The sequence below is a fragment of the Arthrobacter sp. B3I4 genome (genome assembly GCF_030816855.1).
GTDB lineage: Bacteria > Actinomycetota > Actinomycetes > Actinomycetales > Micrococcaceae > Arthrobacter.
On sequence record NZ_JAUSYK010000001.1, the window covers coordinates 1,243,767 to 1,299,371 of the forward strand.

Sequence of the window (55,605 nt, forward strand, 5' to 3'; positions counted from 1 at the left end):
GGGTGACCATCAACGAACCGGCCACCGTGAGCGCCAACGGGTATATGCTCGGCGTCCACGCCCCGGGAGAAGCGCACATGCTGAAGGCACTCCCGAGTGTCCACCACCAACTGCTTGGCCACGGGCTGGCGATGCAGGCGCTGCGGGCGGCGAACGTCCCCGGCGAGGTCGGCCTGACCAACGTCTATTCGCCCATGGTCGCTGCCTCCATTAATCCGCTGGACAAGGTCAGCGCCGGTCTCATGGACATGGCCCAGAACCGTCTGTACGCGGACCCGGTGCTGCTTGGCAAGTATCCGGACGCGATCCGGGCCGCCACGTTCTTCTCCTCCTTCAGCCCGTCGAAGGAGGACATGGAACTGATCTCGCAGCCCCTGGACTTCTACGGCCTGAACTACTACATGCCCACCCGCGTAGCCGCAGGTCCCGGCGACGGGGCCGTGCCACAGGGAATGGCCGAGGCCATGGGCAACGACTTGAACGGCGGCGGGTCCGGCACCCCGTTCCACGTCCAGAGCTTTCCCGACACCGAGATCACCGCCTACGGCTGGCCCATCAAGCCTGACTACATGGCCGTGGCGCTCGCGGAAATGGCCGAACGCTACCCGCAGTTGCCGCCCGTCTACATCACCGAGGGCGGCGCCAGCTTCGAGGACCTGGAAATCCACGACGGCGAGGGCCGGCTCATCGTGCCGGATGAGCGCCGGGTGCGCTACCTCGCCGAGCACATCGAGGCAGCCATCGAGGCGACCGCACCAGGTGGGGCGGCGGAATCGATCGAGCTGCGCGGCTACTACGTCTGGTCCCTGCTGGACAACTTTGAATGGTCCGCAGGCTACAAGCAGCAGTTCGGCCTGCTGCATGTGGACCGGGACACCATGGAACGCACGCCGAAGGCCTCGTTCCACTGGCTCCGGGAGCTCATGGCGGCGCGGAACCGTAAGGCCGACGCGCTGGAGGCGGAGCCAAGGGCAGACAAAGCGGCAGAGGCCGAAGCCGCCGGAAACTCCGCCGCCGGAGCCGAGCCGGCCGGAAGCCCCGCCGCCGGCTAGAGGATCTCCAGCTCCTGCAGGCGCTTGGCCATGCCGGCGCCGTCGGGGGAGTAGACCCAGGGGACGGTTGAGCTGCTGTGGTCGCCGCTCTCGGAATGACCGCCGGCCAGCACAGCCTCGCCGGTGGACAGCTGGCGGATGCCGATCGCCGCAACCCGGTCGGCGTGCTGTCGGGCGAAGTGCGAGTAGATGGCCTCGTCGTGCTGGCCGTTGTCACCGAACAGCAGCCAGCGCATGTTGGGAAACTCCTTCGCCAGCAGCTCAAGGTTCCGGCGCTTGTGGTCCTGGCCGCTGCGGAACCAACGGTCGTGAGTGAGGCCCCAGTCGGTCAGCAGCAGGGTGCCGGACGGATACATGTTGCGGGTGATGAAGCGGGCCAGCGTCGGGGCAGCGTTCCAGGGCCCGGTGGACAGGTAGATCACAGGTGCTTCCGGGTGTTCCACCAAGAGCCGGTCCATCAGGACGGCCATGCCCGGGGTTGCCATCCGGGCGCGCTCGTTGAGCACGAAGGTGTTCCAGAGCGCCAGGAAGGGCCGGGGGAGGGCCGTGACCATGATGGTGTCGTCAATGTCGGAGACGATGCCCAGCGCGGTGTCCGGGGAAATGACGTAGATCCGGGCGTGCGCCGCCTCGGTGCCTTCAGCCCGCAGCACGGCAGTGTGCCAGCCGGGCGTCAGGTTGACCGGGACCACGGTGTCCACAATGCCGCCGCGGTCTGCGTGCACTCGGGCGGTCACACCGCCGATCTCGATCTCCACCTCGACGAACTGGATGGGCACGGACGTGAAGGCACGCCAGCCACGGACGTTCTGGTTGCCGTTCTGCGCCGCCTCTTCGGCGCGGCTGCCGGCAGCCGGCTTGCTGGTGAGCACCACGCGGCCCAGCACGCGGACCCAGTCGGTGGAACCGTAGCCCTGATAGGCGATGGTCTGCGGGGTAAAGTTCCAACGGCGGGCTGCCTTAAGACGCAGGTGGTTGACCGAGTCCGAGACCAGGTGGGCAAGCCGGAAAGCCTGACTGCCCGACACCTTCTGCCCGTGCGTTGGCTCCTGTACTGGTTCCTGTGACGCCATTTCCATACCCCCTACTCTCCCACAGCGGCTGCCCGGTCCATCCAGGTTGCCGTCCTCCGTCGCCTAGGTCCCGCCCAGCAGCTCCAGCAGCGTGGCCGCGTTGCGCACCGCGTTGCCGTCGCCGTCGTTGTTGAAATACGCGTAGACATCCTTGCCCGCCGCCTGCCATTCGCTGATCCGCTCGGCCCACCAGCCCAGGTCCTGGTCGGAGTAAGAACCGGCATAAAGGTGGTCCCGGTCCGGTCCGTGCAGCCGGACATAGACAAACGGAGCGGTGGCCCGCAGGATGCACGGCAGCTGCGCTCCGCTCATGACGCAGTAAGCGGCGCCGTGCCGCTCCAGCAGCTCATAGACCGCCGGGTCATCCCAGCTGGAATGGCGGAACTCCACGCTCACCCGGATCCAGTCCGGGAGCGCGGCGAGGAAGTAGTCCAGCCGGGCATCGTCGCGGGCCAGGTCCGGCGGCAGCTGCGCCAGCAGCACCGCACGCTTGTCGCCCAGTTCGTGCCAGCACCGGGTGATGCGTTCGATCCAGACCTCCGGGTTGTACAGCTTGCGGGCGTGGGTCAGACCCCGTGGGGCTTTGACGGACATGGTGAAGCCGTGCGGCAGGCGGCGTTGCCAGCCGGCGAAAGTGGTGTCCCGGGGCCAGCGGTAGAAGCTCGCGTTCAACTCCACCGTGCTGAAACGCGCCGTGTAGTGTGCCAGCCGGTCCCGGACGGCCAGCTTCGGAGGGTAGAGCACGTTCTCCCAGTGGTCATAGCTCCAGCCGCTGGTTCCGATCCAGGCAGTTCCACGGCGCGGTGCTGCGGTTTCTGGTGCCCATGTCTGAGATTCCGGCATGCTGGGATCCTAGCCCGGACCGGCTGGCTGCGCCCGCCCCGCGCCATGCTGCGCGCCGTGCTCCTCGCCGGGAAGCTCGCCGGGAAGCCGGTCGTGTGGCACTGTAAGAATCATGGCTCGGATCGAAGATTATGCAATGGTAGGCGATCTGCATACCGCCGCCTTGATCAGCACTGAAGGCTCCATCGACTGGCTATGCCTGCCCCGTTTCGACTCACCAGCCTGTTTCAGCGCCTTACTGGACAGCCCCAAGGCCGGGCGCTGGCTGCTGGCTCCCGCGGCCGGCGGGGAATGCACCCGGCGGCGGTATCGCAAGAACAGCCTCATCCTGGAAACCGAATGGGAAACCCCGGACGGCAAGGTTCGGGTCATTGACTTCATGTCTCCCCGAGACGGGGCTGCGGACATCGTGCGGATTGTGGTGGGTATCCGTGGCACGGTGCGGATGCGGGGCGAATTGGCCTTGCGCTTCGACTACGGGAACATCGTCCCCTGGGTCCGCCACGACGAATACGGTCTCCACGCCGTCGCAGGCCCGGATGCCGCCTACCTCGTCACCGATGCACCGCTTCGGGGCGAGCATATGCAGACGGCCAGCGACTTCACCGTCAAGGCAGGGCAGCGCGTTCCGTTCGTGCTGACCTGGTCGCCCAGCCACCTCGGACGGCCGCGCCGGGTGGATCCGGAGGCAGTCCTCGAGGCGACGGAGTCGTTCTGGCTGAAGTGGTCGGACAAATGCCGGATCACCGGCCCCTACCGCGACGCCGTCATGCGGTCGTTGATCACCCTCAAGGCCCTGACCTACGCCCCGACAGGAGGCCTTGTCGCCGCGGTGACCACCTCGCTCCCGGAGGAAATCGGCGGGGAACGCAACTGGGATTACCGCTTCTGCTGGCTCCGGGACGCGACCCTGACCCTGCAGGCGCTGCTCGCCGCCGGCTACTCCGACGAAGCAGCCGCGTGGCGGGATTGGTTGCTGCGCGCTGTGGCCGGCGATCCGGCGGATCTTCAGATCATGTACGGTCTGCACGGCGAGCGACGGCTCCCCGAACTGGCGCTGGACTGGCTGGCAGGCTACGAGGGGTCCACACCCGTGCGGACCGGCAATGCCGCCGCCGGGCAGCTGCAGCTTGACGTCTGGGGCGAGGTGCTGGACGGCCTGGCCCTGACCCGGAACTCACTGCTGCACCAACCGGACGAGTCCTGGGACGTCCAGGTGGCGCTGATGGAGCATCTTGAGACCGCCTGGGACCAGCCGGACAACGGCCTCTGGGAGATGCGCGGACCGCGCCGCCACTTCACCTATTCCAAGGTGATGTGCTGGGTGGCGGCGGACCGCATGGTCAAGGGGGTCCGGGACTTCGACCTAGCGGGACCAGCGGACCGGTGGGAAGCCCTGCGGGACAAGATCCACGCTGACGTGATGGCTAACGGCTTTGACGCCGAACGCAACACCTTCGTGCAGTCCTATGGCCGGCCTGAACTTGACGCGAGCCTGCTGCTCATTCCGCGGGTGGGTTTCCTGGCCCCCGATGACCCGCGGGTGATCGGCACTATCGATGCGATACAACGGGAGCTCACCCACGACGGCTTCCTGCTGCGCTACCGGGTTGACCAAAGCGACGACGGCCTCCCCGGCGAAGAAGGCGTCTTCCTGGCCTGCTCCTTCTGGCTTGTCGAGGCCCTTTTGGGTGCAGGCCGCCGCCCCGAAGCCACGAAGCTCTTCGAGCGGCTGCTGTCGCTGCGCAACGACGTCGGACTCCTGAGCGAGGAGTGGGGCGTGAACGAGAACCGGCAACTGGGAAACACGCCGCAGGCGTTCAGCCATTTCGCTCTGGTGCGGAGCGCCCTGCAGCTGCAATCACACGATATGCAGCGCAGCGACAGGCCCCTGCACCGGCACTGAGTGGCGCGGACGGCTGCCGTCCGGTTAGCCCCCGCGGCGGCCGGCAGGACTTTCCTATAGCGCCTAGATAAGTATACTTACTAATATCCCCACGAGGGGTGCAGGATTGAAGGAGTATGCGATGGCGGGATATTTCGAGGTCGTGGATGCGCCCGACGGCGGGTACCGCATCCGGATGGTGGATGCCGCAGGGGACTTGATGGCTGTTTCCGTCACCTTCCCAACGAAGCGCGCGGCCGTGGCGGGGATTGCCCAGGCCCGCGAGATCGCCGGCACAGGCCTGATTCGCGACCGCAGTGGCGACGGCCAACAAGCGATTCTGGCCTCGATGGCCAAACGCCGGACCGGCGGCGGCGCCGGCCGCGGTTCCTCCCTTTCCGGCGGCACCCTGGCGGGAGTGAAGCGTACCCGTGCCCATAACTAACTCCTCAACCCCCCAGCACACGGCAGCGGTCCTCTTCGACGTTGACGGAACGCTGATCGACTCCTCCTACATCCACACCCTCGCGTGGTGGCGCGCCTTCCGCCAGGCCGGGTACGACGTGCCGATGGCCAGCATCCACCGCTCGGTGGGCATGGGCGGGGACAAAATCCTCGACAGCCTGCTGCCGAAGGACCGGGATACCGACGAGGACGCGGACATCATGACGTCGCACGCTGCCGTGTTCTCCACCTACTGGCCTTCACTCCGCCGGCTCGATGGTGCCCGTGAATTGCTGGCGCAATGCCATGACAGCGGCCTGGCCGTCGCCCTCGCGTCGTCCGCCCGCGGCGTCGATCTGGAGGTGCTGCGCGCCACGATCGACGCGGACGCCTTCATTCACGCGGCGACGAGCTCGGCAGATGCCGAAGAAAGCAAGCCCGCGCCGGACATTCTCGTGGCCGCGCTCAAGGCTGTTGACGTTTCTGCCGAGAACGCCGTCTATGTGGGCGACGCCGTCTGGGATATCTACGCGGCCGGTGCCCTGAACATCCCTGCGATCGGCCTGACCTGCGGCGGTACCAGCGAAGCCGAACTCAGGGAGGCCGGCGCGGTAGAGGTTTATGAGAACCCGCGCGAGCTGCTTGATAACCTCGCCGGCAGCGCCATCGGCAAGCTGGCCGCCCGCGCCCGCTGAACCCTGGCTGACGCCGGACGCCCGATCGGTACCCGTTTACCCCGGGCCGATGCCCGGCAATCCTGGCCGGCGCCGGTGACCCGCGCCCGTCAACCTGGACCCGATGCGGCGCCGTAGCCGCACTCCGGTGTCCCTCCCAAATTTTCCCTCCAGTCCGCGACCGAAAGGCAAGCACATGAAGGCACTAACTTGGCAGGGCAAACGCTCGCTGAAAGTTAAAGAAGTTCCCGATCCGGTGATCCAGGAACCCACGGATGCGATCGTGCGCATCACATCGACGGCCGTCTGCGGCTCCGACCTGCACCTCTATGAGGTCCTCGGCCCCTATATGCACAAGAACGACATCATCGGCCACGAGCCCATGGGCGTCGTCGTGGAGGTCGGCAGTGGGGTCACTAACCTTGCGGTCGGTGACCGCGTCGTCATTCCGTTCAACATCTCCTGCGGCCACTGCTTCATGTGCAGCATGGGCCTGCAGTCGCAGTGCGAAACCACGCAGGTCAAAGAAAAAGGGTCCGGAGCCTCCCTCTTCGGGTTCTCCGAGCTGTACGGCTCCGTGCCGGGCGGTCAGGCGGAATACCTGCGGGTGCCGCACGCCGACTACGGGCCCATCAAGGTCGGTTCCGAGCTTCCCGATGAGCGCTACCTCTTCCTCTCGGACATCCTGCCCACCGCTTGGCAGGGCGTGAAATACGCGGATACGCCCGAAGGCGGCACCCTCGCGGTGATGGGACTGGGCCCGGTGGGACAGTTCGCCACCCGGATCGGTAAGCACTTCGGCCTGCGGGTCATCGGCGTGGACCCCGTTCCGGAGCGCCGGGCCATGGCGGAACGGCACGGGGTGGAAACCCTGGACTTCTCCAAGGAGGTCGCGGATGAGATGCGGTCGATGACGCAGGGCCGGGGACCCGACTCCGTGGTCGATGCCGTCGGCATGGAGGCGCACGCCTCACCCGTGGCGGCGTTCGCCCAGCAGGCGGCCGGGCTGCTGCCGGACAAGCTGGCGCAGAAGACCTTCGAGACTGCCGGGGTGGACCGGCTGTCGGCGCTGCACACCGCGCTGGACGCGGTCCGGCGCGGTGGCACCGTGTCGCTGAGCGGTGTTTACGGCGGCGAAGCCTCCCCGATGCCGCTGATGTCCATGTTCGACAAGCAGATTCAGCTGCGGATGGGCCAGTGCAACGTGCGCCGCTGGACCGAGGACCTGATGCCGCTGGTCGAGGCCGACGCCGACCCGCTGGGCGTGATGGACCTCGTTACGCACGAGGCCAGCCTGGAGGAGGCCCCGGCAATGTACGAGAAGTTCCAGAAGAAGCAGGATGGCTGCATCAAGGTGGTGCTGAAGCCCTAACGGCCTGCGCAGCTCATTCACCGCCTGGCGGCCGTCTCAGCGGGCCTGGCCTTTCCTGTTCCAGAGTTTCAGGAAGGCCCGCTCGGAGGCGGCCGCCAGGCTTTCCTCTTTCGCGTGCAGCCGCCCGTAGCTGAAGCCATCCTCCCCGCTGCGCAGCGCGCGGCCGGCCAGCTCCGCCAGGTACTCCCGGGCGACCACGCTGTCCTGATGCTGGCCGAGCAGTTCCTGGATCTTGCGTGCCCTCTTCGCCGTCCGCTTCGCCCGCCGGCGCCGCTTCTTGCCGGGCTTAGGACCGGCAGGCGTGCCCTTCTCCCCGGTTCGGACCCGGACCCGGGGCAGCGAAGCGGCCAGTTCAGCGGCGTAACGCAGCCGCTTGGCGGCCTTGCGGACCTCGTGCAGCCCGGCGTCCCGGGCGGGGCCGCCGTCGTGCTTCCGGTCCGGAAGGCCGGCGACCTGCCGCATCAGCCGGCGCTCGTCCCTGGCCATCACCTTGCGGAGTGTTTTGCCGGGATCCCCGGCTGCTTTTGCCGAGAGCGGGGCGGCGGCCAGCAGCTGATCCAGACCCACCAGCAGCCGGGCGTAGCGTTCGCTCGCGAGGGCCTCCCGTGCGGCATTAACGCCGTCGGCAGCACGGGCATCCAGGTCCACGTCGATGCGCCGGGCAGCCGGGCCGATCCCCTGGCCTGGCAGTCCTGAGCCGCAGTCCGGGGGCTTGGGCTCGCCGGCCACCAGGGCGGCCAGGCGTGCCTTGACGACGCCTGGGTCCCGGGCTTCGCCGAGCAGCCCGGAGAGCCAGCGAAGTTCGTCGCGGACCGGCTCCACGGCGCCGTCCGCGAACAGCGGCCGGCCTGACGCCAGCAGCGAGCGGAGCCGCCGGGCGGCGACCCGCATCTGGTGAACGTCCTCCGGCCGCGCTGCTAGGACCCCTGGTGCGTGCCGGCGCAGTTCGGCGAGCTGCTGTTCGAGGTAGGCCAGCAGGACCTGGCCCGCAGTGGTTGCCACGCTTCACTTTACGTCTTCGCCCCGGGCTTCCGGCGGGAACCGGCGCAGACGGCGCTGCCCCGCGAGATGACACTTCACGGCAATGTTGGCGCCCGGCACTGCCGTGACCTGCCAACTCGGCATAGGCTGACCGGGACCGTCATCCATCCGGCCATCCAGGGAGCACCGCATGACACACCACCACCTCGGCCCGGTTGCCGTCATCACCGGAGCCGGTTCCGGGATCGGCAGGGCAGTGGCACGGCTCATGCTGGCCGAAGGCTACCGCGTGGTGCTGGCCGGCCGCCGGGAGGCGCCCCTGCTGGAGACCGGGGCAGGACACGCCCAGGCGCTCGCCGTTCCCTGCGACGTGACCCGGCCCGACGACGTCGAACGGCTTTTCGCCACGGCGCTGGAGCGCTGGGGAAGGGTCGATGTGCTGTTCAACAACGCCGGCGTGTTCGGGCCCGCCGCGTCAGTGGACGAGATCAGCACCGCGGACTGGGACGCCACCGTGGCCGTGAACCTGACCGGCGCCATGCTTTGTGCCGCCGCGGCGGTCCGCGCCATGAAAGCCCAGAGCCCACAGGGCGGTCGGATCATCAACAACGGCTCGATCGCGGCGCATTCTCCCCGGCCCCGGACTGTCGCCTACACCGTTACCAAGCACGCCATCACCGGGCTGACGAAAAGCATTGAACTGGATGGCCGCGGCTTTGGCATCACCTGCGGCCAGATCGACATCGGGAACACCGCTACGGAGCTGATGGCTGAGATTGGGGTCGACGACGGTGCCCTCCAGGCCGACGGCAGCCGCCGTCCGGAGCCAACCTTCCCGGTGGCGGAGGCGGCCCGCGCCGTGCTGCTGATGGGCGGGATGCCGGCCTCTGCGAGCGTCGGTTCGCTGCTGATCACCGCCGCTGGGATGCCGTTCGTGGGCCGCGGCTGACGGCGAACGCGTCCGCCTCCGGGCCGCCCGGAAGGCGCCGGCTAGAGCGGCAGCAGCCTGGACAGGTCAGCCCGCAAGCCGGAAGCGGCGACTTTGCCGGCACCCACGGCGTCCGCCCAGCCGAGCTGCCCGGTGACCATGGCAAGCCAGGTCGCGGCGTCGCACTCAATTACGTTCGGGGGAGTGCCCCGGGTGTGCCGCGGACCTTCGACGCACTGGGTCACCCCGAACGGCGGCACCCGGACCTCGACGGAGTTGCCTGGCGCGCGGGCGGTGACTTCTTCGAGCGAGTAGCGCACCGCCGTCGCGAGCGTAGTGCGCGGGAGGGGTGCGGCGTCAGCACCGGGCTCGCCGGCAGCGCGCCAGGCGGCCAGCGCCTCGCGGCCCTCGTCGACCGGGATCCGGCGCCGTGACACAGCCATGGCTTAATCCAGCAGCGCCGAGACGGCGTGGCCCAGCCGGATTTTGCCCACCGGCCGGCCGCCTCCCAGTACCGGGTCAACGACCTTTTCCAGGACACTCGAGACTTCCGGGATCTCCACCGCCCCCGCCGCGGCCAGAAGCGTCAGCCCGACCAGCGTCGTGGCGCGGACGTTGCCGTCGAGGACCTTGATGGCCACGGAGACACCGTGGGGCGTGGCCATCAGCAGCACGCCCTCGGCGCCGACCTTGGCGAGAATTCCCAGTTCATCCATGACGATGGTGTTTGGCTGTCCCTGGCCCTGCACCGCCCACGGGTAGTCCAGCATGGAGGTGGCGATCGTGGCGGCGCGGGCGTTGGAGTTCTTGTCCCCGGGAGCCTTCGCCAGGCGGGAGAAGGCGCGGGCGAGGCCGGTGAGCGATACGGCGGCCACCGGTGCGCCGCAGCCGTCAATGCCGAGGTGCGCGATCTTTTCGTCGCAGTACTCCTCGATCACGGAGCGGATGCGCTGCTGCAGGGGGTGGTTGGGCTCGAGGTAGCTGTGCGTGTCCCAGCCGTTCTCGGTGCAGGCCCAGAGGAACGCCGCGTGCTTGCCCGAGCAGTTGAACGCCAGCCGTGATTTCCCGCGCTCGGTCTGGACCAGCCAGGTCCGGGCCCTTTCGTCCTCCGGCCAAGCTGCGGGGCACTGGAGCTGGTTTTCCTTGACGCCGGCTGCCTTGAGCATGCCCTCCACCACGTCCATGTGATCGAGGGAACCCACGTGGCTGCCACACGCGATGGCCACCTGCGCCCCGCGCAACGGTACCCCGGATTGCATGGAGGCCAGCGCCTGAAACGGCTTGAGGGTGGACCGCGCGAAAATGGGGCTGTTGATATCTCCGAGTTCCGTGACGACGTTGCCGTCCGCGGACATCACCACGGCTGCACCGATGTGCCGGGACTCGATGAAACCGCTGCGTTCAACGACTGCCAGTTCGACGGCGGAGTCAACAGTAAAGGTGGCATGCGAATTCGTAGGCATGCTGCAAGTCTAGGGTGCGCGGCGGGCTCAGCCCGGTTACTCCACGGTGACCATGACAGACTGCCAGCCGGAGGCGCCGTCGGGCACGGGGTCCGCCCGCTTGTCGGTCTGGAGCTCGCCGGTACCGTCCGTGGCGCGGGCCTTGATGTAGTGCGGCCCGGGGGTGGCTTCCCAGTCGAAGGACCATTGCCGCCAGGTCACCACCGAGGCCTCCGCCGACAGGACGGCCTCGGTCCACGGACCATTGTCGATCTGGACCTCCACCTTTGTGATGCCCCGGGTCTGCGCCCAGGCGGTGCCGCCGATCGCTACTTTTCCGGCCGGGACCTTGGCAAAGGACTTGGGGACCTCCACCCGGGCCATGGTCTTGATCGGGCCGCGCTCGGACCAGCCGCGCTGGGTCCAGTAAGCCTTGTTGTCCGCGAACCGGGTGACCTCGAGGTCCACGACCCATTTGGTGGCCGATACGAAGCCGTACAGGCCGGGGACCACCATCCGGACCGGGTAGCCGTGCTCCAGCGGCAGCGGTTCGCCGTTCATGCCGATCGCCAGCATGGCATCCCGGTCGTCCTGCAGCACCTCCAGGGGCGTGGAGGCGCTGAAGCCGTCGATGGACGTGGAGAGCACCATGTCCGCGCCCTGCTTGGGCCGGGCCAGCTTGAGCACGTCCCGGATGGGCATACCCAGCCATTTGGCATTGCCGGCCAGGTTCCCGCCGACCGGATTGGAGACGCAGGTCAGGGACACATGGGATTCGATCAGGTCTGCATCCAGCAGGTCCTGGAAGCTGAGCCGGACCTCCTGTTCCACCAGGCCGTGGATCCGCAATTCCCAGTCCTGGACGTTGATCGCGGGGACGCTGAGAGCGGTGTCGATCCGATAAAAGTCCTGGTTGGGCGTCAGCCAGGGGGTGACACCGGCGGTCTTGGACTGGACGCCGGCGGGGACCGGGGCGGCGGGTCTCGCCGGCGCGGGCAGAGTCAGGGCTTCCCGGGCCTGTGCCACATTGCTGCGGGCGGCGCTGAGCAGCCTGCCGCCGGTGGCGGCGACGGCGGCTGCGGCGGCGGTGATGCCGGTGGCTGCAACGAACGCGCGACGGCTGGCGGCGGGACGGTCCGGATCTTTGGCGGCCCGGTCCGAGGGAGCGTCCGGCCATTGCCGCGTCCGCCACAGCATGCTGACCAGGTACCGGAGCACCAGCAGGCCTGCCGCGGTGCCGAGCAGTGAAGGGACGGCGTCGAGTGGCTTTACACCGGCGCGCGTCACCACACTGGCGACGATGATCCCGCCCATCAGCAGCACACCGGCCACGCCCAGAACCCAGCTTCGGTAGGCGACAACACCCAGCACGCAGGCCAGCAGCAGGATCGTCAGGCCCATTCCGGCAAAGAGCGCAGCCTTGTCATTTGTGCCAAAGGTCGCGATGGCGAAGTCCTTCATCCACGGCGGGGTGAAGTCAATAAAAGTCGAGCCCAGTGCGATAAGCGGCGTCGCGCGGGCCGTGAAGAAGGCGCCCACCAGTTCCGCGACTGACAGCACGACGGCGGCTGAGACTACCCCGGCCAGCGCGGCGAGGGCGGTTGGCCCCGACCGGAGCGCGGGCCGCTGCGGCGCCGATCGCTGCTGTGCCAACGGGGTGCTGCCTGGCTTCCGGGTACTGGGCGTGGTCATACAGCATATTCGGAGCCGCGGCGCCCCGGGATGGCCGGGAGTGCCCGTTGGCGGCCCGGGACCAGTTCACCCGGGGACTGAGCATGCCCCGCTGCAGTCACAGCTTAGGAGCCTGCAGGGTCTGCGACGTACCCTTGGAAACTGTGAAGGTACTCGTCATCGGCCCCGGCGGCCGCGAACACGCCATTGTCCGGTCCCTGCTCGCGGACCCCAACGTTTCCGAGGTCCACGCGGCTCCGGGCAATGCCGGGATCAGCCGGCTGGTGCCCACGCACGCCGTCGACGCGAACGACCCGGACGCCGTTGCGGCCCTGGCGACGAAGCTCGCCGTCGACCTCGTCGTGGTGGGACCGGAAGCGCCGCTTGCCGCGGGTGTGTCGGACGCGGTCCGCGACGCCGGCATCCCGGTCTTCGGCCCCAGCAAGGCCGCGGCCCAACTGGAAGCGTCAAAGGCGTTCGCCAAGGAGGTCATGGCGGAGGCCGGCGTGCCCACCGCGATGGCCCGCGTGGCATCCAACGCCGAGGAAGCCGCGGACGCGCTGGATACCTTCGGCGCGCCCTACGTCGTGAAGGATGACGGGCTTGCCGCCGGCAAGGGCGTGGTCGTCACCGGCGACCGGGACGAGGCCCTGGCGCATGCGCAGAGCTGCTTCGACGCCGGCGGTTCCGTGGTGATCGAGGAGTTCCTCGACGGGCCGGAAGTTTCCTTGTTCGTCCTCTGCGACGGCAGCACCACCGTTGCGCTGTCCCCGGCGCAGGATTTCAAGCGCATCTTCGACAACGACGAGGGCCCCAACACCGGCGGCATGGGAGCCTACACCCCGCTGGAGTGGGCCCCCGAAGGTCTCGTTGAGGAGGTCCTCGAACGGGTTGCCCAGCCGACGGTCAACCAAATGGCACACCGCGGCACCCCGTTTGTGGGCGTGCTGTTCGTCGGGCTCGCCCTGACCTCACGCGGCACCCGCGTCATCGAGTTCAACGTCCGCTTCGGCGATCCGGAAACGCAGGCCGTCCTGGCCCGGCTGAAGACCCCGCTGGGCGGCCTGCTGATGGCTGCGGCGAAGGGCGAACTGGACAAGGTCCAGCCGCTGCGCTGGTCGCGGGAGACGGCCGTCGCCGTCGTCGTCGCTGCCGAAAACTATCCCGGCACACCCCGCACGGGAGACCGGATCCGCGGCCTGAAGAAGGTTGAAGCGATTGAGGGCGTGCACGTCATCCACGCCGGCACCAAGCTCGACGGCGAGGGCAAAGTCGTCTCCGCCGGCGGCCGGGTCCTCGCCGTGGTGGCGCTCGGAACGGACCTCGTCGAGGCCCGCGACCGGGCGTACGACGGCGTCGAACTGGTCCAGCTCGACGGCGGCCAGTTCCGCACCGACATCGGCGGCAAGGCCGCGCGCGGCGAAATCAAGGTGGCGTCTCCCGGCACAGCCGCGGCCGTCGCCGCAGCGAAAGCGAAGGACTGACATGAACGCCACTGACTCGTCCCTGCCCAAGGGCGGCCTGGACACCGAGACCCTGGACCTGCCCGGCTGGAAACACAGCTACTCCGGCAAGGTCCGCGACCTGTATGTGCCGGCGGATGCCGCCATTGCGGAGCGCTTCGGCCACGAATGCGTGCTGGTGGTGGCCAGTGACCGGATCAGCGCCTATGACCACGTCCTGGCCAGCGAGATTCCGGACAAGGGCCGCATCCTCACCCAGCTGAGCCTCTGGTGGTTTGAGCAGCTGGGCGTGGAGCACCACGTGCTTGCGTCCACGGTCGACGGCGGTGTTCCGGCCGCGGTGGCGGGCCGCGCCATGATCTGCAAGAAACTTGAGATGTTCCCGGTCGAATGCATTGCGCGCGGCTACCTGACCGGCTCGGGGCTCGTCGAATACCGGCAGTCCGGCACTGTCTGCAGCGTTCCGCTGCCCACGGGCCTGGTGGACGGCTCCCGGCTCGAGGAGGCAATTTTCACTCCCTCGGCCAAGGCCGAGGTGGGCGAGCACGACGAAAACATCACCTTCGACGCCGTGGTGCAGCAGGTCGGCGCCGACGCCGCAGGCCGACTCCGTGCGCTGACGCTGGAGATCTACACCAAGGCCGAGGAGATTGCCCGGGGCCGCGGCATCATCCTGGCGGACACCAAGGTGGAGTTCGGCCTAGATCCCGCAACCGGTGTCATCACCCTCGGTGACGAGGTCCTCACGCCGGATTCCTCGCGCTTCTGGGACGCAGCCACTTACGAGCCGGGGAAGGCGCAGCCCTCCTACGACAAGCAGTACGTGCGCGACTGGCTGACGTCGGCCGGATCGGGTTGGGACAAGTCCTCGGACACGCCGCCCCCGGCGCTGCCGGCCGACGTCGTCGCCCGCACCCGGAGCCGCTACGTTGAAGCCTACGAGCTGCTGACCGGCCGCGCCTTCGACTAGCGCCTGCGGCCCTGGCCTCCGGTTGCCATGGTTGTCCGCAGTCCTGCTTCCGGCGGTCCTGCTTCCGGCGGCTCTAGCTCCCGGCGGCTGCTTCGGCGCGGCGCTGGGCCAAGCGGATTTCCAGCACTGCGTCCATCGCCTGCTGGACCCGGTCTGAGGCGCCCGCCGCGCTGAACTCCTTCTGCGCCTCATCAAGGTAGGTGAGGGCCTCCTCGGACTCCCCGCCGGCTTTGAGTGCCTTGCCGAGCAGCAGCGACACCTCACCCGCCGTGTGCTTTGCCAGTACGTCCCGTTCGGCGTGGATCTCGCGCAGCTTCTGCACCGCCCCGACGACGTCGCCGGTGAGGTAAAGCCAGCGCGCCCGGATGAAGGCCACTTCAAGGTGGTCCGTTTTGTTGCCGCCCACGATCGAAAGTGCCAGTTCCGCACGTTCAATCGATGACAGCGTTTCCGGCTCGACAATGCCCGACGACAGGCGCACCGCGGCCGAGGCCTTGTTGAACCTAGCCCAGAGGTCAATGTCGTGCGCCGGGGAGAGGAGCTGGCCGGCTTTCTCGTGGTACCTGAGGCCCTCGGCGTAGTCGTGGCGCATGAAGGCCACGTTGCCCACCACCCACGCCACTTCGCCGGCCAGCTGGGTCATGGAATGTTCGTCCATCTGCTCGTTCATGTCCTGGCAGTACTTCCAGGCTTCGTCGAGCCGGCCGCTTTCGGCCAGGGCACCGATCAGGGCCCGCAGCGCGCCGATAATCAGGGTGGAACCCTTGGGCAGCTGGGCACAGAGCCGCACCGCCTCCTGGGCGTGTTCCACAGCTGCTGTCAGCTGCCCCTGCCCCTGAGCCGCCGCCGCCAGCATCTGCCGGGCGCGGACCCCCAGGCCTGCCGACTCGGCCGCCATCGGATGGTCCAGCAGCCGCTGCACCATGGCCGCGCATTCCGCCCACATGCCCTGCTTGATTAGGCACTCAGCCTGCATGTACGTCATGTTCCACCAGGCGCTGGTGTTTTTAGCCTCTAAGGCAATCTGGGCTGCCGTGGCGGCGTGAACTGCCGCGAGCGGGTAGTCCCGCAGGTCCCAGGCCTGACGGGCGTATAAGCCCGCCAGGACGTATTCGGCGTCGCTGACGGATACCGGCTGGCTCCACGCCTCAAGCGCTTTCGGGGCGAGCTCCAGCCGGCGGGCGAGCTCCTCGATTACGTCGGCAGTGGGTTCCCGGCGGCCGGTTTCGAGCAGGGAAATGTAGCTGGGGGAGTACAGGTCCTTCCCCAGCTCCGCCTGGGTGAGCCCACGCTCCAGCCGCTCCGCGCGGAGTTTTTCCCCGAATCCGTTGCCCACGGGTTCCTCCTAATTCCGGACAGTCTTTGTACTAAATGCTTGACAGTCTCTGTGCAAGCAATTTTACAATGTATGTCAACAAGGGCAGTGCTGACTTGGTAACGACTACGACTCAAAATTGAGGAACTCTATGTTGAAGAAGATTGCAGCCGGCGCGGTTCTCGCAGGCGCCCTGGCTTTCTCCGCAGCGGCCCCGGCCGTTCTGTCCGCAGGTTCCATTGCCGATACCACCAATGTCACCGCCGTCGGCAATTGGCCGGACCCGATGCGCACGGCCACCGCCGTCGGGAACTGGCCCGACCCCATGACCTATTCAACGAACGTCGGCAACTGGCCCGACCCGATGTAACCGACTCTCGACAAACTCAGCCCCGGGACCGCCGTAAGGTCTCGGGGCTGTTTTGTGCCCAGCCCCCGCTGATCGGCTGCGCCGTAACGGCCGTTTTGAGCGGTGAAAACGACACTCACGGAGCACTCGATGGCAGTACGGGGGGTTATAGGAAACACAAAAGAGGGCCTTCCGATTGGAAGACCCTCTTTTGACTGGTCGGGATGACAGGATTTGAACCTGCGACCTCGTCGTCCCGAACGACGCGCGCTACCAAGCTGCGCCACATCCCGATCCGTTACTTCAAAAGCAACTTCACAAGAGTATCCGATTTCGGCCCCGGATGCGAAATCCGGGAGCCGACCGGGGTCGCGGCTAGGCAAGCGTCAGACCAGCGATTCCTTCCACGCCCCGTGCAGCTTGGCAAAGCGTCCGCCGCCGCCGATCAGTTCCGCCGGGGTTCCGTCCTCCACCACCTGGCCGTCGTGGACCACAAGCACCCGGTCTGCGGTCTCCACGGTGGAGAGGCGGTGCGCAATAATCAGCGCCGTGCGGGCTGCGCCGGACGAGCCTGGACCGGTGCCGGCCCCGCGCAGCAGGCTCGCCAGTCCCGCCTGGACCATCCGTTCGGAGGGGATGTCCAGGGAGGAGGTGGCCTCATCCAGGATCAGGACCGCGGGCCGGGCCAGGAAGGCCCGGGCGAAGCTGATCAGCTGGCGCTGACCGGCGGAAACGCGCCCGCCGCGCTTGTTCACGTCGGTGTCATAGCCCTCCGGCAGGGCGGTGATGAACTCGTGGGCTCCGACGGCCTTGGCCGCGTCCTCGATTTCCTGCCGGGAAGCCTCGGGCCGGCCGAGGGCGATGTTGTCGGCCACGGAACCGCTGAACAGGAACGCCTCCTGGGTGACCATGACGACGTTCCGGCGCAGATCCGCCGTCGCCAGCTGCCGAAGGTCCACGCCGTCGAGGGTGAGCGAACCGGAGGAGACGTCGTAGAAACGCGCGATCAGCTTGGCCAGCGTCGACTTTCCGGCGCCGGTCTGGCCCACCAGCGCGACCGTCTGGCCGGCCGGAATGTGCAGGTCCATCGTAGGAATGATGACCGGGCCGTCGCCGTAGCGGAACTCAACGTTCTCGAAATCGATGCGGCCGGTGGCCCGCTCCAGGGCGACCGGGTTTTTGGGCGGCCGGACGGTGGGCACTTCCTCCAGCAGGCCGGATACCTTCTCGAGCGCCGCCTGCGCGCTCTGGAACGAGTTGTAGAACATCGCCATCTGGTCCACCGGCTGGAAGAAACGCTTGGTCGAGAGGATCAGCGCCAGCAGCACGCCCACGGCGAGTTCGCCGGATAGGACACGGAAGCCGCCGGTGAGCAGCACGACGGCCACGCAGACGTTCCCGATCAGCACCAGGCCGGGCTGGAAGATGCCGTTCAGGTTGATGGAGCGGACGGTGACCTTGCGGTACTCCTCGGAAAGTTTGGCGTAGCGTTCGGCGTTCTGGGGTTCCTTGCGGAAGGCCTTGACCGCCCGGATGCCGGTCATGGTCTCCACGAAGTGCACGATCAGCCGGGCCGACACGACCCGGGACTCGCGGAACGCGATCTGGGAATGCTTCTGGTACCAGCGGGCGAGGAAGTACATCGGCACGCCGGCGGCGAGCACCAACAGTCCGCTGCGCCAGTCCAGGGCGAACACCGTGATGGCCGTGAAGACCATGAACAGCATGCCGGAGGCGAGCGAGCTGACGCCGGAGTCGAGGAGTTCGCGCAGTGCCTCGAGGTCGGAGGTCTGCCGGGCGATGATGCGGCCCGAGGTGTACTTCTCGTGGAACTCCAGGCTCAGCCGCTGCGTCTGCCGGAAGACCCGCACGCGCAGGTCCAGCAGCATCGCCTGGCTGAGCCGCGCCGTCGATGTCACGTACAGGGCGGTGAGACCCGCGGTCGCGACGGCCGCGGCGAGGTACGCGGCCCCGGCCAGGACGAGCGGCAGGTTGTCACCGGCGCGGAGGGCCGGAAGTGCGCGGTCGATGCCGAAAGCGATCAGCGCCGGCCCGGCCACACGGGCGGCCTGGGAGAGTACGACGGCGGCGATCGTCAGCCAGAAGCGCAGGCGGACGGGACGGATCAGCGAGCCAAGCAGGGTCAGGGAGCGTTGCCGGACGGCTTTGCTGTCGGCCCTGGACAGGTGTGCGTTGTCCTCGTTGGCGGTGCCGAAGGTTGCGGTGCTCATCGGGAAACCTCCTCGGCCTCGAGTGCGGACAGTTCGGAATCGAGATCCCGCGGTTCCGGGTCCAGGCTGGCGATCACGTACCGGTAGTGGCTGTTGTTCGCGAGCAGTTCGGTGTGGGTGCCGACGGCGGTGATCCGGCCGTCTTCCAGCAGCGCCACCCGGTCGGCCAGCGCCACGGTGGAGGGCCGGTGCGCAACGATCAGGGTGGTGGTGTCGGCCAGCACCTCCCGGAGCCGGCCTTCGACGAGTTCCTCGGTATTGACGTCCAATGCGGAGAGCGGGTCGTCGAGGACCAGCACCCTGGGCTGCGCCGCGACCGCACGGGCGAGGGCGATGCGCTGCCGCTGGCCACCGGACAGGCTGAGGCCTTCCTCGCCGATCAGCGTGTCGAGTCCCTCCGGCAGCGAGTAGGCGAAGTGGGCTTGGGCGGTGTCGAGCGCCTCGGCCAGGATCTGCTCCCGGCGCTCCGCGGACTCCTGCCCCTGGACCCCGAGCAGGACGTTGTCCCGGACCGAGCTGGAGAACAGGGTGGTGTCCTCGAACGCCACGGCGACGATGGTGCGCAGCTCCTGCACGCTGAAGTCGCGCAGGTCGACGCCGTCGATCGTCACCGAGCCCGCCGTGACATCGAACAACCGCGGCACCAGCTGCAGCAGGGCACTCTTGCCGCTGCCGGTGATGCCCACCAGGGCCATGGTTTCGCCGGGCCGGATGTCCAGGCTGATGTCCCTGAGGATCGGTTTGTCGGGTGCATCCTCGAACGCGAAGGAGGCGTGCTGGAAGCTCAGGGCGCCCTTGAGCCGGTCCGGGCTGCGCGGGTCGTCCGGGCTGGTGATGGTGTTGATCGAATCCATCACCTCGAAGTGCCGGTCCACTGCCGTCTTGGCGGTGAGCGCCATCGCCAGCAGCATGCCGCAGAACTCCACCGGAGCGGCAATGACAGCGGCGGTGGCGAAGAATGCCACCAGCGAACCGATGCTGAGTTGTCCGTCGGCTGCCAGCATGACGCCGACGATGAGGCCGGCGCCGAGGGCCAGCTCGGGGAGCAGCGTGACGACCAGGCTGAAAGCGGCCAGGTGCTTGGCCTTCGCGATCTCGGTCTGGCGCAGCTCCTCGGCCTGGTCGTTGAAGTTCTCCAATGCTTCCCGGCTGCGGCCGAACGCCTTGAGCACGCGGATGCCGTGCACGGATTCCTCAACGGTGGTGGCGAGGTCGCCGGCCTGGTCCTGGCTGCGCCGGGCCACCTTGCTGAAGCGCGTCCGGAAGCGGAAGCCGTAGATCATGATCGGGACAGCGGCGGCCAGGAAGATCAGCGCCAGCTGCCAGCTCATGGAGAACATCACGACGACGCCGATCACCACGGTCAGCGTCGTAACCACCAGCATGATGGCGCCGAACGCCATCCAGCGCCGGAGGAAGTTCAGGTCCGTCATGGCGCGCGAGAGCAGCTGGCCGGAACCCCAACGGTCGTGGAAGGAAACGGCAAGATCCTGCAGATGGTCATACAGCGATACCCGCATGCGGGTCTCTACCGTGGTGGCCGGGTTGATGACGAACTGGCGGCGCAGAGCCACGAGCCCGGCTTCCGCGATGCCCAGAAGCAGGATCACGGAGGAGGCGATCCACACCGCCTGGCTGTTGCCGCCCGGCCTCAGCCAGTCATTGATCAGTATCCGCAGGACTTGGGGGATGGCCAGCGCCACGATGCTTGCCAGCAAGGCGCAGAGCAGGCCCAGGACCAGCCGCGGCAGAATCGGCCTGACGTGCGGATAGAGACGGCGAATTGATGAAAAGAAAGGGGTCTGCTTGGCCATGCCTGCTTCTTAGCTGCCACTGCGAAATGAATTACGCAACTGAATGTAGTTTCCGGTAGCAACTACCCTAGGCCATAGCGTGACCCGGTTCACAGCTTAGCGGGCTACTGTGCAAACTGGCGCAGATATTGTGATCCGTAATAGGCCCTTTTCCCCGCGGGGCGGGAGCGCCCGCGGTGCCTGGCCGCTAGGGCCGGGCGGTCAGGGTCAGCAGCACAGCCTCCGGTTTGCAGGCGATCCGGACCGGGGCAAAGCGGGAGGTCCCGATGCCGCCGGAGACATTCACCGGCGTCGTCCGTCCGTCCCTTCCCCAGTCGTTCAGGCCCTTGGCGCGCCAGGTAGGCAGGTCGCAGTTGGCGACGAGCGCCCCATAACCCGGAACGCAGATCTGGCCGCCGTGGGTGTGGCCGGCCAGGATGAGGTCCGCCCCGTCCCCGGTGAAATGGTCGAGTACCCGCTGGTAGGGGGCGTGCACGACGGCGACCCTCAGGTGCGGGTTGGCGTCCTGGCCGCTGGTGCCGCGCGGCCAGCCGGCGTACCGCTCGAGGCGCAGGTGCGGATCGTCGACCCCGGAAAAATCGACCCGCAGCCCCTTGAGGATGAGCGACTGGCAACGATTGGTGAGATCCACCCAGCCGGACATCCCGAAGCCGGACCGCAGCCGGGGCCAATCCAGCTTTTCCGGGCTCTTCGGCCGCAAGGACGGGCCGCGGAAGTAGGCTGCGGGGTTCTTCAGCCGGGGGGCGAAGTAATCGTTGGATCCGGGGACGAAGACGCCGGGGAACGTCATCAGGGGCCGCAGCGACTCCAGCAGGGGCTCAACGGCCTTGACGTGGCTGAGGTTGTCTCCGGTGTTGACCACCAGATCCGGCTTCAGGCCGGCCAAAGAGGCGAGCCAATCGGCTTTGCGTCGCTGGCCCGGCACGAAGTGGATGTCGCTGAGGTGCAACACGCGGATCGGACCGAAGCCGGGCGGCAAGATCGGGAGGTTCTCCTCGCGCAGAACAAACTGGTTCTTCTCCCACAAACCGTATCCGGCCGCAGCAACACCCCCGGCGGCCCCGACTGCAGTGGCTACGGCAAGGCCGCGCCCGATATGACGGACGCGGCCTGCCAGTGCACTGGCTTCCAGTGCCACTAGGGGTTGCTTCCATTGCCGCCGCCAGGATTGCTCGACGGAGCGGGTGCGGGGTTTGCGGGGGTACTAGGGACCGGTACCGGTGCGGGGGCCGGAGCCGGCGGCTTGGCCGGTGCGGGAGCAGGCGCGGGAACCGGCGCCTGCCTTGGCTGGGTGTACTGGCGCGGAGCGGGGGCCGGGCCCTGGCTGTAGCCGCCGCCGGACAGCAGGTTCGACGGCGGCGCCGGGAACGGGTCGGTACCGTAGCCCGGAGCCACCTGGGACATGAACTTTGACCACTGCGGGCCGGCGATCATGTAACCGTCAATGCCCTTGTAGAACTGGCCGTTGACGGTGATGTTCTGGCCCGGACGCTGCTGGGAGCCCAGCGCATCACCAAACCAGGAGGCAGTGGCCAGCCCGGTGGTGTGGCCCACCACCCAGGTGGACCCGTTGTTGTTCGATGTACCGGTCTTGGCCGCGATCGGGAAGTCGGTGCGGGTGGAGATGCGGGGCTGGATCAGCGCGCCCGAGCCCTTGTTCAGGACTTCCTGCAGCGCGTAATTGACGCCCCGGGCGACCTCCGGCTTAAGCGCGTCCCGGCAGTTGGTGGCCTGCGCCGGCAGTTGGGCGCCGGTCTGGTCAGTCACGGACGTGATGGCGATCGGCTCGCAGTATTTTCCGTCATTGGCGAAGGTCGCGAAGGCGCTGGCCATGGTCAGCGGCGAGGTCTGGGTAGAGCCCAGCAGGTTCGCCGTCGTGAACATGTTGATTTTCGGGTTCGGTTCCAGGATCTTCCCGTCCTTGTCCGTCGACGGCAGGCCCGAATGCAGCCCAACGGCGTCGACGATCTTCTGGATTCCGCAGAAGTCCAGCTGGGCTGCGGAGGCGAAGGTGACGGTATTGATCGAGTTGTAGAGGCCCTCAAGAACGGTGAGCGGGCGGTACCAGCCTTCTTCCGCGTTTTGGAGGTCCTCGGCGGCGCCAAGGTCCTTCTCGGCAGTGTTGTACGCGCCGGTGGTGACGCCGCAGGAGTTGCGCCACTTGAAGTCCAGCGGGTACTTCCGCACGGCGCCGTTCACCACCGTGTTCATGGACTTTCCTTCGTTGAGCCATTCAGCGAAGGTGAAGGGCTTCATCGTCGACCCGGGCTGGGCGCCGCCAAGGCCGTTGAGGTCGTTGCCCTTTTCGTCGTACTTGTCGACGTTAAAGTTGAGGTTGGAGTCGAACTTGCCCTCGCCCGGGAACCAGGTCGTGTTTTGAGCCATGTCGATGATCTTGCCCGTGCCAGGCTGGACCGACACCAGGGCCGCTCCCCATTTGTCCGGGTTCGCGCCGGCCGACGCGTTCACCTGCTCCTGGGCCACGGCCTGGGCCTTGGGATCCAGGGTGGTCTTGATGGTCAGGCCGCCGCGGAAAATCTTCCGCTGGCGGGCATCGGCGTCAGCCCCGTAAGCTGGGTTGTTCAGGAGCAGGTGCAGGACGTAGTCGCAGAAGTACGGCGCCGTCGCCGCGTACTGGCAGCCCTGCTTGGCCTGGGTGACCTTGGTTTCCACCGGGGCCGCGACGGCGGCGTCGTAGTCCGCCTGCTTGATCTTGCCCTGCGTCAGCATCGCTTTCAGCACCAGGTCCCGGCGCACCTTGGCGTTGTCGGGGTGGGTGATCGGATCGTAGAAGGACGGGCTGTTGACGAGGCCGGCCAGCAGCGCGGCTTGCGGCAGGGTGAGGTCCTTCGCGGAGGTGCTGAAGAAGAACTTGGAGGCGGCTTCGATGCCGTAGGCGTCGCGGTTGAAGAAGACGATGTTCAGGTAACCCTCAAGGATCTGCTCCTTGCTGAACTTCTTTTCCAGGGCAATGGCGAGCTTCATCTCGCGAAGCTTGTCGCCGACGCCCTTGTTGACGCCGTTCAGCAGGACCTGATCGCTCTTGCCTTCGGACTCCAGCGACGAGTTGATGACGTTGTTAACGTACTGCTGCGTGATGGTCGAAGCGCCCTGCTTGTTGCCGCGGGCGGTGCTGACCAGGGCGCGCACGATGCCGGTGGTGTCCACCCCGCCGTGCTCGTAGAAGCGGCTGTCCTCAATGGCGATCACCGCGTCCTTGACGTATGGCGACATCTGGTCAAGGGACACGCGGGTGCGGTTCTCGGAGAACAGGTTCGCGATCACGCTGCCGTCGGCGGCCAGAACCGTGGTCGACTGGCTCGGCGGATCAACCTGCAGTTCGGCGGGGAGGGTCTCGAAGAATTTGATCGACCCGCTCGCCGTGTTGCCCGAGAGGGCAGCAGCGGGCACCAAAAGTCCCGCCACGAGCACGCCACAGACAACGCTCACGCCAAGGAAGAGAATGAGCTTTCCAAGGGTGGTGGCCGTGTCGAATAAAGGGTTCTTACCAGTCGCCATGTTTTCCACTTTAGCGGCAAGGACTAGGCTTTACTTCATGACCAAATGGGAGTACGCCACGATTCCGCTCATTATCCACGCCACGAAGCAGATCCTGGATCAGTGGGGCGACGACGGCTGGGAGCTTGTCCAGGTAGTTCCGGGCCCCGACGGAAACGGCCTGGTTGCCTACTTGAAGCGGGAGAAGCAGTAGCCATGAGCACCGCCGAAACTGCCCGTGCGGGCGCCGGTGCAGAGACCCCGAACGTCGCCGGGAACGCCGCCTCGCAAGGTGAAAGCGACGTACGCACCGGCGCGCCGTCCGCTGTCGAGCAGCGCCTCGCCGAGCTCGGGCTGACGCTTCCTGCTGTGGCCGCACCGGTGGCTGCGTATGTGCCGGCTGTCATCTCCGGCAACCACGTCTACACCTCTGGCCAACTCCCGTTCATCGACGGCGCGCTTGAAGCCACCGGCAAGGTCTCGTCCGGAACTGAGGGCACCTCGGATGAACCGACAGTGTCACCGGACGCAGCCAAGCGTTACGCCGAGATTTGCGCCGTGAATGCCCTCGCCGCAGTGAAAAGCGTGATCGGCGATCTGGACCGCATCACACGGATCGTGAAAGTAGTGGGATTCGTCTCCTCCGACCCCTCGTTCACCGGACAACCCGGCGTCATCAACGGCGCGTCCGAACTGCTGGGCAAAGTCCTGGGGGACGCCGGCCAGCACGCACGTTCCGCCGTCGGCGTTTCGGTGCTGCCGCTCGACTCGCCGGTCGAGGTCGAACTCATCGCTGAATTCGCTTAGAAGCCGGTCGTTTCCCTTGCCGCACCTAGCACGACGTCTGTTCGTCCTTCCCCCGGATCTCGAGGGGGCCGCCCGCAGCTGGCTTGAACACGGCGAGCGGACGCCGCGCGCGCCCCGCTATGCGTCCTCGGTAGTTCTGCTGCGGGATTCGCCCACCGGGCTGGAGACCTGGCTGGGGTACCGGCCCGGTACTTCCCCGCTCGGTGTGCTCGCGTTTCCCGGCGGCTCGCTGGAAGCGTCCGACAACGACGCCGTCAGCTGGCTTGGCCCGACGCCGCAGTACTGGGCGGAGAAGATGGGAACGCCCGACGTCGGCCTGGCCCGCCGCCACGTGGTGGGCGCCATCCGCGAGCTCTTCGAAGAGACCGGCATCCTGCTGGCCGGGCCCGACCTGTCCTCCACGGTGGAAGGCACCTCCACGGGGGAGTGGATGCGGGCGCGGGAAGCAGTGGCCGACCAGGAGAAGTCCTTCACCGATGTGCTCGCCAAGCGCGGGCTGTCGGTGCGGACCGACCTGCTCAAGCCGCTGGTGAACTGGCTCAGCCCGGACTTCTCCCACCGGCGTTTCAACACCCGGTATTTTGCCGCGACCGTCCCGGTGAACCAGCAGCCGTCGCTGTTGGCCAGCAAAGGGGTATGGGCGCGCTGGGTCTGTGCCCGCAAGGTCATTGCCGAGCGGGACACCACGGCCCTGGGCGACGAGGTGGGCCAGCCGAATACAGTGGGCCTCACCTTGGGCGAACTGCTGGTTCCCGGGTCCGAGATCATGCTTGAGAAGATGGCAGCCGCCAACGGCTGCATTGCGTACCTCAGTTACAAGCGAACCGCCCACGCGTACCAGCCGGCGCTGGTCGAGGAGGGCGGCAAACTCATGTTGGAGGTTGAGGCCGCGAAGACCGTGGCAGGGGAACCCCAGCGCGAGCGCTGACCGTACCCGCCGGGCCAGGGTTGCAATGCGACCACGCGCTGTGCCCGGTCCCTGACCTCAGAGGTCAGGGATGTTTGACCCAGCAGGCCAAGATGGTGGTGGAAAGCTGGTAAGCCAGCGCGTTCCGGCTCACGCCCTCCGGCCCCAACGTTGCTGGCAGATCGGAGGCATCCACTTGCAAGACAAAGCTGTCCTTTTGGAAAACTGCTGATCCGTCACCGGTTTCGTAGGCCGGGAAACCGAGGTTTGCGAGGCCCTCGATGGGGCTGGCGTCCTTCGCCAGGGCCTGCATGGCGTTGAAGTATGTCAGTGCCGATGCCTGGTCCTTCGCCTCCCTGACGGAGATCTCCAAGGACCCCTCCTTGAGATGGTAGGTGCAGGTGAACGTGTTGTCGGCCCACTTATCGACTGTGTGCGGTTTCGAGTCCAAATCCAAAATAGCTGTCAGCCTGTCCATCGGCTGGTCCCCGCACACCATCCGTGCAGCGTCGCTGGGACCTGCGGCTTGCGGCGTGCCCGGGTGTGAGGAGGAGCCGTGGCTGTGCCCGCCGGCGTGCGCCGATTCGCCGGCAGCTGAGGACGACAGCGGGGCCTCTGCGGCGACCGGCGTTACGGATCCGGCGGCTGTTGCACAACCGGATAGCAGCAGTGATGTGGCGGCCAGCGCAGCCAGGGCGTGCCTACGGTGTTTCATGTCCAGTCCATTCGGCGTCAGTAGCCGCTCACGGTATGAGCGGGATCCGGGTTTCAAACTCTTAGTTTTGCGAAGATGACGTAGTTGTCATCGAAGAGCTGGGTGGCGGGGTCGTAACCGTCGCATGTGATGAGCCGGAGCTCAGCTCCGGGGGTGGTGCCGTAGACCTCCAGGGTGGGGAAGTCGTTTTTGCTGTACTGGGCGCCGTGGTCGACCGTGAACACTGCCATGGTGCCATCGGCCCGGGAGACCTTGACATCGGTTCCCGGTGTGAGCTTGCGGAGGTCAGCGAAAACGCCGGTGGCACCGCCGAGCGCGTTGACGTGGCCCAGGATTACGGATGGTCCTCGTTCTCCTGGGGTGGGAGAGCCGTCGTACCAGCCGGCGGGCGCTCCGTTGCCGCTGTCCTGCGGGACCTCGAGGGAGCCGTTCTCCCGGAGTCCGAGTTTCAGGAGGTCGGTTTGCAGGCCGATGGCCTGGATTTCCAAGGTCACCGGCTCGGATCGGGTCAGCACCGCGGGCTCCGCCATCGCGGGCGCGGCAGACGGACTCGATGTGGGAGGCACCGCTCTGGCGGAGCCGGGGGCTGCGGTGGTGGCCGGGGAGGGTAAGGCGGAAAACGAAGACGGCGAGCCGGCGTCGGGTGTTCCGTTGTTTCCCGTGCCGCAGCCGGACAGCGTCAGCAGGAGCAGAACCCCGGCCGTGACGGCGGCGCAGAGGCTTCCGAAGCGGCCGGGATTCTTGGTTCTCACAGTAGTGATCCGGTCAGCCGGTGCTTAAGCTGCCGCACCGGCGGTGCGGCGGCGGATAATGTAGCCGCCGCCGGCGAGGGCCGCCAGGGTGAGGCCGCCGCCAAGGGCGAGGGCGCCGGTATCGGTGCCCGCTTCAGTCGTGACGCCTGTGTCAGCGCCACCGACAGGCATAGTCATCTGGCCGGCCTTCAGGGTCCCGCACAGCGCCGGGGAGGTAGCGGCCAGCGGAAGGGACGGTGCAAGGTCGCTCTTGGCGGCCTGTCCTGCCGCGCTGAGTGTGGCCGGGTCAAGGCCGTGGACGACTACCACAGCGGTGCCGGCTTGGAGGGCTGCCTTGGTCTCGGCATTCAATTCGAACGTGCGGTCAATGGTGTAGGCGGCACCCTGGCCGCCAACCTTGAGGTCAAGGCCGGCTGCGGGGCTGGTGTCGCCGCTCGTGGACAAAGTAGTGGCGATAGCGCCGTAGGAGGGAGCACCTTCGGTAGTGGAGATGACTTTGTCACCGTCCTTGTCGGCCGACGGCGCCGGGCATGTGCCTTGGGCTCCGCCGTGGATGTGTTGAACGTGCGGGTACGGTGCGTCCATGAAGGTCGCGGGCATCCCGGCGACCTTCAGGACAACATGTGCCTGGTTGCCCGTGACGTCAACCGTGACGGTACCGGAGCCAGCGCTGCCGTTGACCTGGCCCAAAGTGGACTGATAGGACTGGTCCGCTGCCATTGCGGGAGAGCCGGATACGGCCAAGGCAGCCAAAGCCAAGGTAGGGACCGCCATCAGGCGAAGGGTCTTTTTCATGTTGTAGATCTCCTCATACACGTGCGTGGGATGTTCGCACCCCCGGAGAGGGGCCACCTGTACTTCGGAACGGATCGTGACAAGGATGGGTAAGCATATGACATAGCCCACATTGCTTCTTAACCGCCCGCGGGCATCGGTTACGCCAAATTATGTCCGTTTGACACGGGCAAGCACCTTGACCGCGGGTGGATGCCGTTGGAGCCAAAACCCGCCTTCGTGCAGGCAGGCCCGACGGTACAACGCCATTCGGACCTCATCTGAGAGAAAACACATCAAGGCTCCGTCCTCACGGGGGACGCAGCCTTGAAATGTGAAAAAGGGGAAGCCTGACCTGCGGGCCGGAAGCCTGCACCGCCGAAGAATTGCAGCACCGACCCTCGGCGCGCAGTTCGTAACGGGCAGGCCCTTCGCTTTGAGCTTTTGGGGACGGTTAGCGCGAGCGCTGGCGGAGGCGCTGCATGTCAAGAATGACGACGGCGCGAGCCTCCAGCCGCAGCCAGCCGCGCTGGACGAACTCGGCGAGGGCCTTGTTGACCGTTTCGCGGGAAGCGCCGACCAGTTGGGCCAGCTCTTCCTGGGTCAGTTCGTGGGCAACGAGGACGCCGTCGGTCGCAGGGCGGCCGAAGCGGTCCGCCAGGTCGAGCAGGGCTTTGGCGACGCGGCCCGGGACGTCCGAGAACACCAGGTCGGACAGGGAATCATTGGTTCGGCGCAGGCGGCGGGCGAGGGCCTGCAGCAGCTGGGCGGACACCTCTGGGCGGGTGCGAAGGAGGGCGTTCAGGCTTTCGTTCTTCAGCCCGGCCAGCCGCGTTTCGGAGACAGCAGTCGCGGTGGCCGTGCGCGGGCTCGGGTCGAACAGCGCCATTTCGCCGAAGAGCTCGCCCGGGCCGAGGATGGCGAGCAAGGACTCGCGGCCGTCGGGGGAGGTGCGGCCGAGCTTCACTTTGCCCGAGACGATGAAGTAGAGCTGGTCACCCTGGTCGCCTTCCCGGAAAACCGAGGCCCCGCGTGAGAGGTCCACCTCGGTGAGCTCGTCCGTCAGCAAACGGAAGGCCTCGTCGTCGAGCGTGGCGAAAAGGGGTGCGCGGCGCAATACCTCGATGTCCATAAAATCTCCTGACTAAACTGTGTCGGCTGGGGCGCTCCAGCTATTCTTTCAGAAGTTTGCGGCTTCTGTGACGTACTTGGCATCGAGGCGGCCTAATCACAAGGCTGCCGACCCTCCGGCCTGGTGCCCGGCAACTGACTTCGTGTCAGCCCGCGCCGGTAGAATGAGCTCCTACCAGTATCTAAGGAGCCCCGGTGTTTGGCTTGACCATCTTGGACCTGGCGTTGCTCTTGACGCTCTTGTCCTACCTGATCTACGGCCTGCGGAACGGCTTCTTGGTGACCCTTGGCGGCATTGCAGGGTTCGCGGCCGGAGCAGTGGCCGCTTTCGTTTCGGTGCCCATCGTGAGCGACCTGGTGGACGATCCGGGCTGGCGGCTCACCGCCATCATCGCCACCGCAGTGCTGCTGATGATGATCGGGCACGGGCTGGGAACCATGATCGGACGGCGCATCCGCAGCGTCGTCAAAATCCCGCCGCTCCGGCTGGCCGACCGGGTGATCGGCGGCGGAGTCAACGTCGTCGTATCCGCGCTGGTGATGTCCATGCTGGCGTTCAGCATCAGCGCCCTGGGCGTTCCCTTCGTTTCGCAGCAGCTCGCCGACTCCAAGGTGATCGGTTTCATAGACGGCGTCACCCCCACGCCGTTGAAGACGTCAATGGCCCAGTTGCGCTCCACAGTGATTGGCGACGGGATTCCGACGCTGCTCGAGGGTATCGGCGGCCAGCCCGTAACCGTCCCGGACGCCAGCACGGACACGCCCGCCCTGAACGGCGCTGCCGCTTCGGTGCTGAAGATCGCCGGAACCGCGTACCAGTGCGGACAGAACCAGACAGGCAGTGGCTTTGTCGTTTCCCCGGACCGGGTCGTGACCAACGCCCACGTCGTGGCCGGCGTCCCGGAGCCCGTCGTCGAGGTTCCCGGCGGCGGGGCGCTGCCCGGCCGGGTCGTCTACTTCGACAGCCAGCATGACCTGGCCGTCCTGGCCGTCGAGGGGCTGCCATCCGCGCCGTTGCCGCTTGGCTCCAATCTTCCTGCCGGCAGTCCGGCTGCGTTCGCGGGCTACCCGCACGGCGGACCGTTCCAGTCCAAGCCCGCGGCCGTGCGGGACATCGCCACCGTTCTGGTCCCGGACATCTACGGCAACAACGCTGCGCCCGAGGATGTCTACCGGCTCGCCGGCGATGTGCAGCCCGGGAACTCGGGCGGCCCGCTCCTCACCACGGACGGACGGGTGGCCGGTGTCGTGTTTGCCAAGTCCACCTCCGAGAACTCGCTCGGGTTCGCCATCACTATGAACGATCTGGGCCCCGTGGCTGCACAGGCGCCCGGGCTGGGCGCAGCCGTCTCGCCCGGTCAGTGCGTCAAGAAATAGCGAAACGAACCGGCGCCCTCAGCGGGCTGCAATCCATTCCAGGCTCTGGCCGTGCGGGCCGGCAATCGCTACCGGCACGCCGTCCTCCAGCAGCAGGAAGCGGCCGCGCAACCGCGCGTCGTCCATTTCGGGCACCACGCTGGAGCCGTCGGCCTGGACGATGACCGTGTGGCCCTCGTTCGAGATCCAATGGCAGCCCCGGTCCGCGGCCAGCAGCGCGACGGTCTCGCGGAAGCGTTCCCGGCTGTCGGCATCCAGGTAGGCCATGACCGCGCTGTGGAACACGACGAGCGCAGCATCAGGCGGTGCTTGCCCGGCCAGGGCCACCAGCTCTTCATTCAGGTCCCCGGGGGCCAACAGCGGCGGACCGGCCTGCGCGACGGCGATCGCCTGGCGCAGCCGTTCCCGGCGGAAGTCCTGCTCAGGCCAGATCAGCGCCTCCAGCCAGGCGACGTCGTCCGGGTCGCTGATGTCGAGCGGATTCAGGTCGATGCCGGCGCGCCACGCCACCTGGGGCGGCCGGTCCGGCAACGGCACTGGCCCGGCCGTGGCGCAGTGCAGGACCGGGTGGCTGCCAGTCACGGCGCCGGCCGGGGCGAGTCGCGTCACAGGACCCGCGGCGCCGGCAACATATTCGTAGCCGTAGCGGTCGGGATACAGGCTCAGCCCTGCGGAGGCACCGACTTCGATCAGAGCCAGCGGTCGGCCTTCGGCGGCAGCGATTCGGGCCAGGGACGGGAGCAGCGCGGCGCAGCGGCCGGCCTCGTTCGTCTGGGTGGACCGGGAGAGGACAGTCCGGGCCAGCTCGTCCCAATGCGCGTCCAGAAACCGCCGGAACTCGGGGTACGGGCTGATCCGGGCGCCGAGAAAACGGGCGGCAGCCAGCATCAGCAGCGGCTGGCGCTTGTTGTGTGGCCATCGCTCAATCCGCCGGATCAGTTCGGGGTCGTCCGCTATGCCCAGCGACCACTCCGCATAGCAGGCGGAGTTGCCGGGTGCGTCAACGGTGCCGAAATGCCGGTACCAGTCCGCGGTCCCTCCGGGCTCCGGCGCGGCGGACATGCTCAGTCCCGGGTGGCGAGCAGGTCGGCGAGATATTCGACGGCGAAGCGGTACCCGAGGATGCCTGCGCCGGCGATCACGGCTTTGCTGACGTCCGACAGGTAGGAGTGGTGCCGGAACGCTTCCCGGGCGTGGACGTTGGTGATGTGGACCTCGACGGCGGGCAGCTGCACGGCGGTGATGGCGTCACGGAGCGCCACGGACGTGTGGGTGTAGGCCCCGGCGTTGAGGACGATGCCCGCTGCCTTGCCGCGGGCGCCGTGGATTGCGTCCACCAGCGCTCCCTCATGGTTGGACTGGAAACACTCGACGTCGAGCCCGTGCGCCGCGCCGGCGTCCTTGGCGAGCTGTTCGACGTCGGCCAGTGTAGCCGTGCCGTACTTCTCCGGCTCGCGCGTGCCCAGCAGGTTCAGGTTCGGCCCATTAAGGACCAGGATGGTGCCGCGGCCGGCACCGGCGGGGGTCGCTTCGCTCATGCCAGCCAATCTATCGCGTAACCGCGGCTCTGGCCCGCGGCGGGCCCGCTCCCTAGACTGAAAGGACCATCGTGCGGAGCCTCCGTAGCGGTCGGTCCGCGCAACCAGCCCATTCTTTTTGGAGCGTCATCATGCGCAATATTTCCACGGGAACAACAATCCGTCGTGTGGCCGCGGCTCTCCTGGCCGCGGCCGCAACGCTCCTGCCGGCGCCGCTGGCCACCGCCGCCGGGCCGGACTCCGGCCATGGCGGCTCCGTCATCACCCTCCCCGGCGCCACCGGCGCCGAAGGCATCGCGGCCGGTGAAGGTTCCACCTTTTTTGCCGGCGACCGGCTCAACGGAGACATCTTCCGCGGCGACATCCGCGACGGCACCGCAAGTAGGTTCATCACCGCTCCCTCCGGCCGGTCCGCGGCCGGCATGAAGGTGGACGTGTGCCATGACTTGCTCTTCGTCGCCGGCGGCGGCACAGGCCAGGCGTACATTTATGACCTGGATTCCGGGAAGACGGAGGCGACCTACCAGCTGGCCGCGCCCGGCGCGAGCTTCATCAACGACGTCACCCTGACCAGCCGGGGCGCCTGGTTCACGAACTCCCAGGCCGGCGAGCTTTACTTCGTACCGGTGGCCCGTGGCGGAGAACCCGGCACGGCACGCACCCTGAAGCTGACCGGGCCTGCGGCGCCGCTGGACCAGGGCTTTAACCTCAACGGAATCGCGTCCACCGAGGACGGTGGCACCCTCATCGTCGCCCACACCGCCCGCGGTCTGCTCTACACCGTGGACCCCCGCACCGGTGAGAGCGCCCAGATCGAGGGCGTGAGCGTTCCCAACGTTGACGGCATCCTGCTTCGGGGCAACACGCTGTGGGCTGTGCAGAACCTGAACAACTTGGTCAGCCGCGTCCATCTCGGCCACGGCCTGGACTCCGGCGCCGTGCGCCAGGTGATCACCAGCCCGCACTTCGACGTCCCCACCACGGCTGCCTTGTTCGGCAACACCCTCGCGGTGGTCAACGCGAAGTTCACTAACCCGGCGGCGACAAGTTTCGAAATAGTCCGGGTCCGCGCCCGGTAACCCTACTTCTTCAGCGAGCTGGCGATCTGCGCCATCACGGAGTTGTCAGCCAGCGTGGTCGCGTCGCCGACCTCGCGGCCCTCGGCGACGTCCTTGAGCAGCCGGCGCATGATCTTGCCGGAACGCGTTTTGGGCAGCTCCGGAACCACCAGGATGGTTTTGGGCTTGGCGATCGGCCCGATCTCCTTGCTCACGTGGTTGCGGAGTTCCTGAACCATGGCGTCGCCGGAATCCACCGCGTCCCCGCGCAGGATCACGAACGCCACCACGGCCTGGCCGGTGGTGTCGTCCGCTGCGCCCACGACGGCGGCTTCCGCGACGGCCGGGTGGGACACCAGGGCTGATTCGATTTCCGCCGTGGAGAGCCGGTGGCCGGAGATGTTCATGACATCGTCAACCCGGCCAAGCAGCCAGACGTCCCCGTCCTCGTCCTTCTTGGCGCCGTCACCGGCGAAGTACATCGTCTCGAAACGGGACCAGTAGGTCTCCTTGAAGCGTTCCGGGTCGCCCCAGATGCCGCGCAGCATGGCCGGCCACGGCTCGCGGATCACGAGGTAGCCGCCTGCGCCGTTGGGCACCGACTCGCCGGCTTCGTCAACGACGTCCACGGCGATGCCGGGCAGCGGGACCTGGGCGGAGCCCGGTTTGGTGGCGGTGACGCCCGGCAGCGGCGCGATCATCTGGGCGCCGGTTTCGGTCTGCCACCAGGTGTCCACAATCGGGGCGGGGTGTTCCTTCTTCTCGCCGTGGGCTCCGGCGTTGGAGCCGATAACGTCCCGGTACCACATCCAGGCCTCGGGGTTGATCGGTTCGCCCACTGAACCCAGGACCCGGATCGAGGAGAGGTCGTACTTCGCCGGGACCTCCTTGCCCCACTTCATGAACGTGCGGATCGCGGTGGGTGCCGTGTAGAGGATGGATACCTTGTACTTCTCCACGATTTCCCACCAGCGGCCCTGGTGCGGGGAATCGGGGGTGCCTTCATACATCACCTGGGTCGCGCCGTTGATGAGGGGCGCGTAGGCGACGTAGGAGTGACCGGTGACCCAGCCGACGTCGGCCGTGCACCAGTAGACGTCCGTTTCCGGGTGCAGGTCGAAGACTGCCCGGTGCGTGTAGGCGCACTGAGTGAGATAGCCGCCGGTGGTGTGCAGGATGCCCTTGGGTTTGCCGGTGGTGCCGGAGGTATAGAGGATGTACAGCGGGTGCTCGGAGTCGTGGCCGACGGCAGTGTGCTCGGCGGAGGCGACCTCGACGGTCTCGGACCACCAGTGGTCGCGGCCCTCGTGCCAGTCCACGTCCTGGCCGTTGCGCTTGACGACGACGACGTTCTGGACCGTGTGGCCGTTACCGTCTCCCTCGTGGGACAAGGCATCGTCGACGGCGTGCTTGAGGGAACTCGGCTTGCCGCGGCGGTAGGTGCCGTCGGCTGTGACGACGAGTTTGGCTTCGGCGTCGTCGATCCGGGAACGGAGCGCCTCGGCGGAGAAGCCGCCGAACACCACGGAGTGGATGGCGCCGATCCGCGCGCAGGCCAGCAGCGTGATGACGGCCTCGGGGATCATCGGCAGGTAGACCGCGACGCGGTCACCCTTGGCGACGCCAAGGGACTCAAAGGCGTTGGCGGCCTTCTTGACCTCTTCGGTGAGCTGGGCATAGGTGTAGGTGCGGGTGTCGCCGGGTTCGCCCTCGAAATAAATGGCGACGCGGTCGCCGTTGCCGGCCTCGACGTGCCGGTCAAGGGCGTTGTACGCGGCATTGACCTCGCCGCCAACGAACCACTTAGCGAACGGCGGATTGGACCAGTCCAGCGTCTCCGTGAAGTCCTTGCTCCAGCTCAGCAGCTGGCGGGCCTGCTTGGCCCAGAACGCTGGCCGGTCGGCGTCGGCCTCGGCGTAGTCGGCGGCCGTGACCACGGCGTTGGCGGCGAACTCTGCCGAGGGGGAGAACTTGCGGTTCTCCTGCGACAGGTTTTCGAAGGCATCGCCGTGCCGGGGCGTGGCGGTGGTGGAGCCGGGGGTCTGCTGGGACATGGTGAACCTCATCATTCATCGAGCCGTGCCGTACGGGCCGACCGTCCCCCCTCCGTCCCGGCCACCTGGGCGGCGTCGGGCATTGGCTGGTCACGGCGAACCGTAAAGAGCTGTTCCGAAATACACACTAACCCTTGGCCCGGACAGAACGTGTGCCCCATCACAAAGGGCGCCGCGAGCGGCGTTTATTAAGCGCCGAGTGGCGGCACGGGGTCCTGGCGCCCACTGAGCGGCCGCCGCCGGGGCGCTGGTGCGCGGGCCACGGCAGGTCAGCTAGTGATCGGTCCGGCACTTGGTTAGGCTGAGACGAAACCGTGACATCCGATGGGAGCAACAGGGCCGCAAACGGTCCTGACTTTGCCTGCCCTTAGGCGGCACTGTCCAGAGTGCGGCCCTGCTAAGGAGAACAGAATGAACGAGCAAAGCAACGGGCAGCTCCAGGCGCCCTCCCGAGCCGACGGCCCGGGGCAGGCAACCGGGCAGGGGGAACACCCGCGCTTTACCGTGGATAAGCCGAATCCGAAGAACAATGAAGCCGTGCTGGGGCAGTTCACCGTCCGGGACCTCACCGTTTTCGGCTCAACGCTGGTTCTCTTCATCGCCTCGCTGATTCCCATGTTCGCCGTCCGGTACAACCTCTGGAACCTGGGGAGTCTCTTCTTCCTGGGTCTGGGAATCCTTCTGCCGCTGATCGTCGTCGCGCTGTTCGTGGCACGCCGTGTCAGCCCAGGCACGAAGATCCGGATCGGCTCCCTCTCGATCGACCAGTTCGCCTCCGTTGTGGCCTCCTTCAGCCTGGCCTTCTTCTTCCTGGCCGCCGCCGGCGCTTTCGTTCCGAGCCTGCTGCTGGGGCTCGTGGGAGCGCTCGGTCTCTTCGCCGCCACGGTGCTCGCGCGCTTGTTCCCGGTTTTCGCCGGCGACTTCCTGCACCGCGCCGAAACCCCCGCGCACGTTGTAGCCAGGGAAGCCGCGGAGCCGGTCCGCAAGCCGCGTGCAGCCAAGGCGCCGAAACCCGCAGGCGACGCCACGGCGTCCAAGCAGGGAAGCAATCCGCTGGCGGGCTGGGCTAAGCGCATCACCCCCGGAAAAGACGCAGCCAGTAAAGAATCAAACAGCGTGCAGCACGCCCCGCAGGGCCACGGGCCGCAGGGTGCGTCACACGTCGTCGCTGCCGGTGCTGCGGGTGCTGCGGGCGGCAGTGCCGCCGGGCATGCCCGTCCGGCCGCCGCTGAGCCCGCTACCCAGGCCCATGGCGTCGTACCGACTGCATCCCCCGAGCCGACGGCGGGGTACGCCCCGGCGGCAGATGCAGGACCGTCCACCCAGCGGACCGAAGCCGCAGCCGCACCGGTCGGCTCCAACGCTGCAACGTCCGCTCAGGCTGCCCAGGCTCCGAACCCGGCCGCGGAAGAAACCCAAGCCGCCGCAGTCCCGGCGTCGGCAGCAGGATCCTCCGCAGTCGGCCACGATGCCCCCACCGCCCTCACCCCCCAGGTCCACGCCCAGGAGCCGATCGGCGCCACAGTGGACCCGGCGAGCCGCCCCGCCGCGGGCGACCAGCCCGTCTACGAGGCGTTCTGGTTCGCGGTTGCGCAGCCCCGCACCGCCGTCGACGAGCACACCGGCGCCCCCGCGTTCGTCGTCGAGCCCGGCGGCTGGGTCCTCGCCCTCGAAGACCGGGGCCATGAGTTCCTGGTCCAGCACACGGACGGCCGGGTCGGCGTTCTGCGCGATCTGAGCAACATCGAACGCGGCTAACCACGCCATGGCCAGCACCCCCGGCAGCCCGCGCACCGGCAAAACGAGCCCCGGCGGCTCGGACCCCGGCGGCCCGGATCCCGGTAGCGGGCGGGTTGCCGGGGAGACGTTGCTGGGGCTCAAGCGCCGGGGCCGCCGGATCAACCGGGCGCTGGCCGAGCAGTACCCTTACGCGCACGCCGAACTGGATTTCCGCAACCCGTTCGAGCTGGTCGTAGCCACAGTGCTGTCGGCCCAGACCACGGATGTGCTGGTCAACCAGATCACGCCGCTGCTCTTCGCCCGCTACCCGGACGCCCGGAGCATCGCCGAGGCTGAGCCCGCCGACGTGGAAGCCATCGTCAAGCCCACCGGCTTTTTCCGGGCGAAAACGCGGAACCTGATGGCGCTGTGCACCAAGCTTGTGGACGACTACGACGGCGAAGTGCCCGGCCGACTGGAGGACCTTGTGAAGCTCCCCGGCATCGGGCGGAAGACCGCGAACGTCGTGCTCGGAAACGCCTTCGGCATCCCGGGCATCACCGTGGACACCCACTTCGGCAGGTTGGCCCGCCGCTTCGGCTGGACGGCGTCGGAGGATCCGGTGAAGATCGAGTTCGACGTCGCCGAACTGTTCGAACGGAAAGACTGGACGATGCTCTCGCACCGGGTCGTGTTCCACGGCCGGCGGGTGTGCCACTCCCGCAAACCGGCCTGCGGCGCCTGCGCCGTGGCGAATTGGTGCCCCAGTTACGGGACGGGTGAGACGGACCCGGACAAGGCCAAGGCGTTGCTGAAATACGAGCTGGCTCCCGGGCAGGAGGAGTTGCTGGCAAAGCTGCTCGCCGAGACCCACCGCGCCGCTGAAATCCGGATGGAATCCCAAAGAAGGCCCCAATGACCGCACGACAGGACCTCATCGATCTGGTGGCCGCGGTGGAGGCCGGCACGGCTCCGCCCCCGGACCCTCGGTGGCGGGAGCTGACGGTTGAACCGGGCGAACGCGTGCGCCGGGCCGCCGTACTGATGCTCTTCGGTTCCCTGGACGATGTCCCCGCGGCCTCGGTGAAACTGCTCGCACCTGCGGATCTTGACGTGCTGCTGCTTCAGCGCGCACAGACGCTGGACGACCACCCGGGCCAGGTGGCCTTTCCCGGCGGCGGCATCGACCCTGGCGAGTCCGTGATTGAAGCGGCCCTGCGCGAGGGGGAAGAGGAGACCGGGCTGGATCCGCGCGGAGTCGAGGTCCTGGGCGTCATGCCGGAGCTGGCGCTGCCGAGAGGCAACTTCCTGGTCACTCCGGTCCTGGGCTGGTGGGCTTCACCGTCACCGGTCCGGGTCGTGGACTACGGCGAGTCCTCGCAGGTCTTCCGGGTTCCGGTCCGGGATCTCCTCGACCCGGACAACCGGGTGATGGCCACCGTCAGCCGGGCCGGCCAGACTTTCCGAAGCCCGGCGTTTGCGGTCAACGGCGTGGTGGTCTGGGGCTTCACCGGGATGATCCTGAACCAGCTGTTCGACCAGCTGGGCTGGTCAGTTCCGTGGGACCGCACCCGGTTGCACGGGATCGACGTTTAGCGGAACGGGGCTAGGCGCAGCGCGCCCGGCTAGCCTTGCCCGGCGGACCGGTCCACGACCAGCCCGGTCGCGGCGTCCCGCACCGCGGTGATGCCGGCAGCCGCGCCCACGACGGTGGTGTAGGGCGGCGAGACAGCAACCACCGTCCCGTCCGGTGCCGTCATCCTGAAGAAGTACGACGCGTCTCCGGACGCTGCGATTTCGAATATGCCAGCCACCGTGCTGCCTTCCGTTCCCTGCCTCATTGCCTTGCCTTCGCACCGGCGGGAAGGTCGAATGTCCGGCCGGTATTTCGAACGTAACAAGGCCCGGAGTAGGGCCGCAACGCTACTGCCGGGTACATTACCCGGGGCGTCACACGCGGCGTCCGGCGTCGTTTTATCGGCTATTTCGCGTTGTCATAGGACTCGACGACGGCGACGCTCACCGGAAACTCCACCGGGATCCGGCCGAACAACAGCTCCTTGGCCGCGGCGGCGGACTCTTCAATGACCTGGACGCAGGACTCGACGGCGCCGTCCGGGCAGTGGACCATCACTTCATCGTGCAGGAAGAAGACGAGCTCCCCGGCGGGGGAGCCGGCAGCGCGCAGGGTCCGCAGCCGGCGTCGGAGTTCCGCCAGCCAGCAGGCGGCCCAGTCCGCGGCCGAGCCCTGCACCACGAAGTTGCGGGTGAACCTGCCGCGCGCCCGCGCCAGCGATTCGGCCCGGCGTTGTTCCTCGGAGGTGGCGGACCGCTGGCTGAGCAGCCAGCGGTCCGAGGGCGGCGGGCTGCTGCGCCCCAGCCGGGTGGTCACGGTCTGGCCCGCCTCGCCCTCACGCGCGGCCTGCTCCACGAAGCCGACAGCCCGCGGGTAAAGGCGGGCCAGTTGCGGCATCAGGCGGCCGGATTCGCCGCTCGTTGCCCCATAAATGGCGCCGAGCAATGCCACCTTGGCTTTGGCACGGTCGCCGCCAAAACCCTGGGCGGCGATGCCGGCGTAGAGGTCTTTGTCCCTGGCGGCCTCGGCCATTTTGGTGTCCTGGGCCAGTGCGACCAGCACGCGCGGCTCCAGCTGGGAGGCATCGGCGACGATCAGCTTGTGCCCCGGGTCGGCGTGCACCGCGCCCCGGATCTGCCGCGGAATCTGCAGCGCTCCGCCGCCGCGTGAGGCCCAACGGCCCGAGACCACGCCGCCCACCACATACTCCGGACGAAAGCGGCCGTCCGCGACCCAGGCGTCCAGCCAGGCCCAGCCGTTCGCGGCGTGAAGCCGGGCGAGCTTCTTGTAGGCGAGCAACGGTTCGATCGCCGGGTGGGTGGACTCCTTCAGTTCCCACTGCCGGGTGCTCTTTACCTCAATCCCGTTGCGGTGCAGGGCCCGCATCAGGTCTTGCGGGGAGTCCGGGTTCAGCGCGGGGGACTGCAGCAGGCGGCGAAGTTCGCTGTTGAGGGCCTCCAGCTTCGCCGGACGGTGGCCGTGGGGCGGCCGCGGCCCGAGATGGCCGGCGAGGATCTGCTCGTGCAGCTCCTCGCGCCATGGCACGCCGGTGTGCTGCATTTCGGTAGCGATTATGGCGCAAGCGGACTCGGCGGCCAGCAGGAGCTGGAGCCGCTGCTTGCGGTGGCTGCCGGCGTGCCCGGTGCCGGCCGACCCCGCGCCGGCCGACCCCGCACCGCCCAATCCGGGGCCGCCCTGCCCCGCGAGGGCCAGCGCCTCCTGCTGGGCGGCGTACTCGGCACGCAGCTCTTCGAGTGAATGCCGCGGGGCCGCCTGCAGCCGGGCGTCATCGAACAGGGCGCCCTGGTCCGCGGGCGGGGGCGGCGGCTGCAAAACCCGCGGCGGTTGCGCGAGGTCATCGTCCTGGGTCAGCTTCTCCGCAGACCGGGCGTAGTCGGTGTGCGCCGTGAACGCAGAGTGGGCCAGGATGGCGCCGCACAGGGTCAGGTCATAGCAACGCTCCACCTCGACGCCGGCAGCCAGCAGGGCCGGGTACCAGTCCTGGGTACGGTGCCAGATCCAGCGGGCCCCCCGACGCTCCAGATCACGGACAACGCCGGGCAGCTCGGCGGTGCTGACCAGGCGCGGTTTGGGGGCGGCAGGATCTGGATCGCCCGACGGCGTGAGCCGCTGCACGGCTGCGCCGTCAGGGTGGGCGGCGAGCAGCAGATGCATGGACTCAATTCTGCCCTGCTGTTCCGTGCTGAAATGCCAGCGGCCGCGGGGACGGTTTTCCACATAGCCGGCGGCGGCGGTATCGGCCCGGCTCCGGGTCCATCAAGGTGGTGCCATGAGCAGGCACCAATCATCCGAACCCGGGTCCCCGCGGCCCGCGCCCCGGGGCGGCACCGCTGCCGGTCCTCCTCCCGCGGCATGGCTGCCCGACGGCGCGGCAGAGACGCTGCTGGTCACCGGCTCGGAGGTGCTGCGGGCCGAGGTGGAATGCATCGTCGCGGCCGCCGGACGGCAGCTGACCTCCGTAAGCGATGCCGCGGAGGCGGCGCCGTTCTGGGATGCGGCCGGGGCGGTGCTGGTGGGCAGTGATGTGCCGGAGTTGCCCTACCGGCGGCGTGTCCCGGCCGTGGTGGTGGGGCTAAGCGGTGAAGGGGACAGGCTGTGGCAACTGGCGGCGGTTATGGGTGCCGAACGCGTGGCAGTCCTTCCTGAGGGCGGCCCCTGGCTGGCTGAGTACCTGAGCCGCTACCACGCCGCCGATCCGGGCGGACACGTCCTGGGCGTTGTCGGCGGCTGCGGCGGGGCCGGGGCAACGACCGCGGCCGTCTGGCTTGCGCAGGCCGCAGCCCGGCATGGCGCACGCGTGCTGCTGATTGACGGCGATCCCTGGGGCGGCGGTCTCGAACTTGCGCTCTCCGCTGAAGAAGAGGACGGACTCCGCTGGCCGGACCTCGCGGACGCGAGCGGCAGTATCGACCCGGACCAGTTCCGGGAGGCGCTGCCGGACGCAGGCGGCTTCTCCTTCCTGTCCTGGCCTGGCAAGCGGGAACGTCCCGTCCCCGTTGACACGGCAGCGGTCTCCGCCGTGCTTGACGCCGCCCGGCGAAGTTTCGAGCTTGTCCTGCTGGACATTGGGCGGGGGCGGGAAGTCGTGCGCACCTTCGCCTGGGAATGCGACCGGGTTCTCGTCGTGCTGCCGGCCCAGCTCCGGGCCGCCGTCGCCGCTGCCCGGCTGGTACCCGAACTTCCGCCCGTGGAGACACCGCTCGCGGTCAGGGTCCGGCCGGGGGCCGCTGTCGACTATGAGCTCATTGCCCGTTCCGTCGGTGCGCCGGTGCAAAGCGTTCTGCCCGAGGTTCGCGGAACGGCCGCCGCGACCGAGCTTGGCCGCCTGTTGGACGCCGGGAACCGGCGGAGCGTGCAGCGTTTCGCGGATGCCGTGCTGGACCTCACTGGGGACGAGTATCCGTGAGCTCGCATGCAGCGTCCGACCTGCCGCCTGGACAAAGGCCGCCGCTCCGGCGGCAACTGCCCGGCGGAGCCGAGTCGCGGATCGATGCGCGTCTGCTCGAAACGGTCCGGGCAACCGTCCTGTCCGACGCCGGACCCCTCACGCCGTCCCGGGTTGCGGCGGCTGTACAGGCAAGCGGCAAGGTGCTGGGCACCGCAGGGGCGCTGGCTGCGGTCGACAGCATCAGCGCCGAGTTGAACGGCCTTGGCCCGCTGCAGCCCCTGATCCGTGATCCGCTGGTGACGGACATCTTCGTCAACGCCCCGGACTCGGTGTGGTTTGACCGCGGCCGCGGGCTCGAACGGGCCCCCGTTGCCTTCGTAGGAGAAACGCAGGTCCGAGCCCTGGCCGCACGGCTGGTCGCCGCCGGTGGCCGGCGTCTGGACGACAGTTCCCCGTGCGTCGACGTCAGGCTCGACGGCGGCTACCGGATCCACGCCGTGCTGCCGCCGATTTCCACCGCCGGCACCCTGCTGAGCGTCCGGATCCGGCGGGAGTCTGTCTTCTCGATGGACGAACTGGGCCGCGGCGGAATGTTCGGACCCCTGGTGCGGGACGTTCTGGAGCGAATTGTGGCCCGTCGGCTCAGTTTCCTCATCAGCGGTGCGACAGGCTCAGGAAAGACCACCCTGCTGGCGACACTCCTCGGCCTGTGCCTTCCCGGGGAGCGGCTCGTCCTGATCGAGGATGCCTCCGAGCTGAACCCGGTCCATCCACACGTGGTCTCCCTTGAGTCACGCCACACCAACATCGAGGGCGGGGGAGCCGTGGACCTGGCTGAGCTGGTCCGCCAGGCGCTGCGCATGAGGCCCGACCGGCTGGTGGTGGGCGAGTGCCGCGGAGCCGAAGTCCGGGAGTTGCTGATGGCCATGAACACCGGCCACACCGGCGCCGGCGGAACCATCCACGCCAACACTGCGGCGGCCGTCCCGGCCCGGCTGACCGCGCTCGGGGCCCTCGCAGGGATGGGGGCCGACGCCGTCCGGCTACAGGCGGTCAGCGCCGTGGACGCCGTGGTGCATCTCGAACGAACCCGGCAGGGCCGGCAGGTGGCCTCCGTCGGGCTGGTGGTCGGGAACGGTCCCGAACTGGCCGTGACTGCGGCGCTTGAAGCGGCCGGGCAGGAGCTTCTCGCCGGTCCCGCCTGGCCCGAGCTTGCGGAGCGACTGGGACTGGACGCGCACGACGGACCCGGTACTGGCCGCTCCGCCCTAATTAGCGCCGGCCCATGACGACGTTGCTGGCCGCAACCCTGGCGCTGGCGCTGTGGATGATGGCCGCTCCGGCTCGACCGTCCGCGCGCCGTTTCCGCACGGTCCTTTCCGGCCCGCCCCACGCTTCCTCCCGAACCCGAACCCGAACGCTGTCCGCGGGCTGGCGCGGTCGGCTGCCGTTTTGGCCCCCGGCCAGCCGCACAATTCCCGAAGTTTCCATGACTGTGGTGGTTCAGCAGCTCGCCGCCCTGCTCAGGGCCGGCAGGACGCCCGCACGGTTGTGGGAAGAGCTGGCGGTGCTCTACGGCTGTGGGCCGCCGGACCAGTTACACGGCACTGCCGGAGGGCTCAGCTGGGGCACGGGGCCGGCTGCGGGTGTGTTGAGTCAGGCATCGCAGGAAATCCTGGCCGCCGCCCGTACCGCGGCAGTGAGAGGTTCTCCCGTAGCTGCCGCTATCCGCAGCCGAGCCTGCCCGGAACCCGGCAGCGGCGCACCACCCGGCCGAGCCAGATTCCCCGGCCGAGCCACGTCGCGTGGCAGAGCCGCGTCGCGCGGCAGAGCCGCGTCGCGCGGCAGAGCCGCGTCGCGCGGCCCCGTCGCCAAGGAAAGGGCGATCTGGCTGGAACTGTCGGTGTGCTTCGAGGTGGCCCGGGCCAGTGGTTGCCCACTTGCGGACATCCTGACCCGCTTCGCGGCCCACCTGGAGGCCGAGGACGACGCCGAAGCGGCGCGCCAGACCGCGCTCGCCGGCCCGCAAGCCACCGTCCGGATCCTGACCTGGCTGCCTTTCCTGGGCCTCGGACTGGCGGTGCTGCTCGGCGTGGATCCGCGGGCGGTCCTGCTCGGCACACCTTTCGGGCCGGTCGCCCTCGTTGTGGGACTCGCACTCACCGGTGCTGGCCGGATCTGGTCCGCCGGGCTCGTTCGGTCTGCCGCGGGAGGGCGCCGGTGATTCCCCAACCCGGCAGTCTCGCGGTTACCGCCCTGCTCGCCGCAGCCTCAGTTCTCGCGCTCACCGACCACCGCCGGGCAGGCCGGCGCTGGCGCGGGCTGCCACCGCGCAGCAGTAGCAGTCCGTATACCGGGTCCCCCGGGGGAGGCGTACCCCTGGAGGGCCCGGACTCCGGTTTGCGGGATCCGGCCATGATGCTGGAATTAATCGGTGCGGTCCTGGACGCCGGTTCCGGTCTCGGCCGTTCCCTGGAGGTCGTCGTCCTGCATACGGCTCCGGCGCTCCGGCTGCACCTGGACCGGGTCGTGTCCGCCCTTGCGCTCGGCACCGACTGGGAGACGGCATGGCGAAGCTCCCGCGCTCTGCCCGCGGAATTGCTCGCGCTCCGGGACGCCCTGGGGTTCGCCGCGGTGACCGGGGTGCCGTCGTCCGCCATCTTGTACGCACAGGCCGCCCGGCTGCGCCGCGAGCAGTTCCGTGCCGCCGAACGGCGCGCCGCGGCCCTGGGGGTCAAACTGGTCGTTCCCTTGGGGCTGTGTTCGCTGCCCGCCTTCGTATGCCTGGGCATAGTGCCGGTCCTGCTGGCGATGTTTCCTGCATTTTCCTGAAGGGTGCCGGCGGCCGGCGCTGCGACTCCTCCTCCACAGCCGGGTTTTTCCACTTGACCCGGCAGCGCCCTTACCGGCACGGACCCGACAGATGAGATTGGTAGCAGCCGGTGACTGTACCGGAACCTCCCGAGAGGAACGCTCATGACCTTCCACCGAAACGCCCCCGCCCGTCCCGACAAAGCGCCGGAAGAGAACGGAGCTGCTGCAGTCCGGGAGATCTATCCCGGTGCCACACGGGCCACCCCGGTCCACCGACCCCGGTCCGGGTGGCCGGCCGGGTTGGCCTGGTCTGCCCGCAGGCGGGGAAAGCTCCGCGGGTCCGAAGCGGGGATGGCGACCGCTGAGTACGCCATCGCCACCTTGGCCGCGGTGGGCTTTCCCGGTCTTCTCGTGCTCATCATGCGCAGCGACGAAGTGCGGGGCTTTCTGTTGAACCTGATCCGCACGGCGCTGGCACTGCCGTGAGGCTGATGCTGCCGTTTGTTGGAAACCGGCGCCGAGCGCAGGTCCGGAGCCGGATCAGGTTCTACTGCCCGGCCAGGGCCCCGGTCCGACCGGACGGTCCCGGCCCTGGCCCCGTGACCTGCCCGGACGCTCGAGCGTGCCGTGGCGCTGTGACAGCCGAGTTCGCCGTCGCGCTTCCCGCGGTCATCCTGGTGCTGGGCCTGCTGCTTGCCGGTTCGGCCGCCGGCTTGACGCAGCTCCGGTTGGAAGAAGCCGCGCGGGGCGGAGCCCGGGCACTCGCCCGCGGTGAAGATGCAGCAGCTGTCGGCGGTATCGTCCGGCACCTCGCCGGTGATTCAGCGCGGGTGGCCGTGGCTTCCGACGCGGGATGGCTCAGCGTCACAGTTTCCGGAACCGTCCACGGAGCGGTGGCCCCATTGGTCCCGTGGACCCTGACGGCCAGGGCCTGGGCGAGGAGTGAAACCACCGACGCGCCGGCGCTCTTTGTTCCGGGGCCGGAGCCCCTGCCGTGGCACAGGAGCGCCTGATGGCGCCGGCCCGCAGCCCTGAGCGGGGCGCCGGGACGGTCCTCGCCCTCGGGCTCGGGTTGGTGCTGCTGCTGGCGATGACCGCCGTGGTGCTACTGGGCCAGGCCACCGTGCTGGCCTCCAGGGCTGCTGCAGCTGCTGATCTGGCGGCGCTTGCCGCCGCGGACGCAGCCCGGGGCCTCACCAGCGGCCAGCCATGTGCCGTCGCCGCCGAAGTCGCCGCCAGGCACGAGGCGCGGCTCCTGGCGTGTGCCGTCGAAGCCGGCGACACCGTCCAGGTCCGCACAGAACTGCGCTCCCGCGCAGTGTTCGGTCCTGCCTCGGGGCTGGCCCGGGCGGGCCCTCCCCCTGCCTCTGATGCCGGACCGGGGCGCGTACAGGCACCGTGACCGTCAAAGCGGACTTGCCTGGCCCAGTTGGTTCGTGACCGGATCCGCCGGAACGCCGCCCAGCCCGGCGTTGTGGCCCATGGTGTCGGTAGCGTCCGTCAACAGCATCCCGAGCAGGGTGACGGCGGCGTCCTTGTCCAGCGGGTTGTTCTTGTTGCCGCACTTGGGGGACTGGACGCATGACGGACAGCCGGATTCGCATTCGCAAGCCATGATCGCCTCACGGGTCGCCGAGAGCCACACCCTGGCCTTGTCGTAGCCGCGCTCTGCGAAACCGGCCCCGCCGGGATGGCCGTCGTAAACGAAGATCGTGGGCATCCCGGTGTCGGCGTGGATCGCAGTGGAGACCCCGCCGATGTCCCATCGGTCGCTGGAGGCCACCAGCGGCAACAACCCGATGGCGGCATGCTCGGCGGCGTGCAGGGCGCCGGGAAACTGCGCTTCGATCAGTCCGGCGTCCGTCAGTGATCGGTTGTCCACGACGAACCAGACCGCCTTGGTGAACAGGTCCCGGGCGCCCAGCTGCAACGGCTCCTCGCCGAGGATCTCGTTCGAAATCAGCGCCTTGCGCTGAAAGGAGACCACCTGTGTCGTTACTTTTACGTCGCCGAAATGGACCGCCACGTCACCCCACTGGGTGCTGCGCAGCGTTTCCAGGACCTCGATCTGGGTCACGTCCCCGGGCCGTGGTGTAGTAATCCGGATTGGCGCGCCGCACCACGACGCAGTGCTCATCCTCGTTCAGGTCCTCAACGACATAGCTGTCGCCCTGGTGGACGTACACGGCTCCGGTGTGCGCCTGATAGTGGGTCTGCGGCGAGTCCATGGTGCCGAGCAGGGAGCCTGTGTCGGCATCTACGATGCTCACCGGGCCGCCGCCGTCAGCCCGCAGGTTCACCATGGCAGCGGCGCTCTGCGGGTGGGTCCAGAACCAGCCCGCCGGCCGTTTCCGGAGGTACCCCTGGCCGACCAGCTGGTCCAGCAGCCCTTCAGCCGTGGGGCCGAACAGCCCGAGCTCCGCGTACCCCAGCGGCAGTTCCGCCGCCGCGGCGCACAAGTGGGGTCCCAGTACGTACGGGTTGGACGGGTCGAAGACGGTGGCTTCGACCGAGACGTCGAAGATCGCCTCGGGATGGTTCACCAGGTAGGTGTCCAGTGGATCGTCGCTGGCGACGAAGGCGGCAATCGCGTCCTGTCCGGCGCGGCCGGCGCGGCCGATCTGCTGGAACAGCGACGCCCTGGTCCCGGGCCAGCCGGCGACCAGGACCGCGTCGAGACCGGAAATGTCGATGCCCAGCTCAAGGGCCGAGGTACTCGAAACGCCCAGCAGTTCCCCGGAGCGCAGCGCCCGCTCCAGGGCGCGCCGTTCCTCCGGCAGATAGCCGGAGCGGTAGGCCGCCACCCGTTGCGGCAGGCTGGGATCCACCTCATCCAGGAGCCGCTTGGTGATGGAGGAGATCGTCTCTGCCCCGCGGCGGGACTTGATGAACGCGATGGTCCGGATCCGGGAGGAGACCAGGTTGGCCAGCAGGTCCGAGGTTTCCGCGACGGCGGTGCGGCGCTCCCTGGCGCCGTTCTCCCCGCGCAGCTCGGTCAGCGCCGGTTCCCAGAAGGCGACGGTGGTGGCGCCATGCGGTGAGCAGTCCTCGGACACCGCCCGGACCTCGGCGCCGATGAGCCGGCCGAAGGAAGTCCCGGGGTCGGAGGCGGTGGCCGAAGCGGCAATAAACACGGGACCGGGCTGGCCGGAACCGGAGTTATAGTAGGCGCAGATCCGGCGCAGCCGGCGCATCAGATTGGCGACGTGCGAGCCGAAGACGCCGCGGTAGCTGTGGGCCTCGTCCACAATCACGTAGCGCAGACGGCGGAAAAACCGGGCCCACCAGGCGTGGTTTGGCAGGATCCCGAAGTGCAGCATGTCGGGGTTGGCGAGGATCACGTTGGCATGGTCCCGGATCCAGCGGCGGGAGGCGGGGTCGGTGTCGCCGTCGTAGGTTTCTGCCCGGACGGTGGGGAGCTTCAGCGAGCGGATGGCTGCCAGCTGGTCGGCTGCCAGCGCCTTCGTGGGCGAGAGATACAGGGTGACGGCACCGTCATCGTGGATCCTGCCGGGATCAGCCAGGACCCGCAGTTCCGAGCGGTGGACCGCGTCCAGCGCCGGCAGTTGGTAGGCCAGGGACTTGCCGGACGCGGTGCCGGTGGCAATCACCACGTGCCGGCCGTCATGGGCGAGGTCGGCGGCCTGAACCTGGTGGCGGTACGGCTCGTGGATGCCGAGCGAGCCGTAGGCCTGCACGAGGTCCGGGTGTGCCCACTCCGGCCACGGCTCGTTGACGGCTTTCCTGGCCGGGATGGTCCGCACGTGCCGCAGCTGCTCCGGGTCCGGGCCGCGGCCCAGCAGGGGGATCAGGGACTCATGCGGATTCACTCCAACATTGTTTCACCCGGGCTCAAATCGCCGGCGTGAACCGCTGCCTGGCGGGTGGACGGCCGCCGTCACCGCGCGGCGCGGCAAGCCTGCGCCGGGGTGCCGAGCTCACACCAGGGACAGGTCGCCGCCTTCGTCAGAGGAGGAGAGCATCAGCACGTGGCACACCGTGGTCCAGCCGAGGTGCGAATACAGCTGCTGGCCGTCCAAGGAGGCGAGCAGGAGACCGCTTTCGACGTCGTGTTCAAAGGCCTGCGCGGCCAGCGCCCGCATAATGAAGCTGCCGAGCCCCCGGCGCTGGAACCCGGGTTCGGTCACGATTTTGTCAAAGACTGCGGTGTGGTCCGCGACGAAGACCCGCCCGCTCGCGGCAATTTCGTCGCCAGCGTAAACGACGGCGTGGTGGACGCCGTCGTCGGTCGACGGGACCCAGCGGAGGTCATCGTCCGGAAGCCAGGGATCCTCCGAGTCCTGGGTTTCCATATCCACGATCATCATGGTCTGCGTGGCAGATGTCAGGTTGAGACGGTGCTGCGCGGCCAGGGCGGTGTAACGGGCTTCATCGTTGGTGAGGATGGTAAGGATCCGGGCGGGGGCCTCGGCGGCTTTGGCCGCCAGCTCAGCGAACTCCGCCTCCGAGGGATCGCACGCGAAATACTCCCACTCCCGGGTCGTGTCCGCCCTCAGCACCGCGGGGAAACGGCCCTCCCGGCGTATTTCGTAACCGCGGCAGCCGGCCCACCCGGCAACCCAGACCTCCAGGAGGTGGGTAGTGTCTTCAACCATGGCGTCCAGACTCATGAGAAGAGCGTATTCCAGCCCCGGCACAAGCAACAGGGGAGAGGACCGGTGCGGGCGCTTGCTTACGCAATTGTGACCCTCCCGCGTGTCATCACCGGTTCACTCCGCCCAGTACGCTTAAATACGTGGCTTTGAACAAGATTGTCCTCTTCTACGGCTTTACCCCGATCGCGGATCCGGCTGCCGTCCGGCTCTGGCAACGCGCTCTGTGCGAAAAGCTCGGCCTGACCGGCCGAATTCTCATCTCCAAAGACGGCATCAACGCCACCGTCGGGGGCGAAATCGGCGCGGTCAAGCAGTACGTCAAGACGACCCGCGAATACGACGGTTTCCGTGGCATCGACGTGAAATGGTCTGACGGCGGCGCGGCGGACTTTCCCCGCCTCAGCGTCAAGGTGCGCGACGAGGTCGTCTCCTTCGGTGCCCCCGGTGAACTCAAGGTGGATGAAAAGGGTGTCGTAGGCGGCGGCACCCACCTGGCCCCCGAGGAGCTGCACCGGCTCGTGGAGGAGAAAAAGCAGGCCGGGGACGAAGTGGTCTTCTTTGACGGCCGCAATGGTTTCGAGGCGCAGATCGGCAAGTTCAAAGACGCCGTCGTTCCCGACGTCGCGACCACCCACGACTTCATCCGGGAACTCGACTCCGGGAAATACGACGCCTTGAAGGACAAGCCGGTCGTCACGTACTGCACCGGAGGCATCCGCTGCGAAGTCCTTTCCAGCCTGATGATTAACCGCGGCTTTAAAGAGGTGTACCAGCTCGACGGCGGGATCGTCCGCTACGGCGAGGCGTTCAAGGACCAGGGGCTCTGGGAGGGCTCGCTGTACGTCTTCGACAAGCGCATGCACCTCGAGTTCAGCGAGGAGGCCAAGACGATCGGCCGCTGCATCCGGTGCGCAGCGCCAACCAGCAAGTTTGAAAACTGCTCCAACCCCAGCTGCCGCACCCTCACCCTGTACTGCACGGAGTGCGCCTCAGACCCCCAAACCCTGCGATGCCCCGGGGGCTGCGCTGCCTGAGGTCAGGCAGGGGCCTAAAATTCAGATGCGGATCACCCGGTAGGCAAAGTTGGCCGGTGCCAGCGACTCGATCCGAACCGCCAGCACCGCGTCCGCACCGACCTGCACCACGTTGACCCGTGCGGTTCCGCAGCGCAGGCTCAAGTCCACCAGGACGCTCTCCTCGTTGCGGACGGTGAAGGAGACGCGGCGGGTGCTTCGGCAGACGAGCGTGAGAGAGTACGTCCCGCTGGGCAGCTGGCTGGTGGTCTCGTTGCGCGTCGCGCCGGCGTCCAGCAGGCCGTATCCGGAGTGGAAGAGCTGTCCCTTCGTCGCGGGAAGTACTTCGGCGACCCACTGGTCCAAATCGGCGCCGGTCACCGGCCGGTTCTTGCCCGGGTCCTGGGGAAGCGCGGCGTCGGTGAAAGGGGTGGACCGGGAGGCAGCGTCGGCGGGAGGTCCGCCGTCGTATTGATATTCGCAAGCGCACAGCCCGGAAGCCATGGCGGCAGCGATTGCGACGGCCGTGGCCACGGCGCGCGACCGCCGCAGCGGGGGTGCCTGCGCGGTGGGCATACTCCGAGATTAGGCCCGCCCGCGCCGCGCCGAAAGCCCCCTGCCGTCCGGCCCTGGTGGGTGCCCGATAGGCGCCGGCTCAGGCCGCCGGTACCAGCTGATACGCGTAGAGGAGCGGGGCGTCCACGCTGGACGTGCTGATCGTCAGCTTGCCGGCAGCCGGCACCTTGATTCGTGCGGTTTCGCCGCTGCCGTTGCACGCGGCGCCGGCCTCAGTGAGCCGGTTGCCGTCGAGGGAAATCTCAAAAAATTCCTTGCCGCCGCCGTCGCAGGTCATCGTCAGGACGTAGTCGCCCGCGCGCACGGTGGCGTCCTTGGCAATCGGGTCCCGGCTGAGGATCTTGCCTGCGTCCGCCAGGACGATCCCGTCGGCAGACGGCAGGGCGGTGGCCTTCCACGCGTTCACGTCCGCGGATTCCACCGAGCCGGCGGGAGAGCAGGCCGAGAGGGCCAGTGCCACGGCGGCACCAGCCGCTGCAGCGAGGACGCGGCGGACGCCGCGGCGGCGGGAGGGCAGTAACGGGACGGAAAGCATGCCTCCAACTTACCGGCTACGGCGGGGCCGGCCCCGCCCGCCAACCCAGCGGGCGGCCGGAAGGTGCCGGGACCACGGGCCGGACGGCAGGTCTTGACGTTGACGCAGCGTCAAGATCTAGGCTCGCAGTAGTGACCGGGAGACTCCCGGCGTGAAGGGAAAAGCCGTGGAGTGGTCTGTGCAGCAGCTTGCGAAGATCGCCGGCACCACCAGCCGGACCCTGCGCCATTACGACAGCATAGGGCTGCTGCATCCCACCCGCACCGGAGGGAACGGCTACCGGTACTACGGCCAGGCAGCCCTGCTGAGGCTGCAGCGCATCCTGCTGCTGCGCGATCTGGGGCTCGGGTTGCCGGCCGTGGCTGATGTCCTCGCGAATGAATGCCACGCAGAGACCGCGCTGGCCGGTCACCTGCAGTGGCTGCGGCAGGAACAGGACCGGCTGGGCAGGCAGATTGCCGCGGTCCAGCACACTCTGGAAGCAGTAAGGGAAGGCAGGGAACTCATGGCCGAGAGGATGTTCGACGGCTTCGACCACACCCGTCACCAAGAAGAAGTCGAAGAACGCTGGGGCCGGGACGCCTATGCGCAGAGCGACACCTGGTGGCGCGGCCTGGGCGCCGAGCGGCAGGAGGCCTGGAAGCTGGACGCCCAGCACCTTGCCGAGGAGTGGGCTGAGGCGGCCCGATCGGGTGCCGCCCCTGACAGCGGCCAGGCGCAGACGCTCGCACGGCGCCACGTCGAATGGCTGCGGGGCATTCCGGGAACTCCGGCTGCTCCGGGCCACAACGCAGGGGAGCTGAAGGTTTACCTTGCCGGTCTCGCCGAAATGTATGTCGCGGATCCGCGTTTCGCCTCTAACTACGGCGGACCGGTCGGCGCGGCCTTCGTGCGGGACGCCCTGCTGGACTACTCGCGGCATCGGCTCTGAGGCGCACCCCGTTCCGGTCGCCTGGGCCGTGTGCCCCAGCGCCGCGCGACCGACGCCGCGACTAAGCTTGTCCGGTGACTCCCTCAACGCATTTCACCGCCGGCAACACCCCCGATGCCCCGCGCAGCGACCTCCCTGAGTTGCTCGCAGCCCTGGCCGCGGACCTGCGGCGTATCAGCTACACCGTCGACGGCGTCGCAGGACTTCTCGGGGAAGCCGCCCACGCCGCGCTGGCCCGGGACCAGCTCATTCCCGCCCTGATCGCCACCGAGTCCGCCGCCCAGCGCGCTCCGACGGCGGCGGCGCTCGCCGCCGTCGTCCGCTTGTGGCTGCTGGCCGAGCCGCAGCCGGCCGGAACCCTCGACTCCGCCCTGCCCGGTATCCGCACCGCCGGCTTGCTCCAGCTCGGCCTCGCGGAGCCCGCCGGGGATCTCATCCAGGCCAGGGTGGACCTGCGGCCGTACGGCTGGGACCCCGCCCTCGATGACGAGGGCAATGCCAGCGGCGGCGCCGACCTGTGGGTGGCAAGCGACCTGGCCGCCCACCAGAGCCCCGGAGTGCTGCGCCGCGACCACGTGCTGGGCATCGGGCAGGCGTCCGCCACCCTCGTCCAGGTCACCGCCCGGCGACACGTGGCCCGCGCCCTGGACCTGGGCACCGGCTGCGGCATCCAGACCTTCCATCTGCTGCACCATGCCGAACACGTCACGGCAACTGACATCTCCGAGCGGGCGCTGGCCTTCACCCGGTTCAACCTGATGCTCAACGGCCCCGCGCTGCACCTGGACCCGAAGGATCTGGAGAGCAGGGTGAGCCTTCGGCTGGGATCGCTGCTGGACCCGGTGGCAGGGGAGAAATTTGACCTGGTGGTCTCCAACCCGCCGTTCGTCATCACCCCGCGCGGCGCGGGGGACACTGCCGCGGACCAATTCACCTACCGCGACGGCGGTCTGCCGGGCGATGATCTCGTCGCTGCGCTGGTCCGGGACCTCCCCTCGGTCCTTACCCCCGACGGAACAGCCCAGCTGCTGGGCAACTGGGAGATCCGGGCGGATGCCGGCTGGTCCGAAAGGCCGCAGGGCTGGGCCAGCCCGGACATGGACGTCTGGTTCATCCAGCGCGAGCAGGTCAGCCCGGAGCAGTACGCCGAGACCTGGCTCCAGGACGCCTCCGAGGCCCGGAACCGGCGGCTCTACCAGGACTCCTACGCCGCCTACCTGGATGACTTCGCGGGCCGGAACGTGGAAGCCATCGGTTTCGGAATGATCTGGCTGCGCCGCCCGGCTGAGGGGGCGGGGCCGGTCATCTTCCGTTTCGAGGAAATCACCTACCCGATCGAACAACCCGTCGGCCCGTATCTGGGCGCAGCCGTCGAACGCGCAGACTGGCTCGCCGCGCACGACCTGGACTCCGCGCACCTGACCGTCGCCGAGGACGTCACTGAGGAACGCCACCAGCGCCCCGGGGCAGAGCACCCCGGCGTGATCCTGCTGCGGCAGGGCGCAGGACTACGACGCACCAACCTGCTCAGCACGGAGCTGGCTGGCTTTGTCTCAGCCTGTGACGGCGAGCTCTCCGTCGGCCAGATCATCGGCGCCCTTGACGCGTTGCTGGGCGGGTTCGAAGGCCACGACAGCGGAACGTTCCGCAGGCGGCTCCTCGACGACGTCGGCAACCTGGTGCGCGACGGTTTCCTGCTCCCGGCCTGAGCCAGCCGAGGCCGGGGACGCGGCGCCGTCGGGCCCGAAACGTCGCAGCACATATGCAGCGACGGCCAGGGCAACGACCACGCCGCCCAGCCCGGTGGCCAGGAAGCTCAGCCGCACAGGCAGCAGCGCGCCCAGCAAGCCGCCTACGGCCAGCGCCGCGATGGAAACTGCGCGGGTCATGCCGCCGATGATCGCCACCGCCTGGCCGCGCCCGCTTTCCGGAATGCGCAGGATGGCAATCGCGCCAAAGCAGGCGTTCAAGGCGCCGCAAGCGGCGCCCATTGCGGTGTAGGCCGCGAAGAGCAGCCCCACGGTCGGCACCAGTGCCATGACCCCAAGGAAAGTGGAAGTCAGCGCCATCGAGGCGAGCAGCACCCGGAGCCGGGCAAACGGCGTCTTGATCCGGCCCGCCAGGGCAGCGCCGGCGGCCATTCCGAGCCCGAACGACCCTGCGAGCAGACCGTACTCGGTCTCGGTGGCCCCCAGCTCGTCCCGGGCCAGGAAGACTTCCAGAACGTTGGTGGCCTCGCCCACGACGATGAAGAACATGGCGCCGAGTACCAGTGCCCACACGAGAGGGTCCCGGCGGATCAGCCTCAGCCCGTCCAGCAGGGCGGGGGTTTCGCGGCCCGCGCGCTCTGCCGCGGTGCCACGGCGGGTCCGGATCAGCAGGGCGCCGGCTCCCATCGCCAGATAGCAGCCGCTCGCGACGCCGAACACCACGCCCGGGCCGCCCCAGCCGCTGAGCAGACCGCCGGCGGCCGGTCCTGCCATGCCGGCGATCATGACGGTGGCCTGCATAGTGCCCAAGGCGCGGGGAGTGCGTTCCTCCCCGACAATCCGTGGCAACAGTGCCTGCCAGGTCGGCCCCGCCACGGCCTGGGCGGCGTCGAGCACGAACGTCAGGGCGAACAGCGCCGGAAGATGCTGGTCCGGGTAATGCAGACTCAAGCCCATCCCGGCAACGGCGGCCGCGCTGACCGCGGAGGCCGCCGTCGCGAGCGTCCGGGAGTCGCGGGTATCGGCCAACCTGCCCGCCCAGGGCGCGAGCAACACCAGCGGGAGCGCCGAACACAGCAGATAGGCGGCCACCAGCCACGGGCCGGGTATCGCTGCGGCGCCGGCGGCCGCGGTGCTCTGCAGGTGCAGCATGACACTGACGACGACGGCGCCCATTCCGGCAGTTGCGAAAAATCGCGAGCCGCCCGCCAGCAGGAAGTCGCGGTTGCGCCAGAGCGGCACCTGAGAGGAGGCGCTGCTCAAGTTGTGAAGTAACTCTTTCATGTCTGGAACTTAGCCGGGCGGCAAACGCACTGTCAAGCACTTATTTCATAGTTTGGCCGGCGCCGGTAGACTGGGGAAGTGAACGCAGAAAACCCCAAGGCGGAGACGTCCGCCGCTCCGGCCGCCAAGCGCAGGCCGCGTCCGGAACAAAAAGTGGAAATCACGGACCCGAAAGCGATCCGGGCCCTGGCGCATGCCGCGAGACTGGAGGTCATCTCTGAGCTCTATTCCACGCAGGTCAGCCGCACTGCGACCGAACTCGCGGCCCAGACGGGTCTGACCCCGAGCGCTATGAGCTACCACCT

The 55,605-nt window shown here is 68.1% G+C and carries 51 protein-coding genes, 1 tRNA gene and 2 pseudogenes (2 of these 54 running past the window's edge); 28 read left to right on the plus strand and 26 right to left on the minus strand.

Translation table 11 applies throughout. From position 1 onward, the window contains the following. A protein-coding gene (locus QFZ61_RS05845) for a GH1 family beta-glucosidase (RefSeq protein WP_307034190.1) crosses the window boundary here: on the plus strand, nucleotides 1–1,052 show its 3' portion. 499 nt of this gene lie to the left of the window's left edge; the window shows 1,052 of its 1,551 coding nt (coding positions 500–1,551); its start codon lies beyond the left edge, outside the window; it ends in the stop codon at nucleotides 1,050–1,052. Here QFZ61_RS05845 and QFZ61_RS05850 read toward each other — a convergent pair. Together QFZ61_RS05850 and QFZ61_RS05855 are read right to left on the minus strand one after the other, a co-directional pair. Beyond that, nucleotides 1,049–2,131, minus strand: a complete 1,083-nt coding sequence (locus tag QFZ61_RS05850; RefSeq protein WP_373427132.1) for an App1 family protein — start codon at nucleotides 2,129–2,131, stop codon at nucleotides 1,049–1,051. The two genes, QFZ61_RS05845 and QFZ61_RS05850, sit on opposite strands and share 4 nt — an antisense overlap. A 57-nt stretch (nucleotides 2,132–2,188) precedes the next feature. Next, nucleotides 2,189–2,968, minus strand: coding sequence for a DUF72 domain-containing protein (locus QFZ61_RS05855; protein WP_307034195.1), 780 nt, complete (start codon nucleotides 2,966–2,968; stop codon nucleotides 2,189–2,191). Between the two features lie 112 nt (nucleotides 2,969–3,080). On the opposite strand from QFZ61_RS05855, the gene QFZ61_RS05860 reads away from it, so the two are divergent. The 4 genes from QFZ61_RS05860 to QFZ61_RS05875 all read left to right on the plus strand — a co-directional run bounded on the left by QFZ61_RS05860 (nucleotide 3,081) and on the right by QFZ61_RS05875 (nucleotide 7,343). Then, a complete protein-coding gene (locus QFZ61_RS05860; RefSeq protein ID WP_307034197.1) occupies nucleotides 3,081–4,874 on the plus strand; it encodes a glycoside hydrolase family 15 protein in 1,794 nt (597 codons plus the stop codon). A gap of 121 nt (nucleotides 4,875–4,995) precedes the next feature. Further along, the gene (locus QFZ61_RS05865; protein ID WP_307034199.1) at nucleotides 4,996–5,298 is read left to right on the plus strand and encodes a DUF1508 domain-containing protein; all 303 of its coding nucleotides are present in this window, start codon (nucleotides 4,996–4,998) and stop codon (nucleotides 5,296–5,298) included. Then, entirely contained in the window at nucleotides 5,291–5,992 is a 702-nt protein-coding gene (locus QFZ61_RS05870; RefSeq protein WP_307038020.1) for an HAD family hydrolase, read from the plus strand. The genes QFZ61_RS05865 and QFZ61_RS05870 overlap by 8 nt, the downstream gene beginning before the upstream one ends. 175 nt (nucleotides 5,993–6,167) lie before the next feature. Continuing rightward, a complete protein-coding gene (locus QFZ61_RS05875) occupies nucleotides 6,168–7,343 on the plus strand; it encodes a zinc-dependent alcohol dehydrogenase (RefSeq protein WP_307034201.1) in 1,176 nt (391 codons plus the stop codon). 36 nt (nucleotides 7,344–7,379) lie between these two features. Here QFZ61_RS05875 and QFZ61_RS05880 read toward each other — a convergent pair whose 3' ends face one another. After that, nucleotides 7,380–8,345 carry a CHAD domain-containing protein gene (locus QFZ61_RS05880; protein WP_307034204.1) on the minus strand — a complete coding sequence of 322 codons (966 nt, stop codon included), beginning with the start codon at nucleotides 8,343–8,345 and terminating at the stop codon, nucleotides 7,380–7,382. A 169-nt stretch (nucleotides 8,346–8,514) separates the two neighbouring features. On the opposite strand from QFZ61_RS05880, the gene QFZ61_RS05885 reads away from it, so the two are divergent. Further along, nucleotides 8,515–9,273, plus strand: coding sequence for an SDR family oxidoreductase (locus tag QFZ61_RS05885; RefSeq protein WP_307034206.1), 759 nt, complete (start codon nucleotides 8,515–8,517; stop codon nucleotides 9,271–9,273). Between the two features lie 41 nt (nucleotides 9,274–9,314). Here QFZ61_RS05885 and QFZ61_RS05890 read toward each other — a convergent pair whose 3' ends face one another. The 3 genes from QFZ61_RS05890 to QFZ61_RS05900 are packed head-to-tail and all read right to left on the minus strand — an operon-like array spanning nucleotide 9,315 to nucleotide 12,347. Further along, nucleotides 9,315–9,695, minus strand: a complete 381-nt coding sequence (locus QFZ61_RS05890; RefSeq protein ID WP_307034208.1) for a sterol carrier family protein — start codon at nucleotides 9,693–9,695, stop codon at nucleotides 9,315–9,317. 3 nt (nucleotides 9,696–9,698) lie between these two features. Then, complete coding sequence (locus QFZ61_RS05895; protein WP_307034210.1) at nucleotides 9,699–10,715, minus strand: asparaginase; 1,017 nt, start codon at nucleotides 10,713–10,715, stop codon at nucleotides 9,699–9,701. Nucleotides 10,716–10,751: 36 nt separating this feature from the next. Beyond that, entirely contained in the window at nucleotides 10,752–12,347 is a 1,596-nt protein-coding gene (locus QFZ61_RS05900; RefSeq protein WP_307034212.1) for a molybdopterin-dependent oxidoreductase, read from the minus strand. Nucleotides 12,348–12,529: 182 nt separating this feature from the next. On the opposite strand from QFZ61_RS05900, the gene purD reads away from it, so the two are divergent. Then, complete coding sequence (gene purD / locus QFZ61_RS05905; protein WP_307034214.1) at nucleotides 12,530–13,849, plus strand: phosphoribosylamine--glycine ligase; 1,320 nt, start codon at nucleotides 12,530–12,532, stop codon at nucleotides 13,847–13,849. 1 nt (nucleotide 13,850) lies between these two features. Next, nucleotides 13,851–14,798: a phosphoribosylaminoimidazolesuccinocarboxamide synthase gene (locus QFZ61_RS05910; RefSeq protein ID WP_307034216.1), complete on the plus strand. Its 948-nt coding sequence runs from the start codon at nucleotides 13,851–13,853 to the stop codon at nucleotides 14,796–14,798. A 73-nt stretch (nucleotides 14,799–14,871) separates the two neighbouring features. On the opposite strand, the gene QFZ61_RS05915 is transcribed toward QFZ61_RS05910, so the two are convergent. Continuing rightward, on the minus strand, nucleotides 14,872–16,134 hold the full coding sequence (locus QFZ61_RS05915; protein WP_307034218.1) for a helix-turn-helix domain-containing protein: 1,263 nt from the start codon (nucleotides 16,132–16,134) through the stop codon (nucleotides 14,872–14,874). Between the two features lie 130 nt (nucleotides 16,135–16,264). Between QFZ61_RS05915 and QFZ61_RS05920 the strand changes: the two genes are divergently transcribed. Beyond that, nucleotides 16,265–16,483 (plus strand): hypothetical protein, encoded by a 219-nt coding sequence (locus QFZ61_RS05920; protein ID WP_307034220.1) that lies wholly within the window; start codon nucleotides 16,265–16,267, stop codon nucleotides 16,481–16,483. A 195-nt stretch (nucleotides 16,484–16,678) separates the two neighbouring features. On the opposite strand, the gene QFZ61_RS05925 is transcribed toward QFZ61_RS05920, so the two are convergent. The 5 genes from QFZ61_RS05925 to QFZ61_RS05945 form a co-directional block, all read right to left on the minus strand. Continuing rightward, nucleotides 16,679–16,755 (minus strand) — tRNA-Pro (locus QFZ61_RS05925). 93 nt (nucleotides 16,756–16,848) lie between these two features. Continuing rightward, the gene (locus tag QFZ61_RS05930) at nucleotides 16,849–18,693 is read right to left on the minus strand and encodes an ABC transporter ATP-binding protein (RefSeq protein ID WP_307034222.1); all 1,845 of its coding nucleotides are present in this window, start codon (nucleotides 18,691–18,693) and stop codon (nucleotides 16,849–16,851) included. Beyond that, on the minus strand, nucleotides 18,690–20,507 hold the full coding sequence (locus QFZ61_RS05935; RefSeq protein ID WP_307034224.1) for an ABC transporter ATP-binding protein: 1,818 nt from the start codon (nucleotides 20,505–20,507) through the stop codon (nucleotides 18,690–18,692). Before QFZ61_RS05935 ends, QFZ61_RS05930 begins: the two co-directional genes overlap by 4 nt. Before the next feature lie 187 nt (nucleotides 20,508–20,694). Further along, the gene (locus QFZ61_RS05940) at nucleotides 20,695–21,639 is read right to left on the minus strand and encodes a metallophosphoesterase (protein ID WP_307038022.1); all 945 of its coding nucleotides are present in this window, start codon (nucleotides 21,637–21,639) and stop codon (nucleotides 20,695–20,697) included. A 5-nt stretch (nucleotides 21,640–21,644) separates the two neighbouring features. Next, nucleotides 21,645–24,026 carry a transglycosylase domain-containing protein gene (locus QFZ61_RS05945; protein WP_307034226.1) on the minus strand — a complete coding sequence of 794 codons (2,382 nt, stop codon included), beginning with the start codon at nucleotides 24,024–24,026 and terminating at the stop codon, nucleotides 21,645–21,647. Between the two features lie 37 nt (nucleotides 24,027–24,063). Here QFZ61_RS05945 and QFZ61_RS05950 point away from each other — a divergent pair, with 37 nt between their 5' ends. Genes QFZ61_RS05950 through QFZ61_RS05960 form a run of 3 tightly spaced genes read left to right on the plus strand, consistent with a single transcriptional unit; the run spans nucleotide 24,064 to nucleotide 25,740 of the window. After that, nucleotides 24,064–24,219, plus strand: coding sequence for a DUF4177 domain-containing protein (locus QFZ61_RS05950; protein ID WP_003797879.1), 156 nt, complete (start codon nucleotides 24,064–24,066; stop codon nucleotides 24,217–24,219). 2 nt (nucleotides 24,220–24,221) lie between these two features. Next, a complete protein-coding gene (locus QFZ61_RS05955) occupies nucleotides 24,222–24,812 on the plus strand; it encodes a RidA family protein (RefSeq protein ID WP_307034228.1) in 591 nt (196 codons plus the stop codon). Nucleotides 24,813–24,828: 16 nt separating this feature from the next. Then, nucleotides 24,829–25,740 carry an NUDIX hydrolase gene (locus tag QFZ61_RS05960; RefSeq protein ID WP_307034231.1) on the plus strand — a complete coding sequence of 304 codons (912 nt, stop codon included), beginning with the start codon at nucleotides 24,829–24,831 and terminating at the stop codon, nucleotides 25,738–25,740. A 64-nt stretch (nucleotides 25,741–25,804) separates the two neighbouring features. Here the strand turns inward: QFZ61_RS05960 and QFZ61_RS05965 are convergent, their stop codons facing one another. The 4 genes from QFZ61_RS05965 to QFZ61_RS05980 form a co-directional block, all read right to left on the minus strand. Beyond that, nucleotides 25,805–26,434 (minus strand): hypothetical protein, encoded by a 630-nt coding sequence (locus QFZ61_RS05965; protein WP_307034232.1) that lies wholly within the window; start codon nucleotides 26,432–26,434, stop codon nucleotides 25,805–25,807. Nucleotides 26,435–26,487: 53 nt separating this feature from the next. Next, nucleotides 26,488–27,186 (minus strand): sortase domain-bontaining protein, encoded by a 699-nt coding sequence (locus tag QFZ61_RS05970; RefSeq protein WP_307034234.1) that lies wholly within the window; start codon nucleotides 27,184–27,186, stop codon nucleotides 26,488–26,490. Between the two features lie 24 nt (nucleotides 27,187–27,210). Further along, nucleotides 27,211–27,981, minus strand: coding sequence for a CHRD domain-containing protein (locus QFZ61_RS05975; protein ID WP_307034235.1), 771 nt, complete (start codon nucleotides 27,979–27,981; stop codon nucleotides 27,211–27,213). A gap of 433 nt (nucleotides 27,982–28,414) precedes the next feature. Further along, complete coding sequence (locus QFZ61_RS05980; protein ID WP_011693220.1) at nucleotides 28,415–29,092, minus strand: Crp/Fnr family transcriptional regulator; 678 nt, start codon at nucleotides 29,090–29,092, stop codon at nucleotides 28,415–28,417. Nucleotides 29,093–29,286: 194 nt separating this feature from the next. Between QFZ61_RS05980 and QFZ61_RS05985 the strand changes: the two genes are divergently transcribed. Further along, nucleotides 29,287–30,468, plus strand: coding sequence for a MarP family serine protease (locus tag QFZ61_RS05985; RefSeq protein WP_307034237.1), 1,182 nt, complete (start codon nucleotides 29,287–29,289; stop codon nucleotides 30,466–30,468). 18 nt (nucleotides 30,469–30,486) lie between these two features. Here the strand turns inward: QFZ61_RS05985 and QFZ61_RS05990 are convergent, their stop codons facing one another. Together QFZ61_RS05990 and aroQ are read right to left on the minus strand one after the other, a co-directional pair. Next, nucleotides 30,487–31,530, minus strand: coding sequence for a DUF2332 domain-containing protein (locus tag QFZ61_RS05990; protein WP_307034239.1), 1,044 nt, complete (start codon nucleotides 31,528–31,530; stop codon nucleotides 30,487–30,489). 2 nt (nucleotides 31,531–31,532) lie between these two features. Then, nucleotides 31,533–32,006, minus strand: coding sequence for a type II 3-dehydroquinate dehydratase (gene aroQ / locus QFZ61_RS05995; protein ID WP_307034242.1), 474 nt, complete (start codon nucleotides 32,004–32,006; stop codon nucleotides 31,533–31,535). Nucleotides 32,007–32,137: 131 nt separating this feature from the next. On the opposite strand from aroQ, the gene QFZ61_RS06000 reads away from it, so the two are divergent. Then, entirely contained in the window at nucleotides 32,138–33,085 is a 948-nt protein-coding gene (locus QFZ61_RS06000) for a hypothetical protein (RefSeq protein WP_307034244.1), read from the plus strand. 2 nt (nucleotides 33,086–33,087) lie between these two features. Here the strand turns inward: QFZ61_RS06000 and acs are convergent, their stop codons facing one another. Further along, on the minus strand, nucleotides 33,088–35,118 hold the full coding sequence (acs, locus tag QFZ61_RS06005; protein ID WP_307034246.1) for an acetate--CoA ligase: 2,031 nt from the start codon (nucleotides 35,116–35,118) through the stop codon (nucleotides 33,088–33,090). 411 nt (nucleotides 35,119–35,529) lie between these two features. Here acs and QFZ61_RS06010 point away from each other — a divergent pair, with 411 nt between their 5' ends. Genes QFZ61_RS06010 through QFZ61_RS06020 form a run of 3 tightly spaced genes read left to right on the plus strand, consistent with a single transcriptional unit; the run spans nucleotide 35,530 to nucleotide 38,433 of the window. Continuing rightward, nucleotides 35,530–36,876, plus strand: coding sequence for a hypothetical protein (locus QFZ61_RS06010; protein ID WP_307034248.1), 1,347 nt, complete (start codon nucleotides 35,530–35,532; stop codon nucleotides 36,874–36,876). Between the two features lie 7 nt (nucleotides 36,877–36,883). Further along, nucleotides 36,884–37,756, plus strand: a complete 873-nt coding sequence (gene nth / locus QFZ61_RS06015) for an endonuclease III (protein ID WP_307034250.1) — start codon at nucleotides 36,884–36,886, stop codon at nucleotides 37,754–37,756. Next, a complete protein-coding gene (locus tag QFZ61_RS06020) occupies nucleotides 37,753–38,433 on the plus strand; it encodes a CoA pyrophosphatase (RefSeq protein WP_307034252.1) in 681 nt (226 codons plus the stop codon). Before nth ends, QFZ61_RS06020 begins: the two co-directional genes overlap by 4 nt. Nucleotides 38,434–38,462: 29 nt before the next feature. Here the strand turns inward: QFZ61_RS06020 and QFZ61_RS06025 are convergent, their stop codons facing one another. Both QFZ61_RS06025 and QFZ61_RS06030 read right to left on the minus strand, forming a co-directional pair. Then, on the minus strand, nucleotides 38,463–38,651 hold the full coding sequence (locus tag QFZ61_RS06025) for a DUF1508 domain-containing protein (protein WP_307034254.1): 189 nt from the start codon (nucleotides 38,649–38,651) through the stop codon (nucleotides 38,463–38,465). Nucleotides 38,652–38,818: 167 nt separating this feature from the next. After that, nucleotides 38,819–40,588, minus strand: coding sequence for a bifunctional 3'-5' exonuclease/DNA polymerase (locus QFZ61_RS06030; protein ID WP_307034257.1), 1,770 nt, complete (start codon nucleotides 40,586–40,588; stop codon nucleotides 38,819–38,821). Between the two features lie 115 nt (nucleotides 40,589–40,703). Here QFZ61_RS06030 and ssd point away from each other — a divergent pair, with 115 nt between their 5' ends. From ssd to QFZ61_RS06065, 7 genes are all read left to right on the plus strand, one after another. Continuing rightward, complete coding sequence (gene ssd / locus QFZ61_RS06035) at nucleotides 40,704–41,840, plus strand: septum site-determining protein Ssd (protein ID WP_307034259.1); 1,137 nt, start codon at nucleotides 40,704–40,706, stop codon at nucleotides 41,838–41,840. 56 nt (nucleotides 41,841–41,896) lie between these two features. Beyond that, on the plus strand, nucleotides 41,897–43,111 hold the full coding sequence (locus QFZ61_RS06040) for a TadA family conjugal transfer-associated ATPase (protein ID WP_373427190.1): 1,215 nt from the start codon (nucleotides 41,897–41,899) through the stop codon (nucleotides 43,109–43,111). A gap of 200 nt (nucleotides 43,112–43,311) precedes the next feature. Then, nucleotides 43,312–44,046 carry a type II secretion system F family protein gene (locus tag QFZ61_RS16950; RefSeq protein WP_373427133.1) on the plus strand — a complete coding sequence of 245 codons (735 nt, stop codon included), beginning with the start codon at nucleotides 43,312–43,314 and terminating at the stop codon, nucleotides 44,044–44,046. A 191-nt stretch (nucleotides 44,047–44,237) separates the two neighbouring features. Then, nucleotides 44,238–44,654, plus strand: coding sequence for a type II secretion system F family protein (locus QFZ61_RS06050; RefSeq protein ID WP_373427134.1), 417 nt, complete (start codon nucleotides 44,238–44,240; stop codon nucleotides 44,652–44,654). Between the two features lie 144 nt (nucleotides 44,655–44,798). Further along, nucleotides 44,799–45,122 (plus strand): DUF4244 domain-containing protein, encoded by a 324-nt coding sequence (locus QFZ61_RS06055; RefSeq protein WP_307034265.1) that lies wholly within the window; start codon nucleotides 44,799–44,801, stop codon nucleotides 45,120–45,122. 149 nt (nucleotides 45,123–45,271) lie between these two features. Beyond that, nucleotides 45,272–45,649, plus strand: a complete 378-nt coding sequence (locus tag QFZ61_RS06060) for a TadE family type IV pilus minor pilin (protein ID WP_307034267.1) — start codon at nucleotides 45,272–45,274, stop codon at nucleotides 45,647–45,649. Then, nucleotides 45,631–46,038 carry an Rv3654c family TadE-like protein gene (locus QFZ61_RS06065; protein ID WP_307034269.1) on the plus strand — a complete coding sequence of 136 codons (408 nt, stop codon included), beginning with the start codon at nucleotides 45,631–45,633 and terminating at the stop codon, nucleotides 46,036–46,038. Before QFZ61_RS06060 ends, QFZ61_RS06065 begins: the two co-directional genes overlap by 19 nt. A 3-nt stretch (nucleotides 46,039–46,041) precedes the next feature. Here the strand turns inward: QFZ61_RS06065 and QFZ61_RS06070 are convergent. Further along, nucleotides 46,042–48,466: pseudogene (locus tag QFZ61_RS06070) on the minus strand (DEAD/DEAH box helicase). Between the two features lie 108 nt (nucleotides 48,467–48,574). After that, nucleotides 48,575–49,267: a GNAT family N-acetyltransferase gene (locus QFZ61_RS06075; protein WP_307034271.1), complete on the minus strand. Its 693-nt coding sequence runs from the start codon at nucleotides 49,265–49,267 to the stop codon at nucleotides 48,575–48,577. Between the two features lie 125 nt (nucleotides 49,268–49,392). Here QFZ61_RS06075 and QFZ61_RS06080 point away from each other — a divergent pair, with 125 nt between their 5' ends. Further along, entirely contained in the window at nucleotides 49,393–50,286 is an 894-nt protein-coding gene (locus QFZ61_RS06080; protein ID WP_307034273.1) for a rhodanese-related sulfurtransferase, read from the plus strand. A 21-nt stretch (nucleotides 50,287–50,307) separates the two neighbouring features. Here the strand turns inward: QFZ61_RS06080 and QFZ61_RS06085 are convergent, their stop codons facing one another. Continuing rightward, complete coding sequence (locus QFZ61_RS06085) at nucleotides 50,308–50,841, minus strand: hypothetical protein (protein ID WP_307034275.1); 534 nt, start codon at nucleotides 50,839–50,841, stop codon at nucleotides 50,308–50,310. 79 nt (nucleotides 50,842–50,920) lie between these two features. After that, nucleotides 50,921–51,376, minus strand: a complete 456-nt coding sequence (locus QFZ61_RS06090; RefSeq protein WP_307034277.1) for a hypothetical protein — start codon at nucleotides 51,374–51,376, stop codon at nucleotides 50,921–50,923. Between the two features lie 166 nt (nucleotides 51,377–51,542). Between QFZ61_RS06090 and QFZ61_RS06095 the strand changes: the two genes are divergently transcribed. Together QFZ61_RS06095 and QFZ61_RS06100 are read left to right on the plus strand one after the other, a co-directional pair. Further along, a complete protein-coding gene (locus QFZ61_RS06095) occupies nucleotides 51,543–52,307 on the plus strand; it encodes a TipAS antibiotic-recognition domain-containing protein (RefSeq protein ID WP_307038027.1) in 765 nt (254 codons plus the stop codon). A gap of 74 nt (nucleotides 52,308–52,381) precedes the next feature. After that, nucleotides 52,382–54,016, plus strand: coding sequence for a methyltransferase (locus QFZ61_RS06100; RefSeq protein WP_307034279.1), 1,635 nt, complete (start codon nucleotides 52,382–52,384; stop codon nucleotides 54,014–54,016). A 15-nt stretch (nucleotides 54,017–54,031) separates the two neighbouring features. Here QFZ61_RS06100 and QFZ61_RS06105 read toward each other — a convergent pair. Beyond that, nucleotides 54,032–55,300 (minus strand): annotated as a pseudogene (locus QFZ61_RS06105) (MFS transporter); the annotation flags it as partial. A 78-nt stretch (nucleotides 55,301–55,378) separates the two neighbouring features. Between QFZ61_RS06105 and QFZ61_RS06110 the strand changes: the two are divergent. After that, nucleotides 55,379–55,605, plus strand: the start of a protein-coding gene (locus QFZ61_RS06110) for a helix-turn-helix transcriptional regulator (protein WP_307034281.1). It continues 424 nt past the right edge of the window; 227 of the gene's 651 nt are visible here — the first part of the coding sequence; it begins with the start codon at nucleotides 55,379–55,381; its stop codon lies beyond the right edge, outside the window.

What these genes read in the sequence shown, in the direction of transcription:
- QFZ61_RS05850 (WP_373427132.1), bottom strand. Translation starts at nt 2,131, where the DNA reads ATGGAAATGGCGTCACAGGAACCAGTACAGGAGCCAACGCACGGGCAG.
- QFZ61_RS05855 (WP_307034195.1), bottom strand. Translation starts at nt 2,968, where the DNA reads ATGCCGGAATCTCAGACATGGGCACCAGAAACCGCAGCACCGCGCCGT.
- QFZ61_RS05860 (WP_307034197.1), top strand. Translation starts at nt 3,081, where the DNA reads ATGGCTCGGATCGAAGATTATGCAATGGTAGGCGATCTGCATACCGCC.
- QFZ61_RS05865 (WP_307034199.1), top strand. Translation starts at nt 4,996, where the DNA reads ATGGCGGGATATTTCGAGGTCGTGGATGCGCCCGACGGCGGGTACCGC.
- QFZ61_RS05875 (WP_307034201.1), top strand. Translation starts at nt 6,168, where the DNA reads ATGAAGGCACTAACTTGGCAGGGCAAACGCTCGCTGAAAGTTAAAGAA.
- QFZ61_RS05885 (WP_307034206.1), top strand. Translation starts at nt 8,515, where the DNA reads ATGACACACCACCACCTCGGCCCGGTTGCCGTCATCACCGGAGCCGGT.
- QFZ61_RS05890 (WP_307034208.1), bottom strand. Translation starts at nt 9,695, where the DNA reads ATGGCTGTGTCACGGCGCCGGATCCCGGTCGACGAGGGCCGCGAGGCG.
- QFZ61_RS05895 (WP_307034210.1), bottom strand. Translation starts at nt 10,715, where the DNA reads ATGCCTACGAATTCGCATGCCACCTTTACTGTTGACTCCGCCGTCGAA.
- QFZ61_RS05910 (WP_307034216.1), top strand. Translation starts at nt 13,851, where the DNA reads ATGAACGCCACTGACTCGTCCCTGCCCAAGGGCGGCCTGGACACCGAG.
- QFZ61_RS05920 (WP_307034220.1), top strand. Translation starts at nt 16,265, where the DNA reads ATGTTGAAGAAGATTGCAGCCGGCGCGGTTCTCGCAGGCGCCCTGGCT.
- QFZ61_RS05930 (WP_307034222.1), bottom strand. Translation starts at nt 18,693, where the DNA reads ATGAGCACCGCAACCTTCGGCACCGCCAACGAGGACAACGCACACCTG.
- QFZ61_RS05935 (WP_307034224.1), bottom strand. Translation starts at nt 20,507, where the DNA reads ATGGCCAAGCAGACCCCTTTCTTTTCATCAATTCGCCGTCTCTATCCG.
- QFZ61_RS05945 (WP_307034226.1), bottom strand. Translation starts at nt 24,026, where the DNA reads ATGGCGACTGGTAAGAACCCTTTATTCGACACGGCCACCACCCTTGGA.
- QFZ61_RS05950 (WP_003797879.1), top strand. Translation starts at nt 24,064, where the DNA reads ATGACCAAATGGGAGTACGCCACGATTCCGCTCATTATCCACGCCACG.
- QFZ61_RS05955 (WP_307034228.1), top strand. Translation starts at nt 24,222, where the DNA reads ATGAGCACCGCCGAAACTGCCCGTGCGGGCGCCGGTGCAGAGACCCCG.
- QFZ61_RS05965 (WP_307034232.1), bottom strand. Translation starts at nt 26,434, where the DNA reads ATGAAACACCGTAGGCACGCCCTGGCTGCGCTGGCCGCCACATCACTG.
- QFZ61_RS05975 (WP_307034235.1), bottom strand. Translation starts at nt 27,981, where the DNA reads ATGAAAAAGACCCTTCGCCTGATGGCGGTCCCTACCTTGGCTTTGGCT.
- QFZ61_RS05980 (WP_011693220.1), bottom strand. Translation starts at nt 29,092, where the DNA reads ATGGACATCGAGGTATTGCGCCGCGCACCCCTTTTCGCCACGCTCGAC.
- QFZ61_RS05990 (WP_307034239.1), bottom strand. Translation starts at nt 31,530, where the DNA reads ATGTCCGCCGCGCCGGAGCCCGGAGGGACCGCGGACTGGTACCGGCAT.
- aroQ (WP_307034242.1), bottom strand. Translation starts at nt 32,006, where the DNA reads ATGAGCGAAGCGACCCCCGCCGGTGCCGGCCGCGGCACCATCCTGGTC.
- QFZ61_RS06000 (WP_307034244.1), top strand. Translation starts at nt 32,138, where the DNA reads ATGCGCAATATTTCCACGGGAACAACAATCCGTCGTGTGGCCGCGGCT.
- acs (WP_307034246.1), bottom strand. Translation starts at nt 35,118, where the DNA reads ATGTCCCAGCAGACCCCCGGCTCCACCACCGCCACGCCCCGGCACGGC.
- QFZ61_RS06010 (WP_307034248.1), top strand. Translation starts at nt 35,530, where the DNA reads ATGAACGAGCAAAGCAACGGGCAGCTCCAGGCGCCCTCCCGAGCCGAC.
- nth (WP_307034250.1), top strand. Translation starts at nt 36,884, where the DNA reads ATGGCCAGCACCCCCGGCAGCCCGCGCACCGGCAAAACGAGCCCCGGC.
- QFZ61_RS06020 (WP_307034252.1), top strand. Translation starts at nt 37,753, where the DNA reads ATGACCGCACGACAGGACCTCATCGATCTGGTGGCCGCGGTGGAGGCC.
- QFZ61_RS06030 (WP_307034257.1), bottom strand. Translation starts at nt 40,588, where the DNA reads ATGCATCTGCTGCTCGCCGCCCACCCTGACGGCGCAGCCGTGCAGCGG.
- ssd (WP_307034259.1), top strand. Translation starts at nt 40,704, where the DNA reads ATGAGCAGGCACCAATCATCCGAACCCGGGTCCCCGCGGCCCGCGCCC.
- QFZ61_RS16950 (WP_373427133.1), top strand. Translation starts at nt 43,312, where the DNA reads ATGACTGTGGTGGTTCAGCAGCTCGCCGCCCTGCTCAGGGCCGGCAGG.
- QFZ61_RS06050 (WP_373427134.1), top strand. Translation starts at nt 44,238, where the DNA reads ATGATGCTGGAATTAATCGGTGCGGTCCTGGACGCCGGTTCCGGTCTC.
- QFZ61_RS06055 (WP_307034265.1), top strand. Translation starts at nt 44,799, where the DNA reads ATGACCTTCCACCGAAACGCCCCCGCCCGTCCCGACAAAGCGCCGGAA.
- QFZ61_RS06075 (WP_307034271.1), bottom strand. Translation starts at nt 49,267, where the DNA reads ATGAGTCTGGACGCCATGGTTGAAGACACTACCCACCTCCTGGAGGTC.
- QFZ61_RS06085 (WP_307034275.1), bottom strand. Translation starts at nt 50,841, where the DNA reads ATGCCCACCGCGCAGGCACCCCCGCTGCGGCGGTCGCGCGCCGTGGCC.
- QFZ61_RS06090 (WP_307034277.1), bottom strand. Translation starts at nt 51,376, where the DNA reads ATGCTTTCCGTCCCGTTACTGCCCTCCCGCCGCCGCGGCGTCCGCCGC.